Origin of the sequence: Pseudomonas sp. NPDC089395, from assembly GCF_044749525.1 — a bacterium.
Lineage (GTDB): Bacteria > Pseudomonadota > Gammaproteobacteria > Pseudomonadales > Pseudomonadaceae > Aquipseudomonas.
The window spans coordinates 1-56,185 of the sequence record NZ_JBIVID010000012.1; the positions used below are offsets into that span (position 1 = coordinate 1).

The 56,185-nt window shown below is 63.1% G+C and carries 49 protein-coding genes, 5 tRNA genes and 2 pseudogenes (1 of these 56 cut by a window edge); 21 read left to right on the top strand and 35 right to left on the bottom strand.

Translation table 11 applies throughout. The features are described 5' to 3' along the window. A partial coding sequence (locus ACIPZG_RS22355) for a hypothetical protein (protein WP_400716987.1) occupies window positions 1–180 on the top strand: 180 nt, incomplete at its 5' end. Next, entirely contained in the window at window positions 180–914 is a 735-nt protein-coding gene (locus ACIPZG_RS22360; protein ID WP_400642963.1) for a phosphoadenylyl-sulfate reductase, read from the top strand. The genes ACIPZG_RS22355 and ACIPZG_RS22360, both read left to right, overlap by 1 nt. Window positions 915–1,037: 123 nt before the next feature. Here ACIPZG_RS22360 and cysB read toward each other — a convergent pair whose 3' ends face one another. From cysB to ACIPZG_RS22375, 3 genes are all read right to left on the bottom strand, one after another. Beyond that, complete coding sequence (cysB, locus tag ACIPZG_RS22365) at window positions 1,038–2,012, bottom strand: HTH-type transcriptional regulator CysB (RefSeq protein ID WP_008095512.1); 975 nt, start codon at window positions 2,010–2,012, stop codon at window positions 1,038–1,040. A 129-nt stretch (window positions 2,013–2,141) separates the two neighbouring features. Beyond that, complete coding sequence (locus tag ACIPZG_RS22370; RefSeq protein WP_400642964.1) at window positions 2,142–2,639, bottom strand: universal stress protein; 498 nt, start codon at window positions 2,637–2,639, stop codon at window positions 2,142–2,144. A 104-nt stretch (window positions 2,640–2,743) separates the two neighbouring features. Continuing rightward, on the bottom strand, window positions 2,744–3,691 hold the full coding sequence (locus ACIPZG_RS22375; protein WP_400716989.1) for a putative 2-dehydropantoate 2-reductase: 948 nt from the start codon (window positions 3,689–3,691) through the stop codon (window positions 2,744–2,746). A 234-nt stretch (window positions 3,692–3,925) separates the two neighbouring features. Here ACIPZG_RS22375 and ACIPZG_RS22380 point away from each other — a divergent pair, with 234 nt between their 5' ends. Next, window positions 3,926–5,002, top strand: coding sequence for a 3-deoxy-7-phosphoheptulonate synthase (locus tag ACIPZG_RS22380; RefSeq protein ID WP_400642966.1), 1,077 nt, complete (start codon window positions 3,926–3,928; stop codon window positions 5,000–5,002). A gap of 87 nt (window positions 5,003–5,089) precedes the next feature. Here ACIPZG_RS22380 and ACIPZG_RS22385 read toward each other — a convergent pair whose 3' ends face one another. Next, window positions 5,090–5,371 (bottom strand): GNAT family N-acetyltransferase, encoded by a 282-nt coding sequence (locus ACIPZG_RS22385; RefSeq protein ID WP_008095521.1) that lies wholly within the window; start codon window positions 5,369–5,371, stop codon window positions 5,090–5,092. 509 nt (window positions 5,372–5,880) lie between these two features. On the opposite strand from ACIPZG_RS22385, the gene oprI reads away from it, so the two are divergent. Further along, a complete protein-coding gene (gene oprI, locus ACIPZG_RS22390) occupies window positions 5,881–6,132 on the top strand; it encodes an outer membrane lipoprotei OprI (protein WP_003259780.1) in 252 nt (83 codons plus the stop codon). Between the two features lie 137 nt (window positions 6,133–6,269). Here the strand turns inward: oprI and ACIPZG_RS22395 are convergent, their stop codons facing one another. From ACIPZG_RS22395 to ACIPZG_RS22405, 3 genes are all read right to left on the bottom strand, one after another. Continuing rightward, on the bottom strand, window positions 6,270–7,247 hold the full coding sequence (locus tag ACIPZG_RS22395) for a L,D-transpeptidase family protein (protein WP_400716991.1): 978 nt from the start codon (window positions 7,245–7,247) through the stop codon (window positions 6,270–6,272). A gap of 106 nt (window positions 7,248–7,353) precedes the next feature. Next, window positions 7,354–7,635 (bottom strand): hypothetical protein, encoded by a 282-nt coding sequence (locus tag ACIPZG_RS22400; protein WP_008095532.1) that lies wholly within the window; start codon window positions 7,633–7,635, stop codon window positions 7,354–7,356. 58 nt (window positions 7,636–7,693) lie between these two features. After that, window positions 7,694–8,299, bottom strand: a complete 606-nt coding sequence (locus ACIPZG_RS22405; protein WP_400716994.1) for an arylesterase — start codon at window positions 8,297–8,299, stop codon at window positions 7,694–7,696. A gap of 10 nt (window positions 8,300–8,309) precedes the next feature. Between ACIPZG_RS22405 and ACIPZG_RS22410 the strand changes: the two genes are divergently transcribed. Further along, on the top strand, window positions 8,310–8,993 hold the full coding sequence (locus ACIPZG_RS22410; RefSeq protein WP_008095536.1) for an ABC transporter ATP-binding protein: 684 nt from the start codon (window positions 8,310–8,312) through the stop codon (window positions 8,991–8,993). After that, complete coding sequence (locus tag ACIPZG_RS22415; protein WP_400716997.1) at window positions 8,993–11,500, top strand: ABC transporter permease; 2,508 nt, start codon at window positions 8,993–8,995, stop codon at window positions 11,498–11,500. The genes ACIPZG_RS22410 and ACIPZG_RS22415 overlap by 1 nt, the downstream gene beginning before the upstream one ends. Before the next feature lie 44 nt (window positions 11,501–11,544). On the opposite strand, the gene greB is transcribed toward ACIPZG_RS22415, so the two are convergent. The 3 genes from greB to ACIPZG_RS22430 all read right to left on the bottom strand — a co-directional run bounded on the left by greB (window position 11,545) and on the right by ACIPZG_RS22430 (window position 13,974). Continuing rightward, window positions 11,545–12,018, bottom strand: coding sequence for a transcription elongation factor GreB (gene greB, locus ACIPZG_RS22420; RefSeq protein ID WP_008095540.1), 474 nt, complete (start codon window positions 12,016–12,018; stop codon window positions 11,545–11,547). 11 nt (window positions 12,019–12,029) lie between these two features. Next, window positions 12,030–12,338 (bottom strand): hypothetical protein, encoded by a 309-nt coding sequence (locus ACIPZG_RS22425; RefSeq protein ID WP_400717000.1) that lies wholly within the window; start codon window positions 12,336–12,338, stop codon window positions 12,030–12,032. A 229-nt stretch (window positions 12,339–12,567) separates the two neighbouring features. After that, window positions 12,568–13,974, bottom strand: a complete 1,407-nt coding sequence (locus ACIPZG_RS22430; protein ID WP_400717002.1) for a transglycosylase SLT domain-containing protein — start codon at window positions 13,972–13,974, stop codon at window positions 12,568–12,570. Between the two features lie 158 nt (window positions 13,975–14,132). On the opposite strand from ACIPZG_RS22430, the gene ACIPZG_RS22435 reads away from it, so the two are divergent. The 3 genes from ACIPZG_RS22435 (at window position 14,133) to ACIPZG_RS22445 (ending at window position 16,970) form a co-directional block, all read left to right on the top strand. Then, window positions 14,133–14,930, top strand: a complete 798-nt coding sequence (locus tag ACIPZG_RS22435; protein WP_400717004.1) for a TatD family hydrolase — start codon at window positions 14,133–14,135, stop codon at window positions 14,928–14,930. Between the two features lie 891 nt (window positions 14,931–15,821). After that, window positions 15,822–16,526, top strand: a complete 705-nt coding sequence (locus ACIPZG_RS22440) for a methyl-accepting chemotaxis protein (RefSeq protein ID WP_400717201.1) — start codon at window positions 15,822–15,824, stop codon at window positions 16,524–16,526. Between the two features lie 75 nt (window positions 16,527–16,601). Next, on the top strand, window positions 16,602–16,970 hold the full coding sequence (locus tag ACIPZG_RS22445; protein ID WP_400642975.1) for an Mpo1-like protein: 369 nt from the start codon (window positions 16,602–16,604) through the stop codon (window positions 16,968–16,970). Between the two features lie 41 nt (window positions 16,971–17,011). Here ACIPZG_RS22445 and ACIPZG_RS22450 read toward each other — a convergent pair whose 3' ends face one another. The 3 genes from ACIPZG_RS22450 to ACIPZG_RS22460 all read right to left on the bottom strand — a co-directional run bounded on the left by ACIPZG_RS22450 (window position 17,012) and on the right by ACIPZG_RS22460 (window position 18,959). Beyond that, window positions 17,012–17,809: an acyl-CoA thioesterase gene (locus tag ACIPZG_RS22450; RefSeq protein WP_400717006.1), complete on the bottom strand. Its 798-nt coding sequence runs from the start codon at window positions 17,807–17,809 to the stop codon at window positions 17,012–17,014. A 77-nt stretch (window positions 17,810–17,886) separates the two neighbouring features. Beyond that, entirely contained in the window at window positions 17,887–18,666 is a 780-nt protein-coding gene (locus tag ACIPZG_RS22455) for a CHAD domain-containing protein (protein WP_400717008.1), read from the bottom strand. 14 nt (window positions 18,667–18,680) lie between these two features. Beyond that, window positions 18,681–18,959 carry a hypothetical protein gene (locus ACIPZG_RS22460; RefSeq protein WP_016394418.1) on the bottom strand — a complete coding sequence of 93 codons (279 nt, stop codon included), beginning with the start codon at window positions 18,957–18,959 and terminating at the stop codon, window positions 18,681–18,683. A 156-nt stretch (window positions 18,960–19,115) separates the two neighbouring features. Between ACIPZG_RS22460 and ACIPZG_RS22465 the strand changes: the two genes are divergently transcribed. Beyond that, window positions 19,116–20,156, top strand: a complete 1,041-nt coding sequence (locus ACIPZG_RS22465; protein WP_043273707.1) for a patatin-like phospholipase family protein — start codon at window positions 19,116–19,118, stop codon at window positions 20,154–20,156. 172 nt (window positions 20,157–20,328) lie between these two features. Here the strand turns inward: ACIPZG_RS22465 and ACIPZG_RS22470 are convergent, their stop codons facing one another. The 12 genes from ACIPZG_RS22470 to ACIPZG_RS22525 all read right to left on the bottom strand — a co-directional run bounded on the left by ACIPZG_RS22470 (window position 20,329) and on the right by ACIPZG_RS22525 (window position 30,239). Beyond that, window positions 20,329–22,200 carry a SurA N-terminal domain-containing protein gene (locus tag ACIPZG_RS22470; RefSeq protein WP_400717010.1) on the bottom strand — a complete coding sequence of 624 codons (1,872 nt, stop codon included), beginning with the start codon at window positions 22,198–22,200 and terminating at the stop codon, window positions 20,329–20,331. Between the two features lie 183 nt (window positions 22,201–22,383). Further along, window positions 22,384–22,656, bottom strand: a complete 273-nt coding sequence (gene hupB, locus ACIPZG_RS22475; RefSeq protein ID WP_008097930.1) for a nucleoid-associated protein HU-beta — start codon at window positions 22,654–22,656, stop codon at window positions 22,384–22,386. 152 nt (window positions 22,657–22,808) lie between these two features. Continuing rightward, window positions 22,809–25,205, bottom strand: coding sequence for an endopeptidase La (gene lon / locus ACIPZG_RS22480; RefSeq protein WP_400717012.1), 2,397 nt, complete (start codon window positions 25,203–25,205; stop codon window positions 22,809–22,811). A 163-nt stretch (window positions 25,206–25,368) separates the two neighbouring features. Next, the gene (gene clpX, locus ACIPZG_RS22485; RefSeq protein ID WP_008097935.1) at window positions 25,369–26,652 is read right to left on the bottom strand and encodes an ATP-dependent Clp protease ATP-binding subunit ClpX; all 1,284 of its coding nucleotides are present in this window, start codon (window positions 26,650–26,652) and stop codon (window positions 25,369–25,371) included. A 108-nt stretch (window positions 26,653–26,760) separates the two neighbouring features. Next, window positions 26,761–27,402, bottom strand: a complete 642-nt coding sequence (clpP, locus tag ACIPZG_RS22490) for an ATP-dependent Clp endopeptidase proteolytic subunit ClpP (protein WP_008097937.1) — start codon at window positions 27,400–27,402, stop codon at window positions 26,761–26,763. A 91-nt stretch (window positions 27,403–27,493) separates the two neighbouring features. Beyond that, window positions 27,494–28,807 (bottom strand): trigger factor, encoded by a 1,314-nt coding sequence (gene tig, locus ACIPZG_RS22495; protein WP_400642980.1) that lies wholly within the window; start codon window positions 28,805–28,807, stop codon window positions 27,494–27,496. Window positions 28,808–29,053: 246 nt separating this feature from the next. Beyond that, window positions 29,054–29,353: a DUF6388 family protein gene (locus ACIPZG_RS22500; protein WP_400717014.1), complete on the bottom strand. Its 300-nt coding sequence runs from the start codon at window positions 29,351–29,353 to the stop codon at window positions 29,054–29,056. A 289-nt stretch (window positions 29,354–29,642) separates the two neighbouring features. After that, window positions 29,643–29,727, bottom strand: a tRNA-Leu gene (locus ACIPZG_RS22505). A gap of 57 nt (window positions 29,728–29,784) precedes the next feature. Further along, window positions 29,785–29,860: transfer RNA gene (locus ACIPZG_RS22510), tRNA-His, on the bottom strand. Between the two features lie 45 nt (window positions 29,861–29,905). Further along, window positions 29,906–29,990: transfer RNA gene (locus tag ACIPZG_RS22515), tRNA-Leu, on the bottom strand. Window positions 29,991–30,044: 54 nt separating this feature from the next. Continuing rightward, window positions 30,045–30,120, bottom strand: a tRNA-His gene (locus ACIPZG_RS22520). Between the two features lie 42 nt (window positions 30,121–30,162). Next, window positions 30,163–30,239 (bottom strand) — tRNA-Arg (locus tag ACIPZG_RS22525). Window positions 30,240–30,494: 255 nt separating this feature from the next. On the opposite strand from ACIPZG_RS22525, the gene folD reads away from it, so the two are divergent. After that, window positions 30,495–31,349 carry a bifunctional methylenetetrahydrofolate dehydrogenase/methenyltetrahydrofolate cyclohydrolase FolD gene (folD, locus tag ACIPZG_RS22530; protein ID WP_400717016.1) on the top strand — a complete coding sequence of 285 codons (855 nt, stop codon included), beginning with the start codon at window positions 30,495–30,497 and terminating at the stop codon, window positions 31,347–31,349. A 200-nt stretch (window positions 31,350–31,549) separates the two neighbouring features. On the opposite strand, the gene ACIPZG_RS22535 is transcribed toward folD, so the two are convergent. From ACIPZG_RS22535 to ACIPZG_RS22560, 6 genes are read right to left on the bottom strand one after another with little or no spacing between them, the layout of a single operon-like run. Continuing rightward, window positions 31,550–33,289, bottom strand: a complete 1,740-nt coding sequence (locus tag ACIPZG_RS22535; RefSeq protein WP_400717018.1) for a carbohydrate ABC transporter substrate-binding protein — start codon at window positions 33,287–33,289, stop codon at window positions 31,550–31,552. A 38-nt stretch (window positions 33,290–33,327) separates the two neighbouring features. After that, window positions 33,328–33,600, bottom strand: coding sequence for a DUF2160 domain-containing protein (locus tag ACIPZG_RS22540; RefSeq protein ID WP_008089450.1), 273 nt, complete (start codon window positions 33,598–33,600; stop codon window positions 33,328–33,330). Window positions 33,601–33,613: 13 nt separating this feature from the next. Continuing rightward, window positions 33,614–34,414 carry a carbohydrate ABC transporter permease gene (locus ACIPZG_RS22545; protein ID WP_400717021.1) on the bottom strand — a complete coding sequence of 267 codons (801 nt, stop codon included), beginning with the start codon at window positions 34,412–34,414 and terminating at the stop codon, window positions 33,614–33,616. A gap of 3 nt (window positions 34,415–34,417) precedes the next feature. Next, window positions 34,418–35,281 (bottom strand): carbohydrate ABC transporter permease, encoded by an 864-nt coding sequence (locus tag ACIPZG_RS22550; protein ID WP_400717022.1) that lies wholly within the window; start codon window positions 35,279–35,281, stop codon window positions 34,418–34,420. After that, window positions 35,278–36,375 (bottom strand): ABC transporter ATP-binding protein, encoded by a 1,098-nt coding sequence (locus tag ACIPZG_RS22555; RefSeq protein WP_400717025.1) that lies wholly within the window; start codon window positions 36,373–36,375, stop codon window positions 35,278–35,280. Before ACIPZG_RS22555 ends, ACIPZG_RS22550 begins: the two co-directional genes overlap by 4 nt. Then, complete coding sequence (locus ACIPZG_RS22560; protein WP_400717028.1) at window positions 36,375–37,469, bottom strand: ABC transporter ATP-binding protein; 1,095 nt, start codon at window positions 37,467–37,469, stop codon at window positions 36,375–36,377. Before ACIPZG_RS22560 ends, ACIPZG_RS22555 begins: the two co-directional genes overlap by 1 nt. A 224-nt stretch (window positions 37,470–37,693) precedes the next feature. Between ACIPZG_RS22560 and ACIPZG_RS22565 the strand changes: the two genes are divergently transcribed. The 4 genes from ACIPZG_RS22565 (at window position 37,694) to ACIPZG_RS22580 (ending at window position 46,127) form a co-directional block, all read left to right on the top strand. Further along, the gene (locus tag ACIPZG_RS22565) at window positions 37,694–39,448 is read left to right on the top strand and encodes a sigma-54-dependent Fis family transcriptional regulator (protein WP_400717029.1); all 1,755 of its coding nucleotides are present in this window, start codon (window positions 37,694–37,696) and stop codon (window positions 39,446–39,448) included. A 152-nt stretch (window positions 39,449–39,600) separates the two neighbouring features. Next, window positions 39,601–40,665: an ornithine cyclodeaminase gene (locus tag ACIPZG_RS22570; RefSeq protein WP_400717031.1), complete on the top strand. Its 1,065-nt coding sequence runs from the start codon at window positions 39,601–39,603 to the stop codon at window positions 40,663–40,665. Window positions 40,666–40,745: 80 nt separating this feature from the next. Continuing rightward, a complete protein-coding gene (locus ACIPZG_RS22575) occupies window positions 40,746–41,237 on the top strand; it encodes an Lrp/AsnC family transcriptional regulator (RefSeq protein ID WP_400717033.1) in 492 nt (163 codons plus the stop codon). Window positions 41,238–41,306: 69 nt separating this feature from the next. Beyond that, window positions 41,307–46,127, top strand: coding sequence for a dermonecrotic toxin domain-containing protein (locus ACIPZG_RS22580; RefSeq protein ID WP_400717034.1), 4,821 nt, complete (start codon window positions 41,307–41,309; stop codon window positions 46,125–46,127). A 51-nt stretch (window positions 46,128–46,178) separates the two neighbouring features. Here ACIPZG_RS22580 and ACIPZG_RS22585 read toward each other — a convergent pair whose 3' ends face one another. The 3 genes and pseudogenes from ACIPZG_RS22585 to ACIPZG_RS22595 all read right to left on the bottom strand — a co-directional run. Continuing rightward, complete coding sequence (locus ACIPZG_RS22585) at window positions 46,179–47,867, bottom strand: putative bifunctional diguanylate cyclase/phosphodiesterase (protein WP_400717036.1); 1,689 nt, start codon at window positions 47,865–47,867, stop codon at window positions 46,179–46,181. Between the two features lie 12 nt (window positions 47,868–47,879). Then, a complete protein-coding gene (locus tag ACIPZG_RS22590; RefSeq protein ID WP_400717204.1) occupies window positions 47,880–48,956 on the bottom strand; it encodes a methyl-accepting chemotaxis protein in 1,077 nt (358 codons plus the stop codon). A gap of 207 nt (window positions 48,957–49,163) precedes the next feature. Next, window positions 49,164–49,529 (bottom strand): annotated as a pseudogene (locus ACIPZG_RS22595) (PAS domain-containing protein); the annotation flags it as partial. A 346-nt stretch (window positions 49,530–49,875) separates the two neighbouring features. On the opposite strand from ACIPZG_RS22595, the gene ACIPZG_RS22600 reads away from it, so the two are divergent. The 4 genes from ACIPZG_RS22600 (at window position 49,876) to ACIPZG_RS22615 (ending at window position 53,783) form a co-directional block, all read left to right on the top strand. Next, window positions 49,876–51,186, top strand: coding sequence for a C4-dicarboxylate transporter DctA (locus tag ACIPZG_RS22600; protein WP_400717039.1), 1,311 nt, complete (start codon window positions 49,876–49,878; stop codon window positions 51,184–51,186). Between the two features lie 44 nt (window positions 51,187–51,230). After that, window positions 51,231–51,932, top strand: a complete 702-nt coding sequence (locus ACIPZG_RS22605) for a FadR/GntR family transcriptional regulator (RefSeq protein WP_400717042.1) — start codon at window positions 51,231–51,233, stop codon at window positions 51,930–51,932. A gap of 17 nt (window positions 51,933–51,949) precedes the next feature. Further along, entirely contained in the window at window positions 51,950–52,630 is a 681-nt protein-coding gene (locus tag ACIPZG_RS22610) for a GntR family transcriptional regulator (RefSeq protein WP_400717044.1), read from the top strand. A gap of 91 nt (window positions 52,631–52,721) precedes the next feature. After that, entirely contained in the window at window positions 52,722–53,783 is a 1,062-nt protein-coding gene (locus ACIPZG_RS22615; protein WP_400717047.1) for a hypothetical protein, read from the top strand. A gap of 40 nt (window positions 53,784–53,823) precedes the next feature. Here the strand turns inward: ACIPZG_RS22615 and ACIPZG_RS22620 are convergent, their stop codons facing one another. After that, the gene (locus ACIPZG_RS22620; protein WP_008099818.1) at window positions 53,824–54,252 is read right to left on the bottom strand and encodes a PACE efflux transporter; all 429 of its coding nucleotides are present in this window, start codon (window positions 54,250–54,252) and stop codon (window positions 53,824–53,826) included. Between the two features lie 102 nt (window positions 54,253–54,354). Between ACIPZG_RS22620 and ACIPZG_RS22625 the strand changes: the two genes are divergently transcribed. Together ACIPZG_RS22625 and ACIPZG_RS22630 are read left to right on the top strand one after the other, a co-directional pair. Continuing rightward, the gene (locus tag ACIPZG_RS22625; protein ID WP_400717050.1) at window positions 54,355–55,233 is read left to right on the top strand and encodes a LysR family transcriptional regulator; all 879 of its coding nucleotides are present in this window, start codon (window positions 54,355–54,357) and stop codon (window positions 55,231–55,233) included. A gap of 143 nt (window positions 55,234–55,376) precedes the next feature. Beyond that, window positions 55,377–56,185 (top strand): annotated as a pseudogene (locus tag ACIPZG_RS22630) (cache domain-containing protein) (its annotated part continues 220 nt past the right edge of the window); the annotation flags it as partial.

Here is a 56,185-nt window from a genome sequence, read left to right on the forward strand (position 1 = left end):
GCTCTCGCACTGGTTGGCGTTCAGATTTCTTTTTGGTTGGCATACATGCACCTCTTACTCATGTTATGCCCGAACACAAAATTTCTGACACCCTCAGGCAGCACGTCTACCCTGCCATTTTTTGTTACCATCAACCCACTACGAGCGCACAGCGCCACAGCCAAGATGGAAACCGCCTGATGAGCCAACCCTTCGACGTCGCCGCCCTGGCCGCGACCTATGCCAACAAGTCCCCGCAGGACATCCTCAAGCTTGCCTTCGAACACTTCGGCGACGACCTGTGGATTTCCTTCAGCGGCGCCGAGGACGTGGTGCTGGTCGACATGGCCTGGAAGCTGAACAAGCAGGTCAAGGTATTCAGCCTCGACACCGGCCGCCTGCACCCGGAGACCTACCGCTTCATCGATCAGGTGCGCGAGCAGTACAACCTGCCGATCGAGATCCTCAGCCCTGACCGCGCCAAGCTCGACCCGTTCGTCAAGGAAAAAGGCCTGTTCAGCTTCTACAAGGACGGCCATGGCGAATGCTGCGGCATCCGCAAGATCGAACCCCTGCGGCGCAAGCTCGCCACCGTCAGCGCCTGGGCCACCGGCCAGCGTCGGGACCAGAGCCCCGGTACCCGCAGCCAGGTGCCGGCGCTGGAAATCGACGGCGCCTTCTCCACGCCAGAGCGCACGCTGTACAAGTTCAACCCGCTGGCACAGATGACCAGCGCGGAAGTCTGGGGCTACATCCGCATGCTTGAGCTGCCGTACAACAGCCTGCACGAACGCGGCTTCATCAGCATTGGTTGCGAGCCGTGCACCCGCCCGGTACTGCCGAACCAGCACGAGCGCGAAGGGCGTTGGTGGTGGGAAGAGTCGACCCAGAAGGAATGCGGGCTGCATGCTGGCAATCTGATCAGCAAGGCTTGAATAGCTGGGGCCGCTTCGCGCCCCTTTCGCGACACAAGGCCGCTCCTACAGGAAATTGCGTACCCCTGTAGGAGCGGCCTTGCGTCGCGAAAGGGCCGCAAAGCGGCCCCATGCATTACCCGATCAGTGCACCGGCAGTTCGACACCCTCGAACAGCTCTTCAAGCTCTTGCTTGTTATGGCACTGGATAGCCTTGGCCATCACTTCACGCGTCAGGTGCGGCGCAAACTTCTCGATGAAGTCGCACATGAAGCCGCGCAGGAAGGTGCCACGGCGGAAGCCGATCTTGGTGATGCTGGCCTCGAACAGCTCGCTGGCATCCAGCGCCACCAGATCGCTGTCGAGCTTGCTGTCGACCGCCATCCTGGCCACGATGCCCACACCCAGGCCCAGACGCACGTAGGTCTTGATCACGTCGGCGTCGGCGGCGGTGAACACCACTTTCGGTGTCAGGCCGCGGTGGTTGAAGGCCTCGTCCAGCTTCGAACGACCGGTGAAACCGAACACGTAGGTCACGATCGGGTACTCGGCGACCGCTTCCAGGGTCAGCTTCGGCAGCTTGGCCAACGGGTGGCCCTGGGGCACCACCACGCAGCGGTTCCACTTGTAGCACGGCATCATGATCAGGTCGCCGAACAGCTCCAGCGCCTCGGTGGCAATGGCGAAATCGACGGTGCCATCGGCCGCCATTTCGGCGATCTGCATGGGCGAACCCTGATGCATGTGCAACGCTACTTCCGGGTACTGCTTGATGAAGCTGCTGATGACGGGCGGCAAGGCATAGCGTGCCTGGGTATGGGTAGTGGCGATGGACAGCGTGCCCTTCTTCTCGTTGGAGAATTCCTGGGCGATCTGCTTGATGCTCTCGACCTTGCGCAGGATTTCACCCGCGGTATTGATGATGCGTTCGCCGGCCGGAGTGACGCGGGTCAGATGCTTGCCGCTGCGGGCAAAGACTTCAACGCCCAGCTCATCTTCGAGCAGTCGGATCTGCTTGCTGATGCCCGGCTGCGAGGTGTACAGACTCTGCGCCGTCGCGGAGACGTTGAGGTCATGGTGCGCCACTTCCCAGATGTAGCGCAGTTGTTGAAGCTTCATAGGTTTCCCTCGAATCAGCGGTAAGTCAGCGGCAGCAGGCAGCGACGAGATATAACTATATTAGTGGTTCTCGAAATAAAACTAGAACTATTTTGTTACACGCCACTCCGAATGAGCCTACTGCCATCTTCACATTTTCCTACGCCCGAGGTGCTGCGAGAGCGGCACCATGTACACCGGAACCGGTGACAGCTGCAGCAGGCGTACCGCCGTTCGACCAATCGGCACGTCCACCCCTGCACCGGCAGCGTGGCTGCCGAAGATCAGCAAATCGACGCTCAGTCGCTGCGCCTGCTCCAGGATGACCTGGGCCGGATCGCCTTGGCGTACACGCACCGCCTTGATCACCGCCAGGTCGGCGTCTTCACCCAATTCGTCGCGGAAGTTTTCCAACACACGCTGCTCGATGTTGGCCATCACTGTGTTCACACCCTCGCTGTGCAGCTCATCCAGGGTCTGCTCATCGAGGTAACTTTGCAGGAGGGATTCGGCGAACTGCCCCATGGGCTCCACCGCGTGTATGACATACAACTCCGCACCGAACGTGCGGGCCAGGGCCAAGGCATGCTGCATGACAAAAGGGGCGTAGACACCGAGGTCGGTGGCGTACAGCATGGAGCGGATCATTCGACCTCCTCGACTGCCGTTGCGGCAGAGCAAGCTTCAGCTTAGCAGCGCGCCGGACGCTCGCTTTGCCGTCCGGCGCACTGCCACAGCGGGCTGCAGAGGTTTCAGCCGGCCCGGTTGGCGCGGTCGATGAACGCCAATGACTGGTAGAGCATGTGCATGCGCGGCAGGTCGCAACCGGCTGCGCGCGCCTGTGCCAAAGGTTCGTGATAGATAGCCTGGAGCTCCAGCGGGCGTTGCTGGGCGTGGTCGTGATACATGCTCGGCCAATAGTCAGGCATTTTCTCGGTGATACGGAACAGGTGTTCGGCGTACCCCTCGGGCAGCACATGGCCACAGGCCGCAGCGCCCTCCACCACTTCGGCCATCAGGGCCTGGATAAGGTCGCGGCTGTCGGCATCGGCCATCAGCGCTGTGGTGCTGGCGCCCAGCAGTACCGACAGGCCATTGTAGGGCACGTTCCACACCAGCTTCTGCCAGCGCGCCTGGGCCAGGTTGGACATGGCCTGGGAGTCGATGCCTGCGGCGCGGAACAACCCGGCTCCTTCCTCGACGACGGCAGCTCCGCCATCGCGAGCAGGCCCGCTGTGATAACCAAGGTTGACCGCCCCCAGTGCCTGATGACGGATCTCGCCGGGGCCTTGGCGATTGGCGCAAATGAAGCACAGACCACCCAGCAGGTGCAGGTTGTCGGGCAAGGCGGGTCGCATCTGCTCTTCGACGCCCAGGCCGTTTTGCAACAGCACGACCTTGGCATCGGCCGCGGCGGCTTGCACGATCAGCGGTGCCAGCTCGGCGTTGCTGGTGGCCTTGGCACCCACCAACAACCAGTCGCACGGCGGCATGTCGGCGGCGCTGGCGTAGGCCTGCACGGGTATCTGCAACGCGCCATGCAGCGCGCTGTCGAGCTTCAAGCCCTGTTCGCGGACCACGGCATACTCACTGCGCAGGAGGAAATGCACGTCAAAACCGGCGCGCGCCAGCATCAACCCATAGAAGCCTCCAATGGCACCACTGCCAATAATGCCGATGCGCGGTTTACGTGGGGCCATGCTGTTCTCCTGATAGTTGTGGATGCACTTTTTTGACACAGATTACAGCTTTGTGCGCACCCCAATAGCGGCACTAGCCCAATCTACCAGGGAAAAACCCTGCTACAGCGGGCTCAGGCCATTGTCGCGCCCCCAGTAACGCGCTAAGGTTCGGCTCCCCGCTGCGAACATTCTTGCTGCTGGGCCGCACGGGGATTGCTGGCGGCCGGCACCCGTGACCTGACGAGTAACACGATGGCTGATTTACCGATCGATGACCTTAACGTTGCCTCCAACGAGACCTTGATCACCCCCGATCAGCTCAAGAAGGAAATCCCCCTCAGCGCCAAGGCCCTGCAGACTGTGACTGCTGGTCGCCAAGTGGTGCGCAACATTCTTGACGGCAAGGACCATCGCCTGTTCGTCGTGGTCGGCCCCTGCTCCATCCACGACATCAAGGCGGCGCACGAGTATGCCGAACGCCTGAAAGTGCTGGCCGAGGAAGTGTCCGATACGCTGTATCTGGTCATGCGCGTGTACTTCGAAAAACCGCGCACCACCGTCGGTTGGAAAGGCCTGATCAACGACCCGTACCTGGATGACTCGTTCAAGATCCAGGACGGCTTGCACATCGGCCGCCAGTTGCTGCTGGACCTGGCCGAAATGGGCCTGCCGACCGCCACCGAAGCCCTCGACCCGATCTCCCCGCAGTACCTGCAGGACCTGATCAGCTGGTCGGCCATCGGCGCCCGCACCACCGAATCCCAGACCCACCGTGAAATGGCCTCGGGCCTGTCTTCGGCGGTCGGCTTCAAGAACGGTACCGATGGCGGCCTGACCGTGGCGATCAACGCCCTGCAGTCGGTGTCCAAGCCTCACCGCTTCCTCGGCATCAACCAGGAAGGTGGGGTGTCCATCGTCACCACCAAGGGCAACCCGTATGGTCATGTGGTGCTGCGCGGTGGCAACGGCAAGCCGAACTACGACTCGGTCAGCGTCGCCCTGTGCGAGCAGGATCTGGCCAAGGCCAAGATCAAGGCCAACATCATGGTCGACTGCAGCCACGCCAACTCCAACAAGGACCCGGCCCTGCAGCCGCTGGTCATGGAGAACGTCGCCAACCAGATCCTCGAGGGCAACCAGTCGATCATTGGCCTGATGGTCGAGAGCCACCTGAATTGGGGTTGCCAGTCGATTCCGAAGAACCTGGACGAACTGCAGTACGGCGTTTCGGTCACCGACGCCTGCATCGATTGGTCGGCCACCGAAAAGACGTTGCGCAGCATGCACGCCAAGCTCAAGGACGTACTGCCTCAGCGTCAGCGCGGCTGATACAAGACAGGGCCGCTTCACACCTCCCTCATTGCCGGCAAGCCGGCAGAGGGGGGTGTGAAGCGGCCCTGCTTTATCTGAAGGGGGTCAGGCCTTGCTTGAATGGCGCTGCTGACGCTCCATGTAGCGCTCTACATACGAGCAGGACGGAATCACCGTATAGCCCATCTGGTCGGCGTACTCCAAGGCCTTCTCGGTCAGCGCCGCAGCGATCCCACGGCCGCGCAGGGCGTTGGGCACGAAGGTGCGATAAATGTCCAGCGTCTGCTTGCCCAGGTCCATGTACGTCAGGTAGGCACGATGACCGTCCACGTTGGTTTCGAACTGATGACCGGCCTGGTCATGGTGGATAGTCAGCGCTTCACTCATCACTACTCCTCGCAGGCCTTTTCGGCAGACCCTTACCTTAACCGATGGTGGTTTATCCGGCGGAGGAACCTCTACGCCACCTCTGCCCCTTGGACCGCAAGCCGAATGCACTGGTTCTGCCGGGCCGGGCACCCCAAATAGTAGGCGCGGGAACCTCGATTGCTCAAGGTGGTGACGCTTAAAAAAATGGCAGGATCGAGCGCTTCAGGCGGTGATCCGCCTGGCTTGCAACAGCAGCCGGATGTTCTAGGGCTTAAGACGCCGGGCGACAGTTAAAGTCACCGTTAGTTCAACAAAAAAGTTCCTGTACTACAATCGCTTGCGACCGCTACACGGTTTTTTCACAAAACCCCCACAAATCTTGTCGACGTGACCTACAGCAACATTTTTTTTGCAGTTCTTGCGCTCTGTCAGTTTACTTACTACAAGTAATGGGTACTATGTACGCCGGCCAGTTTCTCTTTTCCGAGAGATGGCTATTTAATAGAAAGTCCTTGAAGGGGAACACGATGAACAACGTTCTGAAATTCTCTGCTCTGGCTCTGGCCGCAGTTCTGGCTACCGGTTGCAGCAGCGTATCCAAAGAAACCGAAGCTCGTCTGACTGCGACTGAAGACGCAGCAGCTCGCGCTCAAGCCCGTGCAGACGAAGCCTACCGTAAGGCTGACGACGCTCTGGCAGCCGCTCAGAAGGCTCAGCAGACCGCTGACGAAGCCAACGAGCGCGCTCTGCGTATGCTGGACAAAGCCAGCCGCAAGTAATAATCCTCACGGATTGTTATGAAGCCGACCCACTTGTGGGTCGGCTTTTTTATTGCCTCGGCAACGACCCCTGGCAGAAAGCAAAAGGCCCACTCCTGGCGTTCAGCCGGGAGCGGGCCTTGATGTAGCGAAAGCCGTTACTGCAGTTCTGGCGGGATGCTCGTGACCATGGGCGCTGCACCCTGGTTATTGACCGGCACGGCAATCTCCACCGGCATACCATCTTCCGTTGCAACCACGTCACGTACCATGTCCCAGTTCATGCGCAGGTTGTTGGCCAGGTCTTCACGCTTGAGCAACGCGTTGATCACTGCCGTATGCTTGTCGACCACCGACGGGTTGCCGTGATCGTCCAGCGGCGTGTGCGCCTCGAGGTAAACCTTGCCACCACTGATACCGAACTTGTAGGGCTCGTTGATGATGCGCACCGGTGTTCCTACAGGGACCATCTTCGACAGTTCAAGCACATTGTTGTTGAGCATGCGGAAGCAACCATGGCTAGTACGCATGCCGATACCGAACTTCTTGTTCGAACCGTGAATCAGGTAACCCGGCACGCCCAAGGTGAACTTGAACGGGCCCAACGGGTTGTCCGGACCCGCTGGCACAACGGCAGGCAGGATGTCGCCATCCGCAGCATGCTCGGCACGGATCGAGGCTGGCGGCGTCCAGGTCGGGTTCGGCGTCCTGGCGGTGATCTTGGTGTTGGCGATGGGCGAACCCCAGCCTTCGCGACCGATGCCCAGGGGGAAGGTATGCACCACGTTCTGCCCTTTCGGGTAGTAGTACAGGCGGTACTCGGCCAGGTTGATGACGATGCCTTCACGGGCACCCGGCGGCAGCACGTAGCGGGTCGGCAGGATGATCTCGGTGCCGGCGCCCGGCAACCAGGGGTCGACACCGGGGTTGGCGGCGATCATTTCCAGGTAGCCGAGGTCGTTGGCGGTGCCGATGTCGGCGAAGGTGTCCTCGTACTTGGCCTTGATCACCCGTACCTGACCAACGATGTCTTCACCGGGTGGCGGCAGGGGCAGTTCCAACGCAACGGCGGGGCCCGCTACCAGCAGGGAGGCCAGGGTCAGGCAACGGGTGACGGCGGGAAAGCGCGGCAACATCCGGTAAATCCTTCGAAAGGTGGGTCAAGACCATCGATTGTACACCCGCCCCGATGCAAGCGGGAGGCATTGGCGGCTTACAAGCGTTTCAGATGATGAAAGGTGCTCAGAGTTCCGGCCATACAGGGCGCATGCCGCGCCGCTGGGCATCGAGAATCGCCCGGCACAGGTCGCACAAGCGACCGTCGCGGTAGATCGAGCGCGGCACCCCTGACCAGCGTGGTTGGGCCGGCAGCAGGCCGCCGCACAGGGTGCGATCGACCGGCACGCCAAGCTCAAGCTGACGGGCCACGAGGTGGACGCGGATTTCCTGGCAAGCGAACAGGTCGAGCTGCTCATCGGGCTCGATCAGTTGGTAGGCAAACAAGGACCAGGAGGGGCGCGGCATTGGGGGGTCTCGAAACGGGGGGCGCAACATTAGCCGAAAGCCGGCCCCGTTTAAAGCGTTACAGCAAGGGTTTTATCGCCGGCCAGGCATTTTCCAGCAAGCGCTGCTGGGCCCCCTGTGCCGGATGGATGCCATCGGCCTGCATCAGCTCCGGCACGCCCCCTACGCCTTCGAGGAAAAACGGCACCAGCGGCACCTGTTTTTCCGCTGCCAACTGCTCATACACCTGGGCGAATGCGGTGGTGTAACGCACACCGTAATTGGGCGGCAGGCGCATGCCTAACAGCACCACCTTGGCACCCGAGGCACGCGAGCGTTCGATCATCGAAGCAAGATTTTGTTGCAATTGCTCTGGGGGCTGCCCGCGCAGCCCATCGTTGCCACCCAACTCCAGCACCACAAGGCTCGGCTTGTGCGCTGCAAGCAGCGCCGGCAGGCGCGCCTGGCCGCCCGCGCTGGTGTCACCACTGATCGACGCATTGACTACCTGATCGTCGAAACCTTCGTCCTTGAGCCGGGTCTGCAACAGAGAGACCCAACCCTGGCGGGTATCCAGGCCAAAACCGGCGCTGATACTATCGCCGACAACCAGCAGTGTTCCCGCCACCGCGCTCTGGGCCAGGCAATACAAGGCCAGACCCGCACTCAACCACCACACTCGCATCGGATTCTCCATGGGCCCCAGCATTCTCGTTGCGCAGCACCTTAGCAAAGTGGTCCCCAGCGCGGAAGGCGACCTGACCATCCTCCACGCATTGTCCCTCGACCTTGCCCAAGGCGACAGCCTGGCCATCGTCGGCGCGTCAGGCTCAGGCAAGTCGACCCTGCTCGGGCTGCTCGCCGGCCTGGATCGCCCCAGCGCCGGCAAGGTCATCCTCGCCGGGCATGACCTGGGCCCGCTGGACGAGGACCAGCGCGCCCGGGTGCGCGCCGAGCACGTTGGCTTCGTGTTCCAGTCGTTCCAGCTGCTCGACAGCCTCAACGCACTGGAAAACGTCATGCTGCCACTGGAGCTGGACGGCCGTCGCGATGCCCGCGAACAGGCCCGCACCCTGCTCGAGCGCGTTGGCCTGGGCAAACGCCTGAGCCACACCCCACGCCAGCTGTCGGGCGGCGAACAGCAACGGGTGGCGATCGCCCGCGCATTCGCTGCACACCCCGCGGTGCTGTTCGCCGACGAGCCCACCGGCAATCTCGATAGCCACACCGGCGAACGCATCAGCGACCTGCTGTTCGAACTGAACAAAGAGCGCGGCACCACCCTGGTTCTGGTTACCCATGATGAGCGTCTGGCTCGGCGCTGCCGTCGGCTGATCCGCCTGGACGCAGGCCGCCTGGTGGCGCCGGTGGAGGCCTGATGACACACATGCCACTGCCCCGCCTCTGCGGCCTGGCGCTGCGCCAGTTGCTGCGTGATATCCGCGCCAGCGAAGTGCGGGTGCTGTTCTTCGCGCTGTTGGTAGCGGTAGCCGCCAGCACCGCCATCGGCTATTTCGGTGCCCGCCTCAACGGCGCCATGCAGTTGCGCGCCAGCGAGTTTCTGGGTGCCGACCTGGTGCTGCAGGGCAGCGCCCCCGCCCGCGCCGAGCAGATCCAGGCCGGCAAGGCGCTGGGCTTGCGCCACGCCCAGGTGGTCGAATTCACCAGTGTGGTCGGCGGTGATGCCGGTATACAGCTGTCGAGCATCAAGGCTGCCGACCGGGCCTATCCATTGCGCGGCCAGGTGCGCAGCGCCGCCACCCCCTATGCCGAGGAAACGCCCGGCGGCGGGCCACCGCCGGGCGAGGCCTGGGTCGAGCCACGCTTGCTGGCAGCGCTGGGGTTGAAGGTTGGCGACAGCATCGATGTCGGCATGAAGACCCTGCGCATGAGCCGTGTGCTGACCTACGAACCGGACCGCGCCAACAACTTCTACAGCCTGACGCCGCGGGTCATGATGAACCTGGCTGACCTGCAGGCAACCGGCGTGATTCAGCCCGGTAGCCGGGTCAGCTACCGTGACCTCTGGCGCGGCGACACCCAGGCCCTGGCCCAGTACCGCCAGGGCTTGGCAAAGGATCTGGCGGCCAACCAGCGCCTGCTCGATACCCGTGATGGCAACCGCCAGATCGGCGGCGCCCTGGGCAAGGCCGAACGCTACCTGAACATGGCCAGCCTGGTAGCCGTGCTGCTGGCGGGCGTGGCCGTGGCGTTATCGGCCAGCCGCTATGCGGCACGCCGCCTGGATGCCAGCGCATTGCTGCGCTGCCTGGGGCTCTCGCGTCACCAGGCGTTGGGCCTGTATTGCCTGCAACTGGCCATGCTCGGGCTGGTCGCGGCACTGGCAGGCGCCCTGCTCGGCTGGCTGGCTCAACTGGGCCTGTTCCGCCTGCTGCACGGCCTGCTACCGAGCGAAGTACCGCCCGCTGGCATCGTGCCAGCCCTGGCGGGCATCGCCACCGGCCTGGTCGCCCTCGCCGGGTTCGCGTTGCCGCCGATCGCCGCCCTGGGTCAGGTGCCACCACTGCGGGTCCTGCGCCGCGACTTGTTGCCTGTACCACCGAGCAGTTGGCTGGTGTATGGCGCCGCACTGTTCGCGTTGGGCCTGATCATGTGGCGCCTCAGTCTCGACCTGCTGCTGACGTTTGCCCTGCTCGGCGGCGGCCTGCTCGCGGCATTGCTGCTGGGCGGCCTGCTCCTGCTCGGCCTGCGCAGCCTGCGCCGGCTGCTGGTGGGCGCACCACTGACCTGGCGGCTTGGTCTCGGCCAGCTGTTGCGCCACCCCATGGCTGCCGCCGGCCAGGCCCTGGCCTTTGGCCTGATCCTGCTGGCCATGGCGCTGGTCGCCTTGCTGCGCGCGGAACTGCTCGACACCTGGCAAGCGCAGTTGCCCAAGGACGCACCCAATCATTTCGCCCTGAACATTCTGCCCGATGATCGTGAGGCCTTTGCCCAGCGTCTGCATCAGGTGAATGCGGCGTCGGCACCGTTGTATCCGGTCACGCCCGGCAGGCTCGTCCAGATCAACGACCAGCCGGTACGGCAAGTCGTCAGCAAGGACTCGGCCGGCGAGCGCGCAGTACAACGCGACCTGAGCCTTACCTGGGCGGCCGACTTGCCCACGGGCAATAACCTGACGGCGGGCCAATGGTGGCAGGCGCTGCCGCCAGCCGGCGAAATCCCATGGGTTTCGGTGGAGGCCGAATTGGCCACAAGCCTGAAGCTGCAACTGGGCGACCTGCTGACCTTCGACATTGGCGGCGAGCAACGCCAGGCGCGCGTAAGCAGCCTGCGCAGTGTGCATTGGGACAGCTTCCAGCCGAACTTCTACATGATCTTCCAACCTGGCACCCTGCAGGGCCTGCCAACGACCTACCTCACCAGCTTCTACCTGGCGCCGGGGCATGACCTGGACGTGGTAGCCCTGTCACGGGCCTTCCCGGCGGTTACCATCCTGCAGGTCGATGCCTTGCTGGGGCAGCTGCGCAGCATCCTCGCGCAGGTCACTCTGGCGGTCGAGTATGTGCTGATGTTCGTGCTGGCAGCGGGGCTGGCTGTGCTGTTCGCCGGCCTGCAGGCGACGCTGGATGAGCGAATCCGCCAGGGCGCCTTGTTACGCGCCCTGGGCGCTGCGCGACCACTGTTGGTGAAGGCCCGGCGTATCGAGTTCGGATTGCTGGGTGCGGTGAGTGGTGCGCTGGCGGCGCTGGGCTGCGAGCTGATTACGCTGGTGCTGTATCGCTATGCGTTCGACCTGCAGTGGAGCCCGCATCCGTGGTTGCTGGTGCTGCCTGTGGTTGGGGCGCTGCTGGTAGGTGGGGCTGGGGTGCTGGGGACGCAGCGGGCGCTGAATGCCAGCCCGTTGGCGGTGTTGCGGGAAGGATAGGGGTTGCCTGGGCCGGCGATGAAGCCGGCCCAGGCAACATCACTTCATTGCCCGTAGCTGATCCTGTTCACGTACCAGGTCGCCTCGCCCGTGGGCGTATGCACCACCACCTCGTCGCCCTCCTGTTTCTTGAGCAGGGCACGGGCCATGGGCGAGTCGATCGAGATGTAGTCGTTGCGCCCATAGATCTCGTCATAGCCGACAATGCGAAACTTCATGGTTTCGCCCTCATCGTTCTCGATCTCGACCCAGGCACCAAAGAAAACCTTGCCCTCCTGCTGCGGCGAATAGGCCACCACCTTGACATCCTCGAGGCGCTTGCGCAGGTAGCGGACCCGGCGGTCGATCTCGCGCAGCAGCTTCTTGTTGTACTGGTAGTCGGCATTTTCGCTGCGATCACCCAGCGAGGCCGCCCAGGCGACCTTCTGGGTGATTTCCGGGCGGTACACACGCCAAAGATGGTCCAGCTCCTTTTTCAGCGCCTCATGACCCTCGGTCGTGATGATATTGGTGCTCAACAGCGCGCTCCTCAGCGTCGGGTAATCAGGCCCTGACGCGCGATGCGGGTGAGATGACCGATTACCTGGGCAGCGTCTTGCGCGACAGGTGCCTGGATCACTGCCAGGTCGAAACGGTCGTTGCCAAACTGCTCCAGGTGGCAAGCAGTTTCAGCAAACTGGATGAGGAAAGCGCGGGCCTGGCCCTTGCGCCGGGAAAGGCCTTCAAGGTGCCGCAAAAGGGTAGGCTGATGCTGGCCACCGAGCAGGATGCGCGGTGTGCGGGAGGCCTGGTGAACAGGCAGTGGGCTCAAACAGACACTGGTACGTGGGCAACTCATGGAGTTTCTCTCCGCCTCGCGAATCCCGCTGGGCAGCGGTGGGAGGCGTCACCGAACCAGCGCTTTAGCGGTATTTCGGATGACCTGGTGCCAGGGCTGTCCTGCGCCCCGCAAGTAGCTGTTTAAATCGGCGCAAGCGGTATCCTAGAGGCTCGAGCGACAAGCTGCAAGTAGACCTTGATCGCAGCCAGGCGCCCGCTGGGCTGCAGTGCTCTGCCAACTGGCGAGGTCAGCGTTTGGCCACCCTCTCCAGCACCGCCCGTTCACGATTGAACGCCAGGAAGTACTTGTTCACGCTATTGACGAAATTGACCGGCCCCATGCCCACCTGCTCCATGGCCACCCGCTCGGTCTGGAAGAACCATTGATTGCCATTGAGGCCACGCTTGCGGGCCTCGACGCGCATGGCCTGGACCCGTTCGGGCCCAAGGTTGTAGGCCGCCAGGACGAAGGCCATGCGCTCGCGCTCATTGATCTTCGGGCTGGCAAAGAACTTGCGCCGGATCAGCGCCAGGTAGCGGGCGCTGGCCTGGACATTGCCGTCTACCGTGGAGGTATTGCTGACGCCGACCCGCTGGGCGGCCGAGGGGGTGATCTGCATCAGGCCGTGCGCACCGCCACTGCCACGCGCCTGGGTATCGAGGGTCGACTCCTTGAAGGCCAGCGCGGCAAGGTTCAACCAGTCGATCTGCTGCGCCTGGCCATGCTTTTGCAACACCGGGCGCAATGCCGCCAGCCGCTGGCGGTCCTTGCTGTCCAAGGGATTGTGCACCCGGTACTGGCGCCGATAGATGCGCTCGAACGCCGCGTCCTGGTTCTCCGGGGCGCGATAGCCTTGCAGGTATCGGTCGACCGTCGCCAGCAACATGGTCGCGTCACGCCGTACATACCAGCGCATGGCTTGTGGCTGGCCCAGTTGCAGGCGACTGTCCAGGCGCAGACGTGGCATTACCCGCGCCCAACGCTGGGCAATCGGTCGCTCGACCATGGTCAGGTGGTAGATACCGGCCTGGACCATTTCCAGCACATCTTCCACCGCCAGGGTCGAGTCGACCCATTCGATCTTGATCGGCGGCCGCTTGCGCAATGCCAGCTGCTGGTTCAACTGCTGAATCAGCGCGCCCGCGGCGCTGGCACTGGTCAGCGCCACGGTGCGTCCGGACAACTGCTCGACACGGGTAAAACTCCGCTCCCCCTTGCGACCGACCAGCCACAATGGCACCTGATCCAGTAAAGGGGCGCTGCCGTTTACCCCACCCACCACTGCCGGATCCAGCAGCTCACCCGGTGCGGCAAGGTCGCCTTCACCGCGCTGCAACGCGCCCAACAATTGCTCCTTGGCCCGGGGAATGAGTTGCAGGCGGATCTGCTGGCCATCGCCGGCGCGAGCGTTGAGGTAATGTTCAAGCCCACGCAAACGGTAGTACTCGATACCGACCGGCTCACCCTTGACCTCACCAGAGCTGTTACGGCTCTGGTTGACCAGCACGCGCAACACTTTACTGGTGCGAATCTGATCAAGGTCTCGGACTTTGCTCGCAGGCACATGCTGCTGGGGCCCCGGCGGGCGGGCGTAGGCGGGACCGACAGCCGTCAGCCCGAGCATCAGCAACAGTGTCAGCAGGTATCGCAGCATGCGAAAACGTGTCCGAGGTCGGTGGGCGTTGTCCATGGGGTGCGAGAATTCTTGATAAATGACGCTAAAAGACCGCCACAACAGGCTGAAGTTCTTCGTTTTTTTCCGAATATCACGCTTTTTGCTATGCTGGCCGGCCCGCGGCACGAGGTAGCACCATGCAACTGATCGATATCGGCGTCAACCTGACCAACAGCAGTTTCCACGACCAGCAGGCGGCCATCGTCGAGCGCGCCATCGAGGCCGGCGTGGTGCAGATGGTCCTCACCGGCACCAGCCTGGCAGTCAGCGAACAGGCCCTGGAGCTGTGCCACCAGCTCGATGCCGACGGCCAGCACCTGTTCGCCACGGCGGGTGTGCACCCTCACGATGCCAAAACCTGGGATGCCGAGAGCGAGCGACAACTACGCCAATTGCTCGGCGAACCGCGTGTACGTGCCGTGGGCGAATGCGGGCTGGACTTCAACCGTGACTTCTCCCCTCGCCCACTGCAGGAAAAAGCCTTGCAGGCCCAACTGGCGCTAGCTGCCGAGCTGCGCCTGCCAGTATTCCTGCACGAGCGCGATGCCAGCGAGCGCCTGCTGGCCATCCTCAAGGATTACCGTGACCACTTGCCGGCGGCGGTGGTGCACTGTTTTACTGGTGAGCGTGAGGCACTGTTCGCCTACCTGGACATGGACCTGCACATCGGGATTACCGGTTGGATCTGCGATGAGCGTCGGGGCACGCACCTGCACCCGTTGGTGGGCAACATTCCCCAAGGGCGCCTGATGCTGGAGAGCGACGCGCCGTACCTGCTGCCACGCAGCCTGCGGCCGAAACCTAAAAACGGGCGCAACGAGCCGGCGTTCTTGCCCGAGGTGCTGCGCGAGGTGGCGCTGCACCGGGGCGAACGCGTCGACGCCACGGCGGCACATACCACTGCGACTGCCCGGTCGTTCTTCCAGCTTTCCTGAGCCAGACGACGAGCGCGAAGCATCCGTTGATACACATCAAGGCTTCCCCGGTGTGAGCGGGCACAATGATGGCACCTTGCCAATACTGTTTCCGCTCAACTCAGAGAAGACCTACCCATGGGTGCCTGGCTTAGCAATATTTCCCTGAAGTACAAATTCTGGGCCGTCAACGCGGTGGCCTTTGTCACGACCCTGATACTGGTGCTGTATGCCGTGCACCTGGAGCAGCGAGCCCGAACCGACGCGGCGCAGGCACAGGCGCAGGCCCAGGCCGAGCTGCTGTCGGCATGGCCCATCGGACAGCCCCTGCCCCACCAGGCCAACCTGATTACCTGGCAGCCCGGCCAGGCTCCAAGCTTTGCCGGCGAAACCCTGGACGCCCTGCGCAATGCCCAAGGCTGGGTGGCCCTGCCCGCGGCCTGGATTCTGGGCGACAACCCACTGCGCGGCGCGCAGGTGCTACGCCATGGCGAGCAACAAGTGGCCGTACTGGCCAAGGCGCCGAGCCTGCGCCAGGTGTTCCTCGAGCGCTTCGCCAATTATGCCGTGTGTGTGCTGATCCTGATGCTGGCCATGCTCTGCGCCTCGCAGTTGCTGATCCGCTTCCTGCTGAGCCAGCTCAACACGCTCAAGGACGTGATGCTGCACGTGGAAAAGACCGGTGACCTGTCAGCCCGGGTGCCGTTGGCCAGCGGCGACGAAGTCGGCCAGATGGCCGGTGCCTTCAATGCCATGCAGACCACCTACCACCGCGTGGTCGGCACCGTGGCCCGCACTGCCGCGCAACTCGACGCCGGCGCCGCCCGCCTGGCCGCGAGCATGAACGACGTGCGCCACGGCATGCTCGGCCAGCAGAGCGAAACCGACCAGGCCGCCACGGCGATCAACGAGATGTCAGCCACCGTGCACCATATCGCCCAGCACGCCGGCGCTACCCGTGACCTGTCGCAGACCGCCGACAACCTGGCCGGCAGCGGCAAGGACGTGGTCGGGCGGGTGCAGGACTCGATTGCCGGGCTGTCCAACGGCGTGCAACAGACCGCCGAAATGATCCGCCAACTGGCCGATGACAGCCAGAAGATCAATGGCGTGGTCGGGGTGATCCACAGCATCGCCGAGCAGACCAACCTGTTGGCGCTCAACGCTGCCATCGAAGCTGCCCGCGCAGGCGACCTGGGCCGTGGTTTCGCCGTGGTGGCAGACGAAGTGCGCAACCTGGCCAGACGCGTGCAAACCTCCACCGACGAAATCACCCATATGGTCACCGACCTGCAGGCCGGCACCCGCGATGCGGTGGAGTTCATGCAGGAAAGCTCGTACAAGGCCGATGACTGCGTCCGCCAAGCCCAGGAAGCGGGCGCCGCGTTGGCCGAGATCACCGGTGCGGTCGCGCAGATGCGCGAGAGCAACACGCAAATCGCCGTGGCCGCCGAGCAGCAGAGCCAGGTGGCCGAGGAGATGAACCGCGCCGTGGTCAGCATTCGCGACGTCACCGAGCAGACCGTGCAGCAGACGGTCGGTTCGGCCACCACCAGCAACGAGCTGGCGGCATTGGCTGGCGAGCTGAACAAGGCGATTGGCCAACTGAAGCTATAGTCACCATAGCCAGCCTTGATTGGCTGCCATCGAGCGGCAGCACTAAGCTTTGGGCATGACCCCGAGGAAATGCCCATGAACAAGCGACTGCCCAATTTGCCCGCCTGGCAATGGCGCGGCTATCACCATAACCACCGCCACCCGACCAACCTGGTGCTGCACCTGATTGCCGTACCGCTGTTCATTCTCGGCGTGCTGCTGGTGCTGTCCGGACTGTTCGCCCTGGACCTTGGGCAGATCGCCGTGGGCATCATTGCCCTGCTCGCGGGCCTGGGCCTGCAGCGCCAGGGGCATCGGCTGGAAGCAGAACAGCCAGAACCGTTCGCCGACCGCAAGGACGCCATGCAGCGGCTGCTGACCGAACAGTTCATCACTTTCCCTCGCTTTGTGCTTAGCGGCGCCTGGTGGAAGGCCTGGCGCGAACGGCACAAGCATCGGCATTGAAACCAATCGCCTACAAGCCGGCGATTGGGCCAGCTCGATCGTCAGGCAAACACAGTCACGGTCTGCCGACTCAACGCTAACAGCTCGCCGTCTGCTGTCCACAGCGCAGCCGCTGCATGTCCGTAGCCATCCCGGGCATGCTCGGTCTCGACACAGTAACGGCACCAGTCCAAGGTCGACAACGACGCAACCGGCTGGATGAACTCGATGGTCCAGGTCAGCGTGCTGCCCGCGGCAGGCTGCTTGAGAAACGGCATCAGGCTCGGTGGCCAGGCATCCACCAAGGCCAGCAGGTGGGCCTCGTTGACCTGCTCCTCGGCCACATCTCGCAGCCGCACCCATCCCCCCATCTGCCGTGACTGATTGCCACTGAATGGCAACCCGCCGACCGCCCAGCGCAAAGCAACATGACGCATGAACTCGGGGGTGACGCCCTGGATATAGGGAAGCTCGGGAGCCGCCTGATCAAGCGGTTTCATCTCCATGGCCGGCAACGTCGGCACCTCGACCACCGATGGCCGTCCCGCGCCAAAATTACCCTGCACCAACGTCACCACCTGCCCTTCCTGCACAGCGCGGCCAAGTAGCGTGCTGACCGCCTTGCCCTCGCGCAGTACCTCGACCTCGAAACGGATTGGCACGTCCGGTGTCGCGGGCGCAACGAAACTGATGGCCAGGGAGCGCACAGGACGGTTATCGGAGAGTTTCTGGCGCATGGTCTGGTAGACCATGGCCGCCATCAGGCCACCGAAGGCGGCACGCCCCTGGGCCCAGTTAGCCGGAATGCAGACCCCTTCGGGGTGTTCCTGCACCGCGTCGAGCAGTTGATTGAAGTTCATGGGCCGGCTCCTGCATACGGCAATAGGTGTCTGTCCATACTATCCAGCCAGGCGCGCTCGATCAGCCCGCATATCGGTCATTTGCCGGGCTTGCGCCGCTCCAGCGCAGCCTGCAACGCTGCCAGCGTGGCGTCTGACTTGCCTTCTGCCCCATGCAGCTCTTGCTCCCAATCGGCCTTGCACGGCGCCAGATCGGCGTGTTCACGCGCCTGCAGCAGCCATTGCAGACGGTCATGCCAGTTGCCCAGGTCACCCTGGGCTTTTTTCAGCAGGTCCTGCAGTTTCGGGCCCGCATGCTCGAGTTGCGGATAAGCCTGGTCGCCATAGCGCACGCGCTTGATCAACAAACGCAAGCGATGGCGATCATGGGCGGGGTCTTGCAAGGCTTTGAGCAGCGTGCGCCATTGCTTGACCAGGCGTTTGTCGACGCGCTTGCCCAACGACTTGGCCAGGCCTTCGCGCCCCGCGGCACGCAAGAACAGCGGAAACGCATCGAGGATTGCCAGCACCCTGTCCAACTGGGGGCTAGCAGCCACACTGGCAAAGGTCGTGGCGCGCCCTTGCAGGCGATGCTGAGCGGCGTCTACAAGACCTCGATTGCTCAATTCAGCCGCCAACACCTCACGATCGCGCAAAGGCGTCGTCAGGGTACCAAGGGCCTTTGCCGCATCCTCCAACTGCTCGACCCCAGGCAACTGGCGCAGCGGCCGCAACAAGCTGCGCAGACGCCGCACACCGATGCGAAGGTCATGCAGCGCCTCGCTGTCGGTATCGGCAGCCAGGCGCTCGCGGCACGCCAGCAGGCGCACCTGCAAGGCGAGGATCTGGGCAACTACATGGTCGAGCATGGCAGACATACGACGCTCCTCGGTCAGCGCCCGGCGCGCGACTCACGAATGTAGAAACGCGCCTTCTCGGCTTTATGGGTGCAACCTTCGAAGCCTTCGAACTGCTGCTGGGTCTTGGCCCCGGTCAGCAGCGACAATGCCTTGGAGTAGCTGACCGTACCGGCAAAACCTTCAGCCTTGGCCAGGTCGAGTTCCTTCCAGGCGGCATCCAGCTGCGTCGCGCAGCTATCACGGTAGGCCGTCTTGCCCGCGCAGCCAGCCAGGGCCAGGGCAATCAGAGGAAGGGAAATCCAGGCTTTCATCAGGGGTACCTCAATGGTTGAAATAGGAGTGGCTGTTCGACGCTCGGGCACCCGAAAAGTGCCGCTTCGGGCCCGTTTTGCCTAGAGTCTACATTGAAGCACAGGCAACGCTCGGTGCATTGTAGGACCATGGTTGCACAGCGCGGGGGGCAGATCATGAGCAAACGTGTAGCACTGGTGTTGGGATCGGGGGGCGCCCGGGGCTATGCCCACATCGGCGTGATCGAGGAAATCGAGCGGCGCGGCTATGACATCGCCTGTATCGCCGGTTGCTCCATGGGCGCGGTCATTGGCGGTATCTACGCAGCAGGCAAGCTTGAGGAGTACCGTAACTGGATCGAAAGCCTGGACTACCTGGATGTGCTGCGCCTGGTCGACGTCAGTTTCCGCCTCGGCGCGATTCGGGGTGACAAGGTGTTTGGCCAGATTCGCAAGATCGTCGGCGAGATCAACATCGAGCAATTGCGCATTCCCTACACAGCCGTGGCCACTGACCTGACCCACCAACAGGAAATCTGGTTCCAGGAAGGCTGCCTGCATCAGGCCATGCGCGCTTCGGCGGCGATTCCGAGCCTGTTCACCCCGGTGATGCAGGGTAACCGCATGCTGGTCGACGGCGGCATTCTCAACCCGTTGCCAATCGTGCCGGTGGTGTCCAGCCATTGCGACCTGATCATTGCGGTCAACCTCAACTCCACCAACCAGAAACAGTACCAGTTGCCAGTGATCGAACGGCCGGCGGCGTTCAAGATGCGCTTCGATGCCCTGCTCAGCTCGCTGGGTTCGCGCCTGCCGTTCCGGCGCAAGCCCGCCGAGGAGCTGATCCGCATCGAGCAGGAGATCGTCGCCGAAGGGTTGGCGCCACCCAACCCCTGGCTGGCCGACGCGGCTGATCCTGCAAACCAGCAACCGGCGGCGGCCCCGGAAAGCGAGGGGGCACCGAAGTCTGCCACCGGGTCGTTCATCATCGACAACGTCGGGCCGGCTTCGCTGCTGGACCTGATCAACCAGAGTTTCGAGGTGATGCAGACGTCGCTGGCACAGTACAAGATCGCGGGGTATCCGCCGGATGTGCTGATCAACGTGCCCAAGCGGGTATGCCGGTTTTTCGAGTTCTACAAGGCGCCGGAGCTGATTGCCCTGGGGCGCGAGATTGCGCGGGATACGCTGGATAACTACGAGGGGGAGAAGCGCTAGCCTTTGTTCGCCTGTGCTGGCCCTTTCGCAGGACAAGCCCGCTCCCGCAGATACAACCCAAGCATCGAGATCAACGGGCTCCCACAGGAATCGCGAGAGCTTTGCGGCTTGCACAAACCTGAGAAACGAAACAGGCCGCATTACGCGGCCTGTTTCGTTACCCGACAACCACTCAGTAGCGCGTGATGTCTGCGCTGCCTTCCAGCTGCTTGCGGTACGCCGCGAAGTCCTGCTGGCCAGCACGCGAAGCGAGGTAGCGGCGGATCTGCTGCTTCTCCTCATCGCTGGCGGACGCGCCTTCGTTGACGCCCTTGAGCTGCAGCACGACCAGGCTGCCATCGGCCAGGACCACACTGCCATACTCCGGCTTGTCCTTGGCTTGTGGCTTGGCAAGGCGGAACAGCGCCTGCAGCTCGGCGGGGTCGATGCCCTCCTGGCCGCGGGTGACCGCTTCGTAGGCCTTCCAGTTCTGACCATCCTGGCTCGCAGTGAGGGGGATCGAACCGTCACGCAGGCCGGCGATCAGCTTGTCCGCCTTGGCCTTGAGTTCGGCGGTCGCCTTCTCCTTGGCAAGGTGATCGCGGATGCTCTTGGCTACAGCTTCCAGCGGCATCTGCTCAGGCTTGCGGTGCTCCTTGACGCGCAGCACCACGGTGGTTTCCGGGTCCAGCTCGATGGCGGTGCTGTTGGCAGCCTCTTCCAGCACTTCCTCGGAGAATGCAGCCTGGATCACGCCACGGTTGGCCGTGATGCCCTCACCCCCCTCACGCCCGAAAGGCGCCGAGGTATGTACCTTGAGGTTCAGGTCCTGGGCCGGCTGGGCCAGGTCTGCAGCCTCGTAGGCGGCATCCTGCAGTTGCTTGGCGGCATCGACATAACGCTGCTCGACCAGCGGCATTTTCAAGTCGTGGGTCAGCTTGTCCTTCAGGCTGGCGAAGCTCGGCACTTCAGGCGCCTGCTTACCTAACAGCTTGATCAGGTGATAGCCGAAATCGGTGCGCACCGGCGCCGATACCTGCCCGTCGTCGAGCTTGTACAGGGCGCTTTCAAATGCCGGGTCGTACACGCCTGGGCCTGCAAAACCAAGGTCACCACCGTTGTTGGCGGAACCTGGGTCCTGGGAGAACTCCTTGGCCAACGTGGCAAAGTCTTCACCTTTGGCCAGGCGTTGCTCGACCTCTGCGATGCGGGCCTTGGCCTGGTCATCGGAGACCTTGTCGTTGACCTCGATGAGGATGTGCGCCGCATGGCGCTGCTCGCCGAGGTTGGCGATTTCCTTCTCGTACTGGGCCTTGAGCGCTTCGTCAGTGACCTTGACCTGGTCGAAGAAGGCCGACTTCTTCAGCTCGACGTAGTCGATGACCACTTGGTCAGGGGTCATGAACTCCTTGGCGTGCTGGTCATAGTGCGCCTTAATCTCGTCATCGCTCACCTGAACCGCAGCCGGGTTGGCCTTGAGGGTCAGAGAGGCGAAATCGCGGGTCTGGTTTTCCAGGCGGGCGAACGCATCGACTTGCTGGTCGGTGACGAAACTGCTGCCAGCGATACCAGTGCGCAGCTGGCCGATCAGCATTTCTTCGGCAAGCATGTCGCGGAATTGCATACGGCCATAGCCCATCTGGCGGATGACCTGGTCGAAGCGGTCGGCGTCGAACTTGCCATCGACCTGGAACTCAGGGGTCTGCAGGATCACTTGATCCAGCGCGGCCTCCGAGAAGGCGAACTTGGCGTCTTCAGCACCCTGCAACAGCAGCTTGCGGTCGATCAGCCCTTTGAGCGCGGCATCGCGCAGCAGCTTTTCGTCCAGCATTGCCGGGTCGAAATCCTTGCCCAGCTGTTGCATCAGCTGGCGGCGCTGCATGTCGGCCGCTTGGCTCAGCTCGTTCTGGCTGATGGTTTGCCCGTTCACCTTGGCGGCGTCCTGGCTATGGGTGGCGGCCTGGAAAATGGCTTCGAAGCCGGTCAACGCCATCAGCACGACGATGAGGCCGATGATGGTCTTGGCAATCCAACCTTGTGAATTGTCCCTGATATTTTGCAGCATGCGTCCCCCAGAAACGGCTGTACCACTGCGTCGACAACCGCGGAGCGTGGGTAGAATCCTGATAAAAGAAAGGCGCATCCGAGGATGCGCCTTTTCTTAGCAAACGTGTCAGGCGGGAACGTTTGCGGCCCGCCTTCAGCGTGCTCGAACCCGGCAAGGCCAGGTCCGGCTGAAAGAGACGACTTAGTTGACGGCGTCTTTCAGGCCTTTGCCAGCCTTGAAGCCTGGAACCTTGGCGGCAGCAATCTTGATCGCATTGCCGGTTTGCGGGTTACGGCCGGTGCGCTCTGCGCGCTCCTTCACCGAGAAGGTACCGAAGCCAACCAGGACGACATCGTCGCCTGCTTTCAGGGCACCGGTCACGGAGTCGATCACAGCATCCAGAGCCTTGCCGGCGGCAGCCTTGGAAATGTCAGCCGATGCAGCGATAGCGTCAATCAGTTCCGACTTGTTCACTCTAAGTCCCCTTATTTCTCTATTGAGTTTGTTTCTAAGTATGTAATGAAAAGCTTATGAAACGTGCGCTGGGTGGCTTGTTGACAATAGCGTGCCGCTTTATAGCAAGGCCCCGAAAAAACTGTCAAGGAAAGCCCCCCAAGCAAAAACTGCTAATGCGTGCTGATTCTTTCCTTAGCATCGCCGTCGCGCTTTTCTTCTTTCGCGACAATCTCAGGAGCCACATCTGGCAAGGGCTCCGGGGCGTATTGCAGCGCAATTTGCAGGACTTCGTCAATCCATTTGACCGGTTTGATCTGAAGATCCTGTTTGATATTTTCCGGAATTTCCTTCAAATCGCGAACATTCTCCTCCGGAATGATCACCGTCTTGATTCCACCACGGTGCGCTGCCAGCAGTTTTTCCTTCAGCCCGCCAATCGCCAGAACCTGCCCACGCAGGGTGATTTCGCCGGTCATGGCGACATCTGCGCGCACTGGAATCTGCGTCAGCGCCGAGACCAGCGCGGTGCACATGCCGATACCGGCACTCGGGCCATCTTTGGGCGTAGCACCTTCGGGCATGTGGATGTGCACGTCGTGCTTCTCGTGGAAGTCGGCGGCAATGCCCAGGCTGCGGGCGCGGCTACGGACCACGGTCTGTGCAGCAGTGATGGATTCGACCATGACATCGCCGAGCGATCCGGTCTTGATCAGCTGGCCCTTGCCGGGGATAACCACCGACTCGATGGTCAGCAGCTCACCGCCCACCTGGGTCCAGGCCAAGCCGGTCACCTGGCCGATCTGGTCCTGCTGTTCAGCCAGGCCGTAACGGAACTTGCGAATGCCCAGCAGGTGCTCGAGCTGCTCGCTGGTGACCTTGACCTTCACCTGCTTCTGCCCGGCGTGCTCCTTGACCACCTTGCGGCAGACCTTGGCGATTTGCCGCTCAAGGCCACGCACACCCGCCTCACGGGTGTAATAACGGATGATGTCGCGAATCGCCGAGACGTCGATCTCCAGCTCTTCCTTCTTCAGCCCGTTGGCCTTGACCTGCTTGGGCGTCAGGTACTTGACCGCGATGTTGATCTTCTCGTCTTCGGTGTAACCCGGCAGGCGGATGACTTCCATCCGATCGAGCAGCGCCGGCGGAATGTTCATCGAGTTCGAGGTGCACAGGAACATCACGTCCGAGAGGTCGTAATCGACTTCCAGGTAGTGGTCATTGAAATTGTGGTTCTGTTCGGGGTCGAGTACCTCCAGCAGCGCCGACGCGGGATCACCACGCATGTCGCTGCCCATCTTGTCGATCTCGTCGAGCAGGAACAGCGGGTTGCGCACACCCACCTTGGTCATCTTCTGGATCAGACGGCCCGGCATGGAACCGATGTAGGTACGCCGGTGGCCACGGATCTCGGCCTCGTCACGCACGCCACCGAGGGCCATGCGAACGAACTTGCGGTTGGTCGCCGAAGCGATCGACTCGGCCAGCGAGGTCTTGCCGACGCCGGGCGGGCCGACCAGGCACAGCACCGGACCGCGGATTTTCTTGACGCGCTTCTGCACCGCGAGGTATTCGAGAATGCGTTCCTTGACCTCTTCCAGGCCATAGTGGTCGGCATCGAGGATTTCCTCGGCCTTCGCCAGGTCCAAACGCACCTTGCTCTGCGCCTTCCACGGTACCTGCACGAGCCAGTCGAGGTAGGAGCGCACCACGGTGGCCTCGGCCGACATCGGCGACATCTGCTTGAGCTTGTTCAGCTCGGCTTGAGCCTTGGCCAAGGCATCCTTGGGCAGGCCAGCAGCTTCGATGCGCTTTTTCAGCTCTTCGACTTCGTTGTGGCCTTCGTCACCGTCGCCGAGCTCTTTCTGAATGGCCTTCATCTGCTCATTCAGGTAGTACTCGCGCTGGCTGCGCTCCATCTGCTTCTTGACCCGGCCACGGATGCGCTTTTCAACCTGCAGCAGGTCGATTTCGGCGTCCAGCAGGGCCAGTACGTGCTCGACGCGGGTCGACAGATCGACGATCTCGAGGATCTCTTGCTTCTGCTCGATCTTCAGCGCCATGTGCGCGGCCATGGTGTCGACCAGACGCCCTGGTTCTTCGATGCTGTTCAGCGAAGACAGCACTTCGGCCGGGACTTTTTTGCCCAACTGCACGTACTGCTCGAATTGCGACAGCAGGGTGCGCACGAACACTTCCGATTCGCGCTCGGCGGCATCGGTTTCGTCGATCAGGGAGACTTCGGCACGGATGTGCCCTTCTACTTCGCTGAACCGCTCGACGGCACCGCGTTGCTCACCCTCGACCAGCACCTTGACGGTGCCATCGGGCAGCTTGAGCAGTTGCAAGACGGTTGCGACGGTACCGACCCGGTACAGGGCATCTTCGCCTGGATCGTCGTCGGCTGGATTCTTCTGGGCCAGCAGGAGGATCTGCTTTTCGCCCGTCATCGCCGCCTCGAGGGCTTCGATTGACTTTTCACGCCCCACAAACAGCGGGATGACCATGTGCGGATAAACAACGACATCGCGCAATGGCAAGAGAGGCAAGTCGAGGGTGGTCTTCATGATTTCGCCTCTACAGCGGCCTTATGGCCGGAAACCGGTGGAAATGATGCTTGGACCTAATGTGGGGGCACGCCTGGGAAATTACAAGCGCTTGTATAGGAAAAGCAGAAAGGGGCCCGTAGGCCCCCTCCTGCTTGTAACCAGTACCCAACGTTCGCCTGAATCAGGCGTCGGGTGCGGCCTTGGCTTGCGGCTCGCTGTTCTCGTAGATCAGCAGCGGCTTCGACGTGCCTTCGATGACGCTCTCGTCGATCACCACCTTGCTGACTTCCTTCTGCGAAGGAATCTCGTACATGGTATCAAGCAGCACGCCTTCGAGGATCGAACGCAGGCCACGGGCGCCAGTCTTGCGCTCCAGGGCCCTGCGTGCAACGGCCTTGAGGGCATCACTGCGGAACTCGAGGTCCACGCTTTCCATCTCGAACAGCTTGGCATACTGCTTGGTCAAGGCGTTCTTCGGCTCGGTGAGGATTTGCATCAGCGCCGCCTCATCCAGCTCGTCGAGGGTCGCCAGGACCGGCAGACGGCCGACGAACTCGGGGATCAGGCCAAACTTGACCAGATCGTCCGGCTCGACTTCGCGCAGCGATTCACCGACCTTCTTACCCTCTTCCTTGCTGCGCACTTCGGCGCCAAAACCGATGCCACCCTTGGTGGAGCGGTTCTGGATGACCTTTTCCAGGCCCGAGAAGGCGCCACCGCAGATGAACAGGATATTGCGGGTATCGACCTGCAGGAATTCCTGTTGCGGGTGCTTGCGACCGCCCTGCGGCGGTACGGAGGCCACGGTGCCTTCGATCAGCTTCAGCAACGCCTGCTGCACGCCTTCGCCCGAGACATCACGGGTAATGGACGGGTTGTCCGACTTGCGCGAGATCTTGTCGATCTCGTCGATGTAGACAATGCCCATCTGGGCCTTTTCCACGTCGTAGTCGCACTTTTGCAGCAGTTTCTGAATGATGTTCTCGACGTCCTCACCGACATAACCGGCTTCGGTCAGGGTGGTGGCATCGGCAATGGTGAACGGTACATTCAACAGGCGTGCAAGGGTTTCGGCGAGCAGGGTCTTGCCCGAGCCCGTAGGCCCGATGAGCAGAATGTTGCTCTTGCCGAGTTCGACTTCGTCACCCTTCTTGTCACGCTGATTCAGGCGCTTGTAGTGGTTGTACACCGCTACGGACAGCACCTTCTTGGCGCGCTCCTGACCAATCACGTATTGGTCCAGGATGCCGCTGATTTCTTTCGGCGAAGGCAATTTGTGCGCGCTGCTCTCGGCCTGGGCTTCCTGCACCTCCTCACGGATGATGTCGTTGCACAGGTCGACGCACTCGTCGCAGATAAATACCGAGGGCCCGGCAATCAGTTTGCGCACTTCGTGCTGGCTTTTGCCGCAGAAGGAGCAATAAAGCAATTTGCCGCTGTCCTCGCCGTTACGGGTGTCAGTCATTCGATCGATCCAATCCGGTAGGCTTGCAACACAAGATGAAGGCAATTGCGGGCTTTTTCAAGTCCGCAGGTAGGCGCTTTCGGCGCCTACCTGCTCTGGCACCTAGGTTCAGGATACCAGTTGCCGCTTGTCGTAGACCGAGTCGATCAGGCCGTACTCGGCCGCGCGCGAGGCGCTCATGAAGTTGTCACGCTCAGTGTCGCGTTTGATGGTCTCAAGCTCCTGGCCGGTGTGGTAGGCCAGCAGTTCGTTCAGGCGCGCCTTGATATTGAGAATTTCCTGGGCGTGGATCTCGATATCGGTGGCCTGGCCCTGGAAGCCGCCCAGTGGCTGGTGAATCATCACGCGCGAGTTCGGCAGGCAGTGGCGCTTGCCCTTGGCACCTGCGGCCAAGAGGAAGGCGCCCATGCTGCAGGCCTGGCCGATGCAGATGGTCGAGACGTCTGGCTTGATGAACTGCATGGTGTCGTAGATCGACATGCCAGCAGTGACCGAGCCGCCTGGGGAGTTGATGTACAGATGGATGTCCTTGTCCGGGTTTTCCGCTTCAAGGAACAGCAGCTGCGCCACCACCAGATTGGCCATGTAGTCCTCTACCGGGCCAACCAGGAAGATCACACGCTCCTTCAACAGGCGCGAGTAGATGTCGTAGGCACGTTCGCCACGGGCGGACTGCTCGATAACCATCGGGACCAGGCCGCCTGCGGCCTGGATGTCAGAGCTCTGCTGAATATAAGAATTGCGGGACATGTCCTGCGCTCACTCCCAAATAGTCATGGCTTGAATACGCACAAGCCAGCGCGAAGGCTGGCTTGTGGGGGTTTCCTACGAGAGAAACGTATTACTCAGCTTCGGCAGGCGCCTGTGCTGGCTTTACGGCATCTTCGTACGAGACCGATTTGTCGGTCACAGTCGCTTTCTGCAGAACAGTATCTACAACTTGTTCTTCCAGCACAACCGAACGGACTTCGTTCAGCTGCTGGTCGTTCTTGTAGTACCAGGAGATGACCTGCTCAGGCTCTTGGTAAGCCGAAGCCATTTCCTCGATCATCTCGCGAACCTTGGCGTCATCCGGCTTCAGCTCGAACTGCTTGACCACTTCAGCGACGATCAGGCCCAGCACCACACGGCGCTTGGCTTGCTCTTCGAACAGCTCGGCCGGCAGTTGCTCAGGCTTGATGTTGCCGCCGAACTGCTGAACAGCCTGCACGCGCAGACGGTTGACTTCGTTCTCCAGCAGGGCCTTAGGCACTTCGATCGGGTTTGCGGCCAGCAGACCGTCCATGACCTGGTTCTTGACCTTGGTCTTGATCGCCTGGCGCAGCTCACGCTCCATGTTCTTGCGAACTTCGGCGCGGAAGCCTTCCAGGGTCGATTCCTTGATGCCGAACTGGGCGAAGAATTCTTCGTTCAGTTCTGGCAGCTGAGGGGCCGACACGCTGTTGACGGTGATGGTGAACTCGGCGGCCTTGCCGGCCAGGTCCAGGTTCTGATAGTCCTCAGGGAAGGTCACGTTGACAACGCGCTCTTCGCCCGCCTTGGCGCCTACCAGGCCGTCTTCGAAGCCTGGGATCATGCGGCCGGAGCCCAGTACCAGCTGGGTGCCCTTGGCCGAACCACCGGCGAAGGCTTCGCCGTCGATCTTGCCGACGAAGTCGATGTTGACCTGGTCGTCTTTCTCGGCGGCTCGCTCAACGGCCTCGAAGCGGACGTTCTGCTTGCGCAGCACTTCCAGCATGTTGTCCAGGTCGGCATCGGCCACTTCGGCGCTCAGGCGCTCGACCTTGATCGACTCCAGGCCAGCAACGGTGAACTCAGGGAATACTTCGAAGATGGCGACGAATTCCAGGTCCTTGCCCTTTTCGAAGGACTTCGGCTCGACGGCCGGAGCGCCAGCCGGGTTCAGCTTCTGCTCGACGATGGCTTCGTAGAAGGAAGCCTGAACCAGGTCGCCGAAGGCTTCCTGACGGGCATCGGCTTCGAAACGCTGGCGGATCACGCTCATCGGCACTTTGCCTGGGCGGAAGCCCGCGACTTTGGCGCGCTTGGCAGTCTGCTGCAGACGCTTGTTGACTTCGTTCTCGACGCGCTCGGCCGGAACGGCGATGGTCATGCGGCGCTCGAGAGCGGAAGTGTTTTCAACAGAAACTTGCATGGATATTCCTCGTTGCACAGACGTTAGCCGGCGATAACCCGACTCCAGAATCAAGGGCAAGCATTCTAGTGAGTCACGCAGCAGAAGTCACCCCACTCGGGACGACGGGAATCTACGCCGGTCGATTAGCTTCAAAGGCCCGCACGGCGTGCCGCCGGGCCTCTTTATATAAGTAAGCTGCACAGCGCTTCAGGCGACGCGCAGCCGAAATACCTTGTCAAACAACTGCAGCCTGCGAAAACGCCGTTATTGCGGGTCGATTTCGTTGAACTGACAGTACTCTTCCCACTCCATGCCCAGCGCCTCGGCCACCTCGCGATGGGTTTCCAGGCGCATGGCCTGAAGCTGCTCGGGGCTGTCGGCGATCAGTTGCAACGCCAGCTCCCAGGGCTGGATGCCCTGCTCATCGGCTGCATCCTCGAATGCCCACTCGATCTGCTGGGCCTGCTCGCGCGCATCGAGCTCGCGGATTTCTTCGAGCAGTTGCGGGTTCGCTTCGGCGAACCGCTGCAGCGCCAGGGCCTGGCGGGCTTCTTTAGCAATCATGGGGTAATTCCTCTACCGGCCTACGGGCCGGTGTTTCAACCGGCTGAAATCTATCAGCTTTTATTGGGGTGCCACCAGAGGATTACAAGGGGGATTGTGCGGTGACAGCGATGCGCTCGTCTTGAGGATTGCGCAGATGCGCAAATCGAGCGCCGCGCGGGCGGCGCTCGGTTTGCGCAACACCACACATCCGAGGCAAACACCCAGCAGCACCCCGAAAATCAAAAAAGCCGCAATAAGCGGCTTTTTCAGGCATCTCGCCCCAATCAGGTGAGAACGAAAGCAAATATGGTGCGGACGAAGAGACTCGAACTCTTACAGCTTGCGCCGCTGGAACCTAAATCCAGTGTGTCTACCAATTCCACCACGTCCGCGCGAGGCAGAAAAAACAAAGGCGCCTGATTATACAATCAAGGCGCCTTCGAAGAATATGGGGTGGACGATGGGAATCGAACCCACGACAACTGGAATCACAATCCAGCGCTCTACCAACTGAGCTACGCCCACCATATTGCGGTCTTGCGATGCTGCGGTACTGCCTTTACAGAAACATGGTGCGGACGAAGAGACTCGAACTCTTACAGCTTGCGCCGCTGGAACCTAAATCCAGTGTGTCTACCAATTTCACCACGTCCGCGTAGCGCTTAAAACAAAGGCGCCAGATCTACAATCAAGGCGCCTTCGAAGAATATGGGGTGGACGATGGGAATCGAACCCACGACAACTGGAATCACAATCCAGCGCTCTACCAACTGAGCTACGCCCACCATATCGCTAAACAGCCTTACTTGCTTGCCCATGCGGCCTAATGGCGCACCCGGCAGGACTCGAACCTGCGACCATCCGCTTAGAAGGCGGATGCTCTATCCAGCTGAGCTACGGGCGCATAAGCTTAAAGCCTAACCGAACGAGCGACAAACCACTCATTCTGCCCGACTTAGCCAACCAGTGCTAGGCTGTGCCCGACAAGTGCGGCGAATCTTATAGGCGAGCCGGTAGAGCGTCAACACCTTTTTCAAAAAAATTTAAATTATTTAAGGGGTTAGGGGATTTGCCCGACCACCCGCCTTTGCCCTCGGGCCGTGTCGTGCGAGAATGCGCCCTCTTTATTGTTCCTTTCTCGATGGTTAATCACGCGTCTATGACTGCACACCTAATCGATGGCAAGGCGATCGCCGCCAACCTGCGCAAAGAGATCGCTCAACGTGTCGAGGAGCGTCGCCAGCAAGGCCTGCGCACGCCAGGCCTGGCGGTGATCCTGGTCGGCACCGACCCCGCCTCCCAAGTCTATGTCTCGCACAAGCGCAAGGACTGCGAAGAGGTCGGCTTCATTTCGCAAGCTTTCGACCTGCCCAGCGATACCACGCAGCAAGCCCTGACCGAGCTGATCGACCGCCTCAACGACGACCCGGCCGTCGATGGCATCCTGCTGCAGCTGCCGCTGCCGGCGCACCTGGATGCCTCGCTGCTGCTCGAACGTATCCGCCCGGACAAGGATGTCGATGGCTTCCACCCTTACAACATCGGCCGCCTGGCCCAGCGTATCCCGCTGCTGCGTCCGTGCACGCCAAAAGGCATCATGACCCTGCTGGAAAGCACCGGTCAGGACCTGTACGGCATGAACGCGGTGATCGTCGGCGCGTCCAACATCGTTGGCCGACCGATGGCCATGGAACTGCTGCTGGCCGGTTGCACCGTAACCGTCTGCCACCGCTTCACCAAGGACCTGCCCGGCCACGTCGGCCGCGCCGACCTGGTGGTGGTAGCCGCCGGCAAGCCGGGCCTGGTCAAGGGTGAGTGGATCAAGGAAGGCGCCATCGTCATCGACGTCGGCATCAACCGCCAGGACGATGGCAAGCTGGTCGGCGACGTGGTCTACGAGACCGCCCTGCCCCGTGCTGGCTGGATCACGCCGGTGCCGGGTGGCGTCGGGCCGATGACCCGCGCTTGCCTGCTGGAGAACACGCTGTATGCCGCCGAAGAGCTGCATCAGTAAGATCGCGTGATGTGAAAACGGCACCTCTGGCAGGTGCCGTTTTTTTTGCCTGTGATTTGTTGGTTGGCTGTACTGGCCGCTTCGCGGGACAAGCCCGCTCCCACAGGTTTTGCGCATCATTTAAGCGTTGTGTAGAGCCTGTGGGAGAGCCTGTGGGAGCGGGCTTGTCCCGCGAAGCGGCCAACGCCATCTCTAGCCAATCACTTGCGCGCCGCCTCCCACGACTTGAGCAATTCCTCGTAGCTGACCGTCTCGCCCTTGGGCTTCTCGTTGGCCAGCTTAGGCTTCGGCGCCCCCGGCTGGTCATACCAGTACTGGGCATCTTTCTCTGGGTTGAGCTTCGGCGCACAGGTAGCCTGCGCATTGGAGCGCTGCAGCCGCTCCATCATCTTGTCCTGGTCGCGCGCCAGGCCATCCAGCGCTTCCTGCGGGGTCTTCTCGCCACTGGCCACTTCGGCGATATGGCTCCACCACAACTGCGCCAGGCGTGGATAGTCCGGCACGTTGGTACCGGTCGGCGTCCATTGCACCCGCGCCGGGCTGCGGTAGAACTCCACCAACCCACCCAACTTGGGCGCCAGGTCGGTCATGGCCTGGGAGTTGATGTCCGACTCGCGAATCGGCGTCAGGCCGACGATGGTCTTCTTCAGCGACACCGTCTTGGACGTGACGAACTGGGCGTACAGCCACGCGGCCAGACGCTGCTTTTCCGGCGTCGACTTGAAGAAGGTCCAGGAGCCGGCATCCTGATACCCCAGCTTCATCCCCTCCTCCCAGTACGGCCCCTTGGGCGATGGCGCCATCCGCCACTTCGGCGTGCCGTCGGCATTGACCACCGGCAGCCCCGGCTTGGTCATGTCGGCGGTGAACGCGGTGTACCAGAAGATCTGCTGGGCAATGTTGCCCTGGGCCGGCACCGGGCCGGCCTCGGAGAAGGTCATGCCCTGGGCTTCCTTGGGCGCGTAGGCACGCATCCAGTCGACGTACTTCTGCGTCGCATAGACCGCCGCCGGGCCATTGGTATCGCCGCCGCGGGTCACACTGGAGCCGACCGGGTGGCAATCCTCCACGCGAATCCCCCACTCATCGACCGGCAAGCCATTGGGCAGGCCCTTGTCGCCGCCGCCAGCCATGGAGAACCAGGCATCGGTGAAGCGCCAGCCCAGCGAGGGGTCTTTCTTGCCGTAGTCCATGTGGCCGTACACCCGCTTGCCGTCGATTTCCTTGACGTCCTCGGTGAAGAACTTGGCGATGTCCTCGTAGGCCGACCAGTTCACCGGCACGCCCAGCTCGTAGCCGTATTTTTCCTTGAACTTGGCCTTGAGCTCCGGCCGCTCGAACCAGTCGGCGCGGAACCAGTAAAGGTTGGCGAACTGCTGGTCGGGCAGTTGATAGACCTTGCCGTCTGGGGCGGTAGTAAAGGACAGGCCGATAAAATCCTTGATGTCCAAGGTTGGCGAGGTGTAATCCTTGCCTTCGTTGGCCATCAGGTCGGTGATCGACTCCACCTTGCCATAGCGAAAGTGCGTACCGATCAGGTCAGAGTCGTTGACCCAGCCGTCATAGATGTTCTTGTCCGACTGCATCTGCGTCTGCAGTTTCTCCACCACATCGCCTTCTTGCAGCAGGTCGTGAGTCAGCTGGATGCCGGTGATCTCGCTGAAGGCCTTGGCCAGCACCTTGGACTCGTACTCATGGGTGGTGATGGTTTCCGACACCACGTTGATCTTCATCCCACGAAACGGCTCGGCCGCCTTGATAAACCACTTGAGCTCGGCCAACTGCTGTTCAGGTGTCAGGGTGGACGGTTTGAACTCGCTGCCGATCCACTTTTTCGCCGCGTCCTCGTACTGGTCGGCCCACGCCGTGCCCTGCACGCTGGCCAGTACCAGCCACGCGGCCAGGGTCAAATGTCGCCGTTTGTGATTGTTCTGGAACATTGTGATCTCCCGATTGAGTTATTCCCCGGAGCCGTCGCTCAGCCCCAGCGCATCACCACCACCAGCCAGCCCAGCGACAGCAGCGAGGCCACCCACAACGGCCAATCGCTGAGCCCGACCACCAGCAGGTGCAGATAGGCGCTGGCCAGCAGGCCGATGAACAACCGGTCGCCACGGCTGGTGACGATCGGCAAGAAGCCGCGCCGCTCGACACAGGGGCGGCGCAGCTCGAACAAGGTCATGCACAGCAACAGCACGCCGACGGCCGCGAAGAACAGCGCCGTGGGCAGGGTCCAGGCCATCCACTCCATGCGTGCTACCTCCCTATACCCGGCCCAGGGCGAAGCCCTTGGCCACGTGGTTGCGGACGAACCAGATCACCAGCATGCCCGGCAGGATGGTCAGCACGCCGGCCGCGGCCAGCACCCCCCAGTCGATCCCTGAGGCGGACACGGTGCGGGTCATCACCGCTGCGATCGGCTTGGCATTGACCGACGTCAGGGTGCGCGCCAGCAGCAGCTCGACCCACGAGAACATGAAGCAGAAAAACGCCGTCACGCCGATGCCGGAACCGATCAGCGGAATGAAGATCTTCACGAAGAAGCGCGGGAAGCTGTAGCCATCGATGTAGGCGGTTTCGTCGATTTCCTTGGGCACGCCGGACATGAAGCCTTCCAGGATCCACACCGCCAGCGGCACGTTGAACAGGCAATGGGCCAAGGCCACGGCAATGTGTGTGTCGAACAGGCCGATCGACGAATACAGCTGGAAGAACGGCAGCAGAAACACCGCCGGCGGCGCCATACGGTTGGTCAGCAACCAGAAGAACAGGTGGCGGTCGCCGAGAAAGCGGTAGCGTGAAAAGGCATAGGCCGCCGGCAGCGCCACCAGCAGCGAAATGACCGTGTTCAGGCACACGTAGTACAGCGAGTTGAGGTAGCCGCTGTACCAGCTGGCATCGGTGAAGATCACCCGGTAGTTGTCGAGGGTGAAGGCCTGCGGCCACAGGGTCAGGCCACCAAGGATCTCGGTGTTGCTCTTGAACGACATGTTCAGCAACCAGTAGATCGGCACCAGCAGGAAGAAGAAATACAGCAGCAAGACCAGGGTCTTTCTCGTGCACATGGCCTAGTCCTTGTCGGCGTGGGTCATGGCCGTATAGAACAGCCACGAGACCAGCAGGATGATCAGGAAGTACACCAGCGAAAACGCCGCCGCCGGGCCCAGGTCGAATTGCCCCACGGCCATACGCGTAAGGGTCTGGCTGAGGAAGGTGGTGGCGTTGCCCGGCCCCCCGCCGGTCAGCACGAACGGCTCGGTGTAGATCATGAAGCTGTCCATGAAGCGCAGCATCACCGCGATCAGCAATACGTTCTTCAGCTTGGGTAACTGGATGTGCCGGAACACCGCCCAGTTCGAGGCACGGTCGATGCGCGCCGCCTGGTAGTACACGTCCGGGATCGCACGCAGGCCCGAATAGCACAGCAGCGCCACCAGCGAGGTCCAGTGCCACACGTCCATCACCAGCACGGTCAGCCAGGCGTCGAAGGTGTTGCTGGCGTAGTTGTAGTTCACCCCCAGCTTGGCCAGCGTCGCGCCGAGCAGGCCGATGTCGGCGCGGCCGAAGATCTGCCAGATGGTGCCGACCACGTTCCACGGAATCAGCAACGGAATGGCCATGACGATCAGGCACAGCGAGGCCCGGCGCCCCTGGGTCGGCATGGTCAGGGCGATGGCGATGCCCAGCGGGATCTCGATCGCCAGCACACAGGCCGAGTAGATGAACTGGCGCAGCAAGGCATCGTGCAAGGCCGGGTCGCGCAGTACCTGGCGGTACCAGTCGGCCCCCACGAAGTAGCGGTTGGACTGGTCGAAGATGTCCTGCAGCGAATAGTTGACCACGGTCATCATCGGCACCACGGCGCTGAAGGCCACCAGCAGGAACACCGGCAGCACCAGCCACCAGGCCTTGTTGTTGGGCACCTTGTTCATGGCCCGGCCTCCAGCAGCACATCGTCGACATACAGCATCAGCCACTGCGCCGGCAGGCTCACCCAGGCCTGCGCCGCCGGCAATGGACGGTCCTCCGCCAGGCGCGCCTTGAGCGCCACCCCACCCAACGCCAGGGTGACGATGCGGTAGGTGCCCAGGTCCTCGACGTCGAGCACCTGCGCCGGGTAGGCCTGATCGAACGGGCTGTCCCACAGCTGCACGAATTCCGGCCGAATCCCCACCTGCAGGCGCCCGCCGCCCGTCGCCGCCAGGCGCTCGCGCAGGCCCTCGGGCAGGGGCAGGTGGATATCACCGAACGCCACGCCATCGGCCTCGGCCTGCACATCGATCAGGTTCATGCCCGGGCTGCCGATGAAGTAGCCGACGAAGGTATGCCGGGGTCGCTCGAACAGCTCGCGCGGGGTGCCGAACTGGACGATGCGCCCGCCGTGCATCACCGCGATCTTGTCGGCGAAGGTCGAGGCCTCCAGCTGATCGTGGGTGACGTAGATCATGGTGATGTTGAACTGCTCATGGATCTGCTTGAGCTTGCGCCGCAGCTTCCATTTCAGGTGCGGGTCGATCACCGTCAGCGGCTCATCGAAGAGAATCGCCGAGACGTCGTCGCGCACCAGCCCGCGGCCCATGGACACCTTCTGTTTTTCGTCGGCGCTGAGGTTGCGCGCCTTTTTCTGCAGTACCGCCGACAGGTCGAGCACCTCGGCGATTTCCTCGACCCGGCTGCGCACCCGTCCCTCATCCAGGCCCTGATTGCGCAAGGGAAAGGCCAAGTTGTCGAACACCGTCATGGTGTCGTACACCACCGGGAACTGGAACACCTGGGCGATGTTGCGCTGTTGCGGCAGCAAGTCGTTGACCGGCTTGCCGTCGAACAGCACCTCGCCATGGGACGGCGTGAGCAGGCCCGAGATGATGTTGAGCAGGGTCGACTTGCCGCACCCCGAAGGCCCCAGCAAGGCATAGGCACCGCCCTGCTCCCACACATGGTCCAGCGCATGCAGGGCATAGTCCGCCTCGCTGGCAGGCTGGCGGCTGTAACTGTGGGCCAAGTGGCGCAGGCGAATCTCGGCCATCAGGCACTCCTCGCCTGGCGCAAGCCAGGTGCCTGCACCAGTGCACCTGCGCTGTCGAAGACGAACAGCTTGTGGGTGGGGATGAACACGCGAATCGGCGCATCCACCTGGTATTCGTGTACGCCGGGCAGGTGCAGGACCATCCGCCAGTGCTCGTTACGCACGTGCAGGAAGGTTTCCGAACCACTGATCTCGGCCAGCTCCACCCGCACGGCCAGCTCCAGATCATCGTCGTGGGACGGCACCAGGGTGATGTGGCTGGGGCGCACGCCGAAGCGATAATCCCCATCTCCCAGGCGCTGCAAGTCGGCGTTACGGGCGAAGTGCACGGTCTGGGCCAGGCTCACTTCGTTGCCGCTGATGCGCCCCGGAATCAGGTTGATCGGGGGTTCGGAAAACAGCTCGGCGGCCAGCACGCTGCAGGGACGCTGATAGACCTCGGCAGTGGCCCCGCTCTGCACGATACGGCCCTCGTGCAACACGGTCGTGGTGCCGCCCAGCGCCAGCGCTTCGTTGGGCTCGGTGGTGGCATACACGGCAATACAGTGGCGCGCAGCGAAGAGCTCGCGCAGTTCCTGGCGCAGGCCCTCACGCAACTTGTAGTCGAGATTGACCAGCGGCTCGTCGAACAGGATCAGCGAGGCATCCTTGACCAGCGCCCGGGCCATGGCCGTGCGCTGCTGCTGGCCGCCGGACAGCTCCAGCGGCAAGCGTTTCAGGTAGGCCTCGATGCGCAGCATCTCGGCGGTTTCCTGCACGCGCCGGCGGATGTCCGCCTCGGCCAGGCCCGCCTGGCGCAGAGGCGAGGCAATGTTCTCGAAGACACTCAGGGTCGGGTAGTTGATGAACTGCTGATACACCATCGACACGTTGCGGTGGCGCACCGCAATGCCGGTCACATCCTTGCCATCCATCAGCACGCGCCCCCGATCCGGGCGGTCGAGGCCGGCCATCAGGCGCATCAGACTGGTCTTGCCGGCCAGGGTGCGGCCCAGCAGCACGTTGAACGACCCTGGCTCGAAACGCAGGGAGGCATCGATGATCCAGGCATGGCCATCGATACTGCGACTGACCTGCTCCAGCACCAGGGACATGGTGTGCGGCCCTTTTTGATTGTTGTCCGCCAAACAGAGCCAGTTCCATGCCAGTTTCGCCCCCTCGCTCTGGCACGCACCTTTGCCAACGCTGACCGGCCACCCGTGGTTCACAACTGAACAGTTTCGCTGAACACCTGAACACGTGCGGGTTTGACATTGAACAGCCGTGAACGACACTGAACGGCGGTCGGCCGATAACAACAATCACACAGGACAGGCCCATGGCCACATCCGCTTCGACCCACGCCCAACTGATCCAGGCCTCCTGGGCCCGCTGTCGCGAGCATGGCCTGCAGCCGCAAAGCGCGCCGGACTTCGACTGCCTCACCCGCGCCGAACTGAACGCCCTGCTGGAGCGTCGCCAGTCGCTGCTGCGCCTGACCCGCGACGAAGTGCTGCCGCAGTACGCGCACTTGCTGGGCAATGCCAGTTACCTGGTGATGCTGGCCGACGCCAGCGGTTGCCTGCTCGACACCTGGGGCTCGCGGCGTTTCGTCGAGCCGCGCCAGCAGCACGGCTTCAGTGCTGGCGCCCATTGGCACGAACGGGGTGTAGGCACCAATGCGCTTGGCACCGCCCTGGTCTGCGCCGAGCCGATCCATGTCGGCCAGGATGAACACTACCTGCGCCAGAACCACTACCTGGCCAGCGCCGCGGCGCCGCTGTTCGATGCCGAGCGGCAGCTGGTCGGGGTGCTCGATGTGGCCAGCGACGGCTACCTGCCGGCCACCCAGACCCTGGGCCTTGTGCGCATGATGGGCCAGAGCCTGGAGAACCGCCTGATTCTGGCGCAGCACGCCGACCGCCACGCGCAGCTGCTGTTCAACAGTGGCTCCGACAACCTGGACAGCCCCTGGGCCGGTTTACTGGTATTCGATGAGCGCGGCCAGGTGCTGGCGGCCAATCATCGGGCCGACAGCCTGCTGGGGGGCGACCCGCGGCGACAGAACCTCGAACAGCTGTTCCAGATCCCCTTGCGCCAGTTGCTCGCTCACCCCCAACGGCAAGCCTTCGCCCTGCAGGCGGCCGGACGCAACCGCTTCCACTGCCAGTGGCAAGCCCCCCGCCAAAGCCCGCCGCGCACAGCAGCGCCGGGCAGCGACCCACGCCTGGAAAAGGCCCTGGCCCAGGCCAGCCTGTTGCTGGAGAAAGACATTCCCCTGTTGATCCAGGGTGAAACGGGGGTTGGCAAAGAGCTGTTCATCGAAACCCTGCACCGCGCCAGCAGCCGCGCCCGCCAGCCGTTGATCGCGGTCAACTGCGCCGCCATTCCCGCCGAGCTGGTGGAGTCGGAGCTGTTCGGCTACGACAAAGGCGCCTTCACCGGCGCTCACCACAAGGGCAACCCCGGACTGATCCGCAAGGCCGACCAGGGCATCCTGTTCCTCGACGAAATCGGTGACATGCCGCTGCCCACCCAGGCCCGCCTGTTGCGTGTGCTGCAGGCGCGCAGCATCCAGCCGCTGGGCAGTGGTGAACCGGTGGCGGTGGATATCCGAGTAATCTCGGCGAGCAACCGCGACCTGGCCGAAGAGGTGCGTGCCGGGCGCTTTCGTCAGGATCTCTACTACCGCATCGCCGCCATGGCGGTGGTCTTGCCAGCGCTGCGCGAGCGCAGCGACCGGCGGCAACTGATCGAACAGGTGCATGCCCAGCACCGCGACCCGGGGCAGCCGGAGCGGCTGCCCCGGGCCATCCTCGAGCTGCTCGAGCGCCACCCCTGGCCAGGCAATGTGCGCGAGCTGGTCAGCGTGATGCAGGTGGCGCTGGCATTGGCGGGCAACGGGCCGATCACGCTCGAACACCTGCCGTCGAGCTTTCTGGCCGAGGCTTGCGGGCCCGTGGCCGTAAGCACCGTACTGCCCGAAGACGACCTGCAGACCCGGCTGCAAAATGCCAACGGCAATCTCTCGGCCGTCGCGCGCGAGCTCGGCATCAGCCGCACCACCCTGTACAAAAGATTGCGCGAACAGTGATTGCAGACACGTCACAGCCGATTCGGCTGCCACTCGCCTGAAATCAGCCGGTCCCGCTGGGCGCCTGCCCTGCTTCAGCCAGTATGTGCCCTCTGCCCGCGGGACAATGGCTTTGAGCCCACTCTGGAATGCGCTGCCGCAGGGAGACTGCCATGACTCGCTATATCGATGTGCAAGACCTCGCCCGCCTGGTCAACCGCAAGGGCCTGGCCACCTGCCTGGTGGAAATGGCCGAGTACATCCGCCAGGACTACCTGCGCTGGCAGGCTTTCGAGAAGTGCGCCCGGGTGGCCAACCACTCACCTGATGGGGTGATCGAACTGATGCCGGTCGCCGACGCCGGCCTGTACGCCTTCAAGTACGTCAACGGCCACCCGAAGAACACCCGCCTCGGCCTGCCCACCGTCATGGCGTTCGGTGCCTTGAGCGAGGTCAGCTCCGGCGCACCGCTGCTGCTGAGCGAGATGACCCTGACCACGGCGATCCGTACCGCAGCCACCTCGGCCCTGGCCGCCCGCTACCTGGCGCGCGAGGACAGCCGGAGCATGGCGTTGATCGGCAATGGCTCGCAAAGCGAGTTCCAGGCCATCGCCTTCAAGACGCTGCTGGGCATCGATGAAATCCGCCTGTACGACATCGACCCCTGCGCCACGGCAAAACTGGTGGCCAACCTGGCCGGCCGCCCTGGGCTGAAGCTGATCGTCGCCAAGTCCGTCGCCGAAGCGGTGCGCGGCGCCGATATCGTCACCACGGTCACCGCCGACAAAGCCTATGCCACGATCCTGACCCCGGACATGATCGAGCCTGGCATGCACCTGAACGCCGTGGGCGGCGACTGCCCCGGCAAGACCGAGCTGCACCGCGAGATCGTCGAGCGGGCCCGGGTGATCGTCGAGTACGAACCACAAAGCCGGGTCGAAGGCGAGATCCAGCAGATGCCGGCCGACTCGCCGGTGACCGAGTTCTGGCACGTGCTCGCAGGCACCGCCCCAGGCCGCGAGAATGCGACGCAGGTGACCCTGTTCGACTCGGTCGGTTTTGCCCTGGAGGACTATTCGGCGCTGCGCTACGTGCTGGATACCGCGCGGGCCATGAACATCGGTCAGGACATCGCGCTGGTGCCGGCGCTGGAAAACCCGAAAGACCTGTATGCGCTGCTGCAACCACGGGTGGTGGAAATTCGTGCCAAGCCCAGGGCCGGCTCCGCTTGTGCCTGATGGATTGACCAGGGGCTGCTGCACAGCAGCCCCTTACCGCCTATCTTGTCCATGCCCCTTCGACAAAGAAGCACAAGCGCATGGACACCAAGGACGTTCCACCTCCTCCCCTGGACCGCATCGACGAAGCCATCATCAATGTGCTGCGCGTTGACGGCCGTATCACCTTCGAAAAACTTTCGACGCTGGTTCACCTCACCCCGCGCCCGTGCCTTGAGCGCGTGCGCAAGCTGGAGCGACGCGGCGTGATTCGCGGCTACGGCGCAATCATCGACGCGCAGAAAGTCGCCCCCGGCCTTTCCCTGCTGGTGCTGGTGGCCCTGTCCAACCAGAGCGGCCGTGCCGCCCAAAAGGCCTTCGAAGCCACCATGCGCGCCTGCCCGCAGGTTCATGAATGCCAATTGATCAGCGGCCATTTCGACTACAGCCTGCGCCTGCGCTGCCGTGACCTGGAGCACTACCGGGTGCTGAGCGAAAGCTGGATGAACACCGAGGCGCTGCACATCGACAAACTGGTCGCCCACCCGGAACTGGCGGTGGTGAAAAGCAGCGCTGGGCCTGTCGACGGGTAGTGTCTATCTACCCGCGCGCGCGTACAGGCATCGCTAGCCTCCCTGCTCCCTCACCCGCAGGAGCTGTCGATGACCCACGCCCTTCACTCCCATCTCGCTCTGGTCCAACGCCAGATCCCCCAGTGGCTGCACCAGGCCAGCCCGGCACAGCGCGCCGAACTGGCGTTGCTGATCCGTGATAGCCAGCGCCAGACACAGCGCCTGAGGCAGGCCTTCGCGCCATTACAAGCGGTCGATGCCTTCTGCCGCCCGCTGCTGGAACCGGCGCTCGCCCGCTGGTTCCCGGATACACCGGCGGCGTCGCTGCTCCAGGCACGGGTGCTGTTCAACGAAGATCCGCGCTTGAAGCACCTGTCCGTGCTGGAAGCTGCCCTGCAGAATTTCCAGCCCGATGCCCGGATCAAACTGCTCGCCGCGGATTTCAGCCCGCTGGCGCTGGATCCCTCGCCCTTCGTCAAAGGCGTGCGAAACCTTGACCTGGGCCAGCGATACCGCTTTCACCTGGGTGATGTGGTCGACAACGACGCCTTTCGGTCGCTGCTCGAATCACAGGACCGTGCCAGCCTGCGAGCCGAAACGGCCTTGGCGAAATTGCGCGGCCATATCGACAGCCGCGGCGAAGCACTGGCCCGGGCCGTACAGGAAAATCAGGCAACCGTAGCGACGCCCTCCGGCAACCGCACCTGGCAGTGTGCGTACCTGAGCCTGTTCGACACGCCCCTGTACGGCCCGCTGGTCATCCAGTTGGAACAGCCCAGCGCCAGCGAGCCCTGCCTCTTCTATCTGCCGGGCGATCCACAAGGCCCGCTGCGCCAGTACGCCTCCTTGGCGACGCTGAAAACCGCGCTGACACAGCGCTTGGCCGATCACGATTTTCGTGCGTTTTTCTGCCGCCATGTGCCACTGGCCGAACAGGCCGGTTTCAGCAAGCGCCTGCGCGAGTGCCTTTACCCGCTCTACCCTTACGACGAACTGCACGCCACACCGCCGGTGCTGGACAAAGGTGACCGCTTCAGTTGGCTCAAGCGTACCTTCCCCTCGCCCCACGACATTTGGCAGGAAACCCGCGACCTGAACGCCCGCCTGCCGCTCACCCTCACGCCCTGGACGGGCGATTGCTTCAAGGCCCGGGCGCGGACACTGGTGGAACGCAAGTTCGTCGATGCCGCCAGCGTGGCCGTCCCGGTCGGCCAGCTCGACGCGCGGGCGCAATTGGCACGCATCGAAAGCTGGCTGGGCACCGGGCTGACCGTACTGAACATGGCGAGTTTCTTCGTCCCCGGCCTGGCCGAGTTGATGCTGGTGGTGGGCGGCGCACAGATCGTCGACGAATTCCTCGAAGGCGTTCACGCCGCCAACGAACAGGACAGTGACGAAGCCATTGCCCACTTGTTCAGCGTTGTCGAAAGTCTGGCGCAGTTCGCAGCCCTGGGCGCTGCCGCAGGCCTGGTCGCGCCCAGCGGGCCATTGCAGGGCTGGCACATGATCGACAGCGAGGTCGGTACACGGCTTTGGCACGGCGACCTGACACCCTTCCAGGGCGAGGCAGGACAACCGCTGACAGCAGGTGCCGATGGCCTGCATCAAGGGCAAGGGCAACGCTGGCTCAAGATGCAGGGCCAGCGCTATCCACTTGAAAGGACCACAGATGGCAGTCGACGCCTGGCTGCAAGCCATGGGCATCGCATCCAGCCGACCTTGCAGGGCATCGACCCAGGGCCCTGGATCTTCGCTCATGAGCAACCCTTGCATTGGGATCGCACACAGCTCTTGCAGCGGCTGGCCACTACCGCCACCGGCATGGACCAGCCAGCGCTGCAGCGTGCCTTGCAATGCAGCGGGTATGACGAAACGATGCTGCGCCGGGTGATGGTCGACCGCGAATCGGCCCCGGCGTTGTTGCTCGATAGCCTGGAGGCGTTGGGTGGTCAGGTCCCGCCGCCACCGGCAGTCACGTCCAACGGCATTCTGCTGGTGCGAGACTTCCCGTCGCTCAGCGCAAGGGTGCAGGCCGAGATGCTCGCCCAGGCGCGCCCAGCGGAACTTGAGCAGATGCAACGCACCCAACGCGTGCCCCTGCGTCTGGCCGAAACCGCGCGCCTTTACCTGCGCGACGCCCGCCTCAACCGCGCCCTGGCCCGGATGCGTTTGCAAAGCGGCCCGGTGGTTGACCGCGACGCCCTGGTATTCGGCGCCCTTGAGCAACTGCCAGGCTGGACAGCCAGCGTGCGCGTTGAGCTGCGCGAAGGTTCGTCATCCGGTCGCTTGATACATGCCAGCGGTCACGAGCAGTTGCCGACGAAGAAGGTCATCCGCAGCGAAAAAGGCTATGAGCCACGCAATGAACGGGATGAAACCCTGGCCAACCCGGTGGACATCTTCCAGGCGATTCTCAATGCTTTGCCCGACAGCGAACGCCTGTCGCTGGGCCTGCAGATCCACGAACCGGAAGCACTCAACGACGCCCTGTTCGATCTCCTGGCTGGCGACCGGGCCCATGCAGCACGCGCCCTGGGCATGCAACCTGTGCGACCGCTGTACCGCCTGCCACGACGCCTGCCGGGCGGCCAGTTCGGCTATGCGCTCAGCGGGCGCGGCCAGGGCTGGATAACCGAAGACGAGCTGTTCAACCGGCTGTTCCCTGCCACCGAGCCGCAGGCACGGGTGGTCTTGCGCCAACGTCTGCTCCAGGAAGCCGGTGAACAATCTTTCGGCGCACTGCTCGAACGTCTCCGGGTAGAGTACCTGCAGCTTGAAAGTACCCTCCAGCAGTGGATCCACGAGCCCTTCGTGGCAGAAAACGGCGCCTTCATGGTGCAACGCAGCGCCCGCGCCGAAACAGCCAGGCGCTTGCGCATGGCCTGGCGCCGGGAGTCGACCAACCCCGCCAGCAGCATCGAACATGTGATTCTCGAACTGGATGGCCGCAACCTCGGCGCCCTGCCCACCTTGCCAGCGCCCATGCCCCATGTGCGGCAGTTGAGCATTACCTTCTTGTACGAGTCATCACTTGCCAGCCTGGATACGTTTCTCGGCAACTTCCCCAACGTGCAAGCGTTGGATCTGGAATGCAACCTGCTCGAGCACATCCCGTCCTCGATCGAACGGATGGCCGAATTGCAAAACCTTGATCTGTCGAACAACACCCTTGAGCTTGGCGACGGCGCCAGCCTCGATCTGCTGGCAGGGTGCAACAACCTGCTGCGCCTCAACCTCAGCAATACCCTGCAAACGCTGCCAGTCGCCGCGCTGGAGCGGCTGGCCAACCTGCCGAACCTGGCGACCCTGGCGATCGACAGCAATGGCCTGAACCTCACCACCGAGCATTTCCAGGCACTGGAGCGCTGGCCATCACTTATCGACCTGAGCATGTCCGGCAACGACACCACGCTAACCGAGCAAAGCCGCGCCGCCCTCGCCCGCCTGAACCGCCTGCACACCCTGTTCCTCAGTGAGAACCCGCTGGACATGGCGCCCGATGTCAGCGGCTGGCATCAGTTGCAGGCACTGGACCTGCAGCATACCGGCATCGCCGAGTGGCCAAACGGCCTTGCCGAACTGCTGAATCGACGCCCTTTGCAGTTACAGAGCCTGGATCTCAGCGAGAACGAGATCACCGATGCGCCCGCCCTTGAAGGCAGTGCTTTCGCCGAGGCGGTACATTCGGACGAACCGCGAGCCAGTTACGACTTCGACGACAACCCGTTCAGCGAGCAAGCGCAACAGCGCCTGGCCGATGCCGGGCTGCCCGCGATCAGTGTCGGCGAGGCGGAAAACCCTTGGTATATCGACTGGCCAGCCGAACTGCTGGAGCATCAGGCGTTGACCGCCAACGAGCCGACCTGGCAGCCGCTGTACCAGCTGTTCGAACGGTTGACCCGAACAGCGGACTACCTGAACCAACCGACCCGCGTCCGGGCACGCATGCAACATGTCCTGCGCACCCTCAGTGCCAACCCTGGCGAAGCTGACGGCGGTGGATGGGGCCGGGCGCAATTGCACGAACAGATCATCGAGACCATCAACGATGCCACCCAAGGCTGCGTCGACCAGGCCAGCCTGCTGTTCCAGCAGATCGAAACCGACGTGATGCTGTGGGATGCGGTCAATGCCGCCGAGGCTGGCGCAGCGAGCGAGCAGGTAGCGGTGAGCAGCGCCGTCGGGCTGCTGCGCCAACAGCGCCTCGACGAGCGCGTGGGCGAGCTGTACAACGCCCGCGTGGCCAGGCGCCGGGCGTTGGCGGAGGCGACCGACGATGCACAACGCGAAGCCGCGCCGCCGCTGCATGCCGATGATGACATCGACGATACCGCGCTGACCGAGCCCGACTACAACATCGACGAAATCGAAATGGCCTTGCATGCGCGCATGCACCTGCGCGAAACGCTCGGGCTACCGCCGCAACCCCAGCAGATCATGTTCGACTACCTGGCACGCCTGAGCCCCGCGACCGTGAACCGACTGGGCGGCGCCGTGATGTCGGATGTGAGTCGCAGCGTGTTCAGCAAATGGGCCTGCGAACAGCGGTTCTGGCAGACCTGGCTACGCCGCCTGCGGGCAAATGCGTTCGAGGCGCTGGCCAGGGAATGGGAAGCGGCAACCGAGTACCACAGCGAACTGACCGAAGCCACGGATAACCCGGGCGACTATACCGGGCCGCCAGTGCCGGCAGCCTACATCGATGCACTGGAGCAGGCACTGGGCGACATCGACGGCCTGCACTGGCGGCGCGACGGTGTCGTACAGCGGGTCGACCTGGTTTCCGATCGCTATGTCGATGAAAACGACATCTACACCCGCGCGAGCGCGTTGCTGCTCAGTACTCGCACGGCGGCGGAACAGGCACTGCTGCGCAGCCTGACCGAGGTCATCGCCAGCTCGCTGGCCTGAGCCGAGACCTGGAGGGCGCCTTGCCGGATACCTGGCACGGGGCCGTCCAGGTCACTCGTCTTTCCACTCGCTGGGTTGCCGATAGTTCGCCACCCACTGCACCACCTGTGTGGCAGGCATCGGTGGTGCAATGCAGTACCCCTGCGCCAGCTCGCAACCCAGCGCCATCAACACCCGCCCATGCTCGACACTCTCCAGCCCTTCAGCGATCACCTCGCGACCAAAGGCCCGCGCCAGGCCGATCACCGCACCGGTCAGGGCCAGGTCATCCTGGTCGTGAAGGATGTCGCGCACGAACGACTTGTCGATCTTGATGGTCTGGGTGGGCAGGCGCTTGAGGTAACTGAGCGACGAGTACCCGGTGCCGAAATCATCCAGGGAAAACCGCACCCCCAGCGCCTGGCAGGCTTCCAGGCAGCGGCTGACATGCGGCAGGTTGTCGATCGCCACCGACTCGACGATTTCCAGGTCCAGCCGGCTCGGGTCGACGTGCGGATACGCCACCAGCAATTGTTTCAGGCGCTCGACGAAATCGTCACGCTGCAAGTGGCGGGCGGCAATGTTGACGCTCAGCGACCAGGGCCGGCCTTGGCGCTGCCAGGCCTGCAGCCGCTGCAGGGCGTGTTCGATCACCCACTCACCGATCTCGACGATCAAGTCGGTCTGCTCCACGAGCGGCAAGAACTTGCCCGGCAAGACCAGCTCGCCGCCGGGTCGCTGCCAGCGCAGCAGGGCCTCGAAGCCCAGGACCTGGCCGGTACGCAGGTTGACCTTGGGTTGATAATGCAGGCACAGCTCACGGTTGCGCAGGGCCCAGCGCACTCGCGCCACGGTCTGGTGTGTGGCCTGCAGTTCAAGTTCTTGGGAGACGTCGAACACGTGGTAGCGGTTGCGGCCCTGCTGCTTGGCCACGTACATGGCCTGATCAGCGTGGCGCACCAGGGTGTCGGCATCCTCATCGTCCAGGGGGAACAGGGTGACCCCGATACTGGCGCTCAACGACAGCCGTTGCTCGCGTATCGCATAGGGCGCAGCCACCCCCCGTAGCACGCGCTGCAAGGCGACATGCAACTGCTGGGGGGTGTCGACATGGCGCAATATCAGCACGAACTCGTCGCCCGACAGCCGCGCCACCGCATCGCCACTGCGCAAGATGCCCTTGAGCCGCTGCGCCACCTCCACCAGCAGCAGGTCGCCCGTCGCGTGCCCGTAACCATCGTTGACCGCCTTGAAACCATCCAGGTCGAGCATGCACACCGCCAGGGAGATGTCTTCCCGGCGGGAGAAGGCCAGGGCCTGGTTGAGCAAGTCCGACAGGTAGGCACGGTTGGGCAGGCCGGTGAGCACATCGTGCCCCACCCGCCACTGCAGGGTGTGCAGCAACTGACGCTTTTCGGTGACATCGAAGCGGATCGACACGTACTTGCGCACCTGCCCGGTCGACGGGTCGATCAGCGGCACCATGGTGCTATCGACCCAATACAGCGAGCCATCCTTGGCGCGGTTGCAGATCTCGCCCTTCCACACCTTGCCCGCGGCCAAGGCCCGCCACATGCTCAGGAAGAACTCCGGCTCGTGCAGGCCCGAATTGAGAATGCGGTGGTTGGCCCCCAGCAATTCGTCGCGGCTGTAGCCGGAAATACTGCAGAACTGCTGGTTGACGTAGGTGATAGAGCCACGCAGATCGGTTTCGGAAAAGATCGCGGCCGCGTCCACGGCTGCGCGATAGATATCGTCCATAAGCATCCTGGGTCAGCGGTTGAAGCGCTCTACCAGGGCGCGCAATCCAACGCACACCTGCTCAAGCTCCGCACCCCGCGAAGCGGCGGCATTGGCACTGCGGGCGCTCTGCTGAGCGATGCCCGCCACGCCATTGATCTGCCGCGAGACGTCCTCGGCCACCGCCGATTGCTGCTGCGAGGCGGTCGCCATTTGCTGGCTCATGCTGCTGATGCGTTGCACCGCGTCACGGATGTCATGCAGCGTCTGCTGCGCTTGCTGCACCTGCTCCACGCCCTGCTCGGCACCGGCGATACCCTGGCTGGCCATGTCCACGGCCTGCTCGGCACCGCTGCGCAGGGCGTCGATGATGCCTTGGATATGCAGGGTCGATTGACGAGTCTTGTCGGCCAGCGCCCGCACTTCATCGGCCACCACGGCAAAGCCGCGGCCCTGCTCGCCGGCGCGCGCCGCTTCGATGGCCGCATTGAGGGCCAGCAAGTTGGTCTGTTCGGCGATGGCGCGGATCATCCCGGTGGCTTCGCCAATCCCGGCGCACTGTCCGGCCAGGTGCAGTACCGCCTGGTTGATCTGCTCGACCGTGTCGGCCAGCGCTCGGATCGCCGCGCCGCTGGCGTCGGCCACCTGGCTGCCTTGCTCGGCGAGCAGGTGCACGGTATGTGCCTCCCCTGCTGTGAGCTGTACGTGGCTGGCGACTTCGCCGATAGAGGCGGCCATTTCGGTCATCGCGGTGGCGCTCAGGTCCGTCTCCGCACGCTGCTCCAGCAATGCCGTCTCGGTGCCGCGCGACAGGCGCCCTGCATCCTGCGCCGCCACGGCCATTTGCGCGGCCAGGTCGCTCAGGCGAGTGAGCGCGGTCTTGAGACGCGCCTCCTCGCCGATCAGGATCAGCTGCAGCTGCCCAGCCGCCCCCGGCAAGTCGCTGTAGGTCAGCGCGGCCAGCGGGTCGGCGAACGTGCCCTCGGCGCCATCGATCACCTGCCGTAACTGCCGGCCCAGGTCATTGCGTGCCCACAGCCCGTAGGCCGCGAACAACGTCAGGGTCAGCCCTTGGCCGAGCGGCCCCGGCCACAGCTGGTTGGCGCCCACGGCGAGCAGCCCGCCCAGCAGCGGCAAGGCCAGCGTCTGGCCCAGCAGCGCCAGCCGGCGGCCCACCGGTATCGCTGCCTGCCCCTCGCGCAAGCGTGCATACAGGGCCTCGGCCCGGCGTATCTGTTCACGGGTCGGGCAGACCCGCACCGACTCATAGCCGACCACCCGCCCACCTTCGAGGATCGGCGTGACATAGGCATTGACCCAGTAGAAGTCGCCGTTGCGGCAGCGGTTCTTGACGATCCCCATCCAGCTCTTGCCCGCCTTGAGGTAACGCCACATCAACGCGTACACCGCCGGCGGCATGTCCGGATGGCGTACCAGGTTGTGCGGGCTACCGATCAGCTCGGCTTCGCTGTAACCGCTGATGGCGGCGAATTCAGGGTTGCAGTAGGTGATCAGACTGGCGGTGTCGGTGGCCGAAATCAGCCGCTGATCGGGGGGGAAACATTGCTCGACCGGGGTAACCGGCAAGTTGAGGCGCACGTTGAAACTCCATTCACTGACGTACCGACAGCTGTCCAGGCAGCCATCCGGACTTATCCACGCCGTGAATTCTACGAAATTCATTATATGAATGATACAAATGTAACGAAATATGCCTTACCGCCCTAAGATCTTGGCAAGCTGATTGCAGCGATGGACCGGTGCTGGCCAGGCCCTGATCTCGCTCCGCGCATCACCTGCGGCCTGTTGAACCTTTCCAATCAGCGTACGCACCGGACTAGAGCCTGGCAGGCCAGAATGCACCACAACTGGTCAGACCGGTAAGGCCAAAATTCCTTGCAATGGCCGATTTTTCGCGGTTTTATGAGTTCGCGCTGAACAAACCGGTAAGACCACAAAAATAATTAAGTCCTCCGCTCTTTCGCCCCGTGCGGCACCGAAGCAAGGACACCGACCAGAGATCACTCCCATGCTCAAATGGTGCTCGCGTTCGATCTTCCTGCAAGTGGTGCTCGGCCTTGCCCTCGGCATCGCCTGCGGCCTCAGCTTCCCCGACCTTTCCCTGCAACTCAAACCCCTGGGCGATGGCTTCATCAAGCTGATCAAGATGCTCATCGGCCTGATCGTCTTCTGCGTGGTGGTCAGCGGTATTTCCGGTGCCGGCGACCTGAAGAAAGTCGGCCGCATCGGCTTGAAGTCAGTGATCTACTTCGAAGTACTCACCACAATCGCCCTGGTGATCGGGCTGGTGTTCGCCTTCAGCAGCGGCATCGGCAGCGGTGCCAACATCCACCTGGACCAACTGTCCAGCGCCGACGCCAGCAGCCTGGCCGAGCGCGGCCAGCATATCCACGGTGCCACGGCGTTCTTCATGGACCTGATCCCGACGTCGGTGGTGGGTGCCTTCGCCGACAACAACATTCTCCAGGTACTGCTGTTCTCGGTGCTGTTCGGCAGCGCGCTGAACCTGGTGGGCGAATCGGCGGCCGGCATCTCGCGGCTGATCAACGAACTGAGCCATGTGATCTTCCGCATCATGGGCATGATCGTGCGCCTGGCGCCGATCGGCGTCTTCGGCGCCATCGCCTTCACCACCAGCAAGTACGGCCTGGAATCGCTGCAGCACCTGGGCGGCCTGGTGGCCCTGTTCTACCTGACCTGCGCCGGCTTCGTGCTGATCATCCTCGGTACGGTGATGCGTCTGTCGGGCCTCAAGCTGCTGCCGTTCATCAAGTACCTGCGCGAAGAACTGACCATCGTCCTTGGCACCGCTTCGTCCGACGCCGTGCTGCCGCAGATCATGCGCAAGCTCGAGCACCTGGGGATTGGCAGCTCCACCGTGGGCCTGGTGATCCCGACCGGCTACTCGTTCAACCTGGACGGTTTCTCCATCTACCTGACCCTGGCCATCGTGTTCATCGCCAACGCCACCGGTACGCCGCTGGAGATGACCGACCTGTTGACCATCCTGCTGGTCTCGCTGGTGACTTCCAAGGGTGCCCACGGCATCCCAGGCTCGGCGCTGGTGATCCTTGCCGCTACCCTGACCGCCGTGCCGGCCATTCCGGTGGTGGGCCTGGTGCTGGTGCTCGCGGTGGACTGGTTCATGGGCATCGGCCGGGCCTTGACCAACCTGATAGGCAACTGCGTGGCCACGGTGGCCATTGCCCGCTGGGAAAAAGACATCGACCTTGAGCGTGCGCAGAACGTGCTGGCTGGCAAACCCGGCTTCGCCCATGCACCACGCAAGCCAGCCAACGCCCATCAACAGGAATTCTGAGCCCATGTGGCCGGCGCTGACGCCGGCCCTTTCAGGAGCGAAACGTGATCAGCTCATCGACCGTCGTCACCTCAGTGGTGGAAAAACTGCGCCAGGCCCTGGCCCGCGGCCAATGGCGCTCCGGCGACATGCTGCCCGGGCAGCGCGAACTGGCCGAACAGCTGGGCATCAGCCGCCCCAGCCTGCGCGAAGCGGTGACCGTGCTGGAGACCCTGGGCCTGGTGCGCTCGCTGCCGGGCAAGGGCGTGCTGGTGCTGGATGCCGAGGCGGCCGTGCACGAGCCCGGCAGCGATACCGCCGCTGCCAGCCTGGCCGACGTGCTGGAGCTGCGCTACACCCTCGAACCGTTCATCGTCGGCCTGGTGGCGCAGTCGGCCAACAGCCAGGACATCGGCCAGTTACGCCTGACCCTGATGGACATGCGCGAGGCGCTGGAGGCCAATGACAGCGAGACCGGCGCCAAGGCCTACATCGCCTTCCACGAAGCGCTGTTCGCCCTGACCACCAACCCGATCTTCCAGAGCGTGGTGCAGCAGACCGGCAATGCCCTCAAGCAAAGCGCCAGCATGCTGCGCAACTCACCCGAACACCTGGCCGCACGGCTCAAGGAAAACGAAGCCGTGGTCCGCGCCATACGCGAACGCAACAGCGCCCAGGCCAGTGCCCAGATGCGCCAGCACATCCTGGCCGAAGGCCTGCGCATGGGCATCGAACTGAACATCCCGGACGACCATCCGCAGCCCTGACCCCAAGGAGAGCGACCATGACCGCCTGCGCCCACGCCGCCCCCCGTCTGCCTGCCCTGCTTGCCGCTGGCGAAACCCGCCTGTCGGCCGATCAGATCTACCCGCGCCTGTTCGACGCCATCCTCGAACAACGCCTGCCACCTGGCAGCCTGCTGCCCGAACAGGCACTGGGCAATGCCTTTGGGGTCAGCCGCACGGTGATCCGCCGAGTGCTCGGACGGCTGTCGGACCAGCAGGTGGTGGTGCAACGCCCCAGCCACACCGCCCACCTGGCCGCGCCCGACCCGCAACAGGCACGTCAGGTGCTCAGCGCCCGGCGCCTGGCCGAAACCACCTTGATCAGCCTGGCTGCCCAGCGCGCGCGGCCTTCACAGGTTCGCCAGTTGCGCCAGCTGGTGGAGCGCGAACGCCAGCATCACGAACGGGGCGAGCGCTGCGCGGCCATCCGTTTGGGCGGCGAGTTTCACCTCAAGCTCGCCCAGGTGGCCGCCAACGCGCCACTGGCCAGGTTTCTCAACGGCCTGGTGCCGATGACCTCGTTGATCATCGCCCGCTATGAATCACCCTGCTGCGACCACTGCGCCTGGCAGGAGCATGCCGCGATCATCGATGCCGTGGAGGCCGGTGACGAGGGGGCGGCGCTGGCGTTGATGCATGAGCATCTCGACCGTTTGGAAGACAAGTTGAACCTGGAATAACAGCGGCCGCTGCGATGGGCTGCAACGCAGCCCCGGGTACACCGCCCTATACTCGAAGAACCACCCAGCCTCTACTCAGGGAGGCAGCCGATTGAGCACGCGCATTCCAATCCTGCTCTGCCTCTTGCTGGCAATCGCCGGCTGCGCAGGCAAACCCCCGGCCCCGCCGCCCCCATTCGCCGTGCTCGACCCGGTCACCTGGCAACGCATCGACCAGGAACTGATCGACGCCTCGGTCGGCGCGGCGGGCTCGGCCAACGACTATGCGCGACGTTCGATGCGGGTATGGAAGGAACAGGTCCAGCAACGCACGGAAAACGACTTCATCCCCTGGTTCACCGGCTACTGGACCCAGCAATGGCTGACCCTCAAGGTCGCCTGGTACAAGCTCGACAGCGGTGAAGGCCGCGAGTCCTCGGAAAAGCGCCTGGCCCTGTACCTGCAGGAGCAGTACCACGAGCGGGTCATCGAACCGGTTGCCGAGCAGATCAACCCCGAAGGCATTCGCGACCGCGCCAGCGAACTCTACCTGCAGTTGTTCGGCCAGCAACTGCCGGCCATCATCCAGCGCTACAACGCCCCGCCCGAGCAGGTCAGCCAACGTCTCAACCACATCCCGGCGATCCACCTGGGCCCTCCGCAAGCACGCAATGCCAGCCTCTATCAACTGTTGCGGGCCAAGCCCCTCGACCAGCAACCGGCCTGGCTGGCCCTGCGTGAACACTTGCATCAGCAAGCCGCCAAAGGGCCAGGCCAGACCGACGCAGGTCTGTCATCGGTGGCCACCCGCGCCAGCGAGAAGCTCGGCGCCACCCTGGCGCCGCGTGGCATCGCCAGTGCCGTGGCCAGTGCGGTAGGCAAGGTGGCCGGGGCGATGATCTCGGTGGCGGCCGCAGGCTACGGGATGATTACCCATGACCGCGAGCATCCGGAGATGGTCGAGCAGTTGCGGGTGATCCTCAACGTGGCGCTCAACCAGGAATGGCGGGAATTGATGGAGAACCGCCAGAGCGGGGCCATGGCGGGGGTTTACTACTTGTCGGGGCAGGTCGAGGACAGTTTGCTGGCCAGTGCGCCGCGCCCGCAGGAGCCTGAGCAGCCGCAGGCGCAGGCGCCGCGGCAGGAGCCCTTGTTGATTCGCATCCCCCCGTAGAGGCTGTTCTTGCCGGCGATAGGGCCAGTACGGCCACCCCTCAAGCAGCCGCGAGCGCCGAATTGGGCAAACCAAAGATCCGGTCAAACGCCCAGTTGTAGGCAAAGGTGTAGCAAGGCACCAGAACAATGAACGCCAGGTCCACCAAAAATGCCTCGACCAGGCTCATGCCCAGCCACCAGGCGATCAGCGGAATCAAGTACACCACCAAGGTCAGCTGGAACCCGATGGCATGCGCCACCCGCCGCGCCACGCTACGCCCGCGCTTGGCCTGGCGGCTTTCCCAGTACTCGAACAGGCTGTTGTAGATCAGGTTCCAGAGCATCGCGATGGTGGTGATCATCACCGCCAGGGGCCCAGTGTGCGAGGCCTGGGTGTCGGACAGGTAAGCCAGCCCCAGGGTCGACATGCACAGGCCGATCAGTTCGTAGAAGGTCACATAGACCAGTTTGCGTTTGACTCCCTGCACCGCGATGACCTCGTGTGGCGATAAGCGAAGGGGCGCAAGGATGCTTCAATCTTCTTGACAGAAAAAGTCAGCAGCTTTCAGATTGACTGACAGGAGGCTGCCATGAACTTTTCCAGCGACAACATCCAGCTGTTTCTCGCCGTGCTCGACCGCGGCTCGTTTTCCGCTGCTGCCCGCGCCTTGCAGCGCGTGCCCTCGGCGGTGAGCATGGCGATCGGCAACCTCGAAGCGGAGCTGGGCTATGCCCTGTTCGAACGTGGCCCACGCGAAGTCCGCGCCACCGCCCAGGCCCTGGCACTGGAGCCCCACGCCAGGCTGATTGCCGAGCAGTTGGGGCTGTTGCAGGTACACGCGCTGGAGCTGTCCCAGGGGCTGGAAAGCCGCCTGACCCTCGCCGTCGTTCCCGACATCGACCACCGCCCCTTGCTGGCCGCCATCGCCACGCTCGGCGAGCGCTTTGCGCTGCTCGACATCGAGCTGCTCAGTGCCCCCCAGGAAGAGGCCCTGCACTTGCTCGACAGCGGCCGCGCCGATCTGTGCCTGGCCTTCGCCGGTCTGCAGGTCGATGCCCGGCGCGGCTTCCAGCACGTCGGCATGGAGTCGCTGGTGGCGACCTTGGCCCCCACCCACCCGGCCTTGCGCGAGGGGCGCATCGAATACCTGGAAGACCTGATCAAGGTGCGTCAGATCCTGGTGCGCAGCCGCGACCTGCCGCTGCTCGATCCGCGTGCGCTGATCGGCGCCACGCACTGGACCACCGACAGTTTCGACCTGGCCCTGCAGATGGTCGAGGCCGGCCTGGGCTGGGGTGACTTGCCCCTGGCCAGGGTCGCGCCGCTGATCGCCAGCGGGCGGCTGGTGCGCCTGGCGTTTCGCAATACCCACAATGAACTGCAGCTGCCGGTGCATGCCTTCTGGCGCAAGCAACAACCGTTACGCCAGGCGGCACGCTTGCTGATCGAGCAACTGGCCGCCCGCTAGATTGCCGTCCGTCGCCTTGCGCCGAAGACAATGCGCAAGCATTTCAATGTTTTACCGCCCGAGCCGATAGCTCAGGAGACAGGCCCCGCCGTTGCGTCACAAGCGCGCGGCGCCCTCCCCTCCATGGCTCAAGGTCTCGAAACATGAACCTGAAATTTCGCCACAAGATCCTGCTCAGCGCCTGCGGCGTCGTGGTGCTGGCATTTGCCCTGTTCACGCTCTACAACGATTACCTGCAACGCAACACCCTGCGCCAGAACATCGAGGCCTCGGTCCAACAGGCCGGCGCACTCAGCGCCAGCAGTGTGCAGAACTGGATGAGCGGGCGCATCCTGGTGCTGGAAAACCTGGCCCAGGACATCGCCACGCAAGGGGCCAGCGACACCTTGGCCGGGCTGATCGAGCAGCCTTCCTACACGCGAAACTTCCTGTTCACCTACCTGGGCCAGGCCAACGGTGTATTCACCCAACGCCCCGACACCCAGATGCCCGCCGGTTACGACCCACGCCAGAGGCCCTGGTACGCCAGCGCGGCCAATGCCGGCCAGACCGTGCTCACCGCCCCCTACCAAGGGGCGGTCGGAGGCCTGATGGTGACCATCGCCACGCCGGTGAAAAGCCGGGCCAACGGCGAACTGATCGGCGTGGTCGGCGGCGACCTGACCCTCGACACCCTGGTGCAGATCATCAACTCGGTCGACTTCGGCGGCATCGGCCACGCCTTCCTCGCCGACAGCGACGGCCAGGTGATCGTCAGCCCCGACAAAACCCAGCTGATGAAAAACCTCAAGGACATCTACCCTGGCAGCGGCCTGCGCATTGCTTCGGGGTTGCAGGACGTGGTGCTCAACGGCCAGCAACGGCTGATTTCCTTCGCCCCGGTGGCGGGCCTGCCGTCGGCTCAGTGGTACATCGGCCTGTCGATCGACAAGGACAAGGCCTACGCCGCCAT

What these genes read in the sequence shown, in the direction of transcription:
- ACIPZG_RS22360 (WP_400642963.1), top strand. Translation starts at nt 180, where the DNA reads ATGAGCCAACCCTTCGACGTCGCCGCCCTGGCCGCGACCTATGCCAAC.
- cysB (WP_008095512.1), bottom strand. Translation starts at nt 2,012, where the DNA reads ATGAAGCTTCAACAACTGCGCTACATCTGGGAAGTGGCGCACCATGAC.
- ACIPZG_RS22370 (WP_400642964.1), bottom strand. Translation starts at nt 2,639, where the DNA reads ATGATCCGCTCCATGCTGTACGCCACCGACCTCGGTGTCTACGCCCCT.
- ACIPZG_RS22375 (WP_400716989.1), bottom strand. Translation starts at nt 3,691, where the DNA reads ATGGCCCCACGTAAACCGCGCATCGGCATTATTGGCAGTGGTGCCATT.
- ACIPZG_RS22380 (WP_400642966.1), top strand. Translation starts at nt 3,926, where the DNA reads ATGGCTGATTTACCGATCGATGACCTTAACGTTGCCTCCAACGAGACC.
- ACIPZG_RS22385 (WP_008095521.1), bottom strand. Translation starts at nt 5,371, where the DNA reads ATGAGTGAAGCGCTGACTATCCACCATGACCAGGCCGGTCATCAGTTC.
- oprI (WP_003259780.1), top strand. Translation starts at nt 5,881, where the DNA reads ATGAACAACGTTCTGAAATTCTCTGCTCTGGCTCTGGCCGCAGTTCTG.
- ACIPZG_RS22395 (WP_400716991.1), bottom strand. Translation starts at nt 7,247, where the DNA reads ATGTTGCCGCGCTTTCCCGCCGTCACCCGTTGCCTGACCCTGGCCTCC.
- ACIPZG_RS22400 (WP_008095532.1), bottom strand. Translation starts at nt 7,635, where the DNA reads ATGCCGCGCCCCTCCTGGTCCTTGTTTGCCTACCAACTGATCGAGCCC.
- ACIPZG_RS22405 (WP_400716994.1), bottom strand. Translation starts at nt 8,299, where the DNA reads ATGCGAGTGTGGTGGTTGAGTGCGGGTCTGGCCTTGTATTGCCTGGCC.
- ACIPZG_RS22410 (WP_008095536.1), top strand. Translation starts at nt 8,310, where the DNA reads ATGGGCCCCAGCATTCTCGTTGCGCAGCACCTTAGCAAAGTGGTCCCC.
- ACIPZG_RS22415 (WP_400716997.1), top strand. Translation starts at nt 8,993, where the DNA reads ATGACACACATGCCACTGCCCCGCCTCTGCGGCCTGGCGCTGCGCCAG.
- ACIPZG_RS22425 (WP_400717000.1), bottom strand. Translation starts at nt 12,338, where the DNA reads ATGAGTTGCCCACGTACCAGTGTCTGTTTGAGCCCACTGCCTGTTCAC.
- ACIPZG_RS22430 (WP_400717002.1), bottom strand. Translation starts at nt 13,974, where the DNA reads ATGCTGCGATACCTGCTGACACTGTTGCTGATGCTCGGGCTGACGGCT.
- ACIPZG_RS22435 (WP_400717004.1), top strand. Translation starts at nt 14,133, where the DNA reads ATGCAACTGATCGATATCGGCGTCAACCTGACCAACAGCAGTTTCCAC.
- ACIPZG_RS22440 (WP_400717201.1), top strand. Translation starts at nt 15,822, where the DNA reads ATGTCAGCCACCGTGCACCATATCGCCCAGCACGCCGGCGCTACCCGT.
- ACIPZG_RS22445 (WP_400642975.1), top strand. Translation starts at nt 16,602, where the DNA reads ATGAACAAGCGACTGCCCAATTTGCCCGCCTGGCAATGGCGCGGCTAT.
- ACIPZG_RS22450 (WP_400717006.1), bottom strand. Translation starts at nt 17,809, where the DNA reads ATGAACTTCAATCAACTGCTCGACGCGGTGCAGGAACACCCCGAAGGG.
- ACIPZG_RS22455 (WP_400717008.1), bottom strand. Translation starts at nt 18,666, where the DNA reads ATGTCTGCCATGCTCGACCATGTAGTTGCCCAGATCCTCGCCTTGCAG.
- ACIPZG_RS22460 (WP_016394418.1), bottom strand. Translation starts at nt 18,959, where the DNA reads ATGAAAGCCTGGATTTCCCTTCCTCTGATTGCCCTGGCCCTGGCTGGC.
- ACIPZG_RS22465 (WP_043273707.1), top strand. Translation starts at nt 19,116, where the DNA reads ATGAGCAAACGTGTAGCACTGGTGTTGGGATCGGGGGGCGCCCGGGGC.
- ACIPZG_RS22470 (WP_400717010.1), bottom strand. Translation starts at nt 22,200, where the DNA reads ATGCTGCAAAATATCAGGGACAATTCACAAGGTTGGATTGCCAAGACC.
- lon (WP_400717012.1), bottom strand. Translation starts at nt 25,205, where the DNA reads ATGAAGACCACCCTCGACTTGCCTCTCTTGCCATTGCGCGATGTCGTT.
- clpX (WP_008097935.1), bottom strand. Translation starts at nt 26,652, where the DNA reads ATGACTGACACCCGTAACGGCGAGGACAGCGGCAAATTGCTTTATTGC.
- clpP (WP_008097937.1), bottom strand. Translation starts at nt 27,402, where the DNA reads ATGTCCCGCAATTCTTATATTCAGCAGAGCTCTGACATCCAGGCCGCA.
- tig (WP_400642980.1), bottom strand. Translation starts at nt 28,807, where the DNA reads ATGCAAGTTTCTGTTGAAAACACTTCCGCTCTCGAGCGCCGCATGACC.
- ACIPZG_RS22500 (WP_400717014.1), bottom strand. Translation starts at nt 29,353, where the DNA reads ATGATTGCTAAAGAAGCCCGCCAGGCCCTGGCGCTGCAGCGGTTCGCC.
- folD (WP_400717016.1), top strand. Translation starts at nt 30,495, where the DNA reads ATGACTGCACACCTAATCGATGGCAAGGCGATCGCCGCCAACCTGCGC.
- ACIPZG_RS22535 (WP_400717018.1), bottom strand. Translation starts at nt 33,289, where the DNA reads ATGTTCCAGAACAATCACAAACGGCGACATTTGACCCTGGCCGCGTGG.
- ACIPZG_RS22540 (WP_008089450.1), bottom strand. Translation starts at nt 33,600, where the DNA reads ATGGAGTGGATGGCCTGGACCCTGCCCACGGCGCTGTTCTTCGCGGCC.
- ACIPZG_RS22545 (WP_400717021.1), bottom strand. Translation starts at nt 34,414, where the DNA reads ATGTGCACGAGAAAGACCCTGGTCTTGCTGCTGTATTTCTTCTTCCTG.
- ACIPZG_RS22550 (WP_400717022.1), bottom strand. Translation starts at nt 35,281, where the DNA reads ATGAACAAGGTGCCCAACAACAAGGCCTGGTGGCTGGTGCTGCCGGTG.
- ACIPZG_RS22555 (WP_400717025.1), bottom strand. Translation starts at nt 36,375, where the DNA reads ATGGCCGAGATTCGCCTGCGCCACTTGGCCCACAGTTACAGCCGCCAG.
- ACIPZG_RS22560 (WP_400717028.1), bottom strand. Translation starts at nt 37,469, where the DNA reads ATGTCCCTGGTGCTGGAGCAGGTCAGTCGCAGTATCGATGGCCATGCC.
- ACIPZG_RS22565 (WP_400717029.1), top strand. Translation starts at nt 37,694, where the DNA reads ATGGCCACATCCGCTTCGACCCACGCCCAACTGATCCAGGCCTCCTGG.
- ACIPZG_RS22570 (WP_400717031.1), top strand. Translation starts at nt 39,601, where the DNA reads ATGACTCGCTATATCGATGTGCAAGACCTCGCCCGCCTGGTCAACCGC.
- ACIPZG_RS22575 (WP_400717033.1), top strand. Translation starts at nt 40,746, where the DNA reads ATGGACACCAAGGACGTTCCACCTCCTCCCCTGGACCGCATCGACGAA.
- ACIPZG_RS22580 (WP_400717034.1), top strand. Translation starts at nt 41,307, where the DNA reads ATGACCCACGCCCTTCACTCCCATCTCGCTCTGGTCCAACGCCAGATC.
- ACIPZG_RS22585 (WP_400717036.1), bottom strand. Translation starts at nt 47,867, where the DNA reads ATGGACGATATCTATCGCGCAGCCGTGGACGCGGCCGCGATCTTTTCC.
- ACIPZG_RS22600 (WP_400717039.1), top strand. Translation starts at nt 49,876, where the DNA reads ATGCTCAAATGGTGCTCGCGTTCGATCTTCCTGCAAGTGGTGCTCGGC.
- ACIPZG_RS22610 (WP_400717044.1), top strand. Translation starts at nt 51,950, where the DNA reads ATGACCGCCTGCGCCCACGCCGCCCCCCGTCTGCCTGCCCTGCTTGCC.
- ACIPZG_RS22625 (WP_400717050.1), top strand. Translation starts at nt 54,355, where the DNA reads ATGAACTTTTCCAGCGACAACATCCAGCTGTTTCTCGCCGTGCTCGAC.